At 71.6% G+C, this 46,695-nt stretch carries 40 protein-coding genes and 1 pseudogene; 20 read left to right on the forward strand and 21 right to left on the reverse strand.

The features are described 5' to 3' along the window. Window positions 1-316: 316 nt before the first annotated feature. Complete coding sequence (locus tag ACGFQC_RS34900) at window positions 317-805, forward strand: hypothetical protein (protein ID WP_363093052.1); 489 nt, start codon at window positions 317-319, stop codon at window positions 803-805. A gap of 51 nt (window positions 806-856) precedes the next feature. Further along, window positions 857-3,520, forward strand: coding sequence for a Helicase associated domain protein (locus ACGFQC_RS34905; RefSeq protein ID WP_363093053.1), 2,664 nt, complete (start codon window positions 857-859; stop codon window positions 3,518-3,520). Between the two features lie 37 nt (window positions 3,521-3,557). Here ACGFQC_RS34905 and ACGFQC_RS34910 read toward each other — a convergent pair whose 3' ends face one another. After that, window positions 3,558-4,481 (reverse strand): hypothetical protein, encoded by a 924-nt coding sequence (locus ACGFQC_RS34910; RefSeq protein ID WP_393289088.1) that lies wholly within the window; start codon window positions 4,479-4,481, stop codon window positions 3,558-3,560. A 52-nt stretch (window positions 4,482-4,533) separates the two neighbouring features. On the opposite strand from ACGFQC_RS34910, the gene ACGFQC_RS34915 reads away from it, so the two are divergent. Then, a complete protein-coding gene (locus tag ACGFQC_RS34915; protein WP_393289089.1) occupies window positions 4,534-4,824 on the forward strand; it encodes an ArsR/SmtB family transcription factor in 291 nt (96 codons plus the stop codon). Between the two features lie 156 nt (window positions 4,825-4,980). Here ACGFQC_RS34915 and ACGFQC_RS34920 read toward each other — a convergent pair. The 7 genes and pseudogenes from ACGFQC_RS34920 to ACGFQC_RS34950 all read right to left on the reverse strand — a co-directional run. After that, window positions 4,981-5,235, reverse strand: a pseudogene (locus ACGFQC_RS34920) (transposase); the annotation flags it as partial. Window positions 5,236-5,282: 47 nt separating this feature from the next. Continuing rightward, the gene (locus ACGFQC_RS34925) at window positions 5,283-6,104 is read right to left on the reverse strand and encodes a CAP domain-containing protein (protein ID WP_363093080.1); all 822 of its coding nucleotides are present in this window, start codon (window positions 6,102-6,104) and stop codon (window positions 5,283-5,285) included. Window positions 6,105-7,471: 1,367 nt separating this feature from the next. Beyond that, window positions 7,472-8,029, reverse strand: coding sequence for a telomere-protecting terminal protein Tpg (gene tpg, locus ACGFQC_RS34930; RefSeq protein WP_363093081.1), 558 nt, complete (start codon window positions 8,027-8,029; stop codon window positions 7,472-7,474). Window positions 8,030-8,041: 12 nt separating this feature from the next. Beyond that, window positions 8,042-10,276 carry a telomere-associated protein Tap gene (gene tap / locus ACGFQC_RS34935; protein WP_363093082.1) on the reverse strand — a complete coding sequence of 745 codons (2,235 nt, stop codon included), beginning with the start codon at window positions 10,274-10,276 and terminating at the stop codon, window positions 8,042-8,044. 115 nt (window positions 10,277-10,391) lie between these two features. Continuing rightward, the gene (locus tag ACGFQC_RS34940) at window positions 10,392-11,003 is read right to left on the reverse strand and encodes a hypothetical protein (RefSeq protein WP_363093083.1); all 612 of its coding nucleotides are present in this window, start codon (window positions 11,001-11,003) and stop codon (window positions 10,392-10,394) included. A 581-nt stretch (window positions 11,004-11,584) separates the two neighbouring features. Beyond that, entirely contained in the window at window positions 11,585-12,730 is a 1,146-nt protein-coding gene (locus tag ACGFQC_RS34945) for a DUF6596 domain-containing protein (RefSeq protein ID WP_363093086.1), read from the reverse strand. Between the two features lie 8 nt (window positions 12,731-12,738). Continuing rightward, window positions 12,739-13,146: a YciI family protein gene (locus ACGFQC_RS34950; protein ID WP_363093084.1), complete on the reverse strand. Its 408-nt coding sequence runs from the start codon at window positions 13,144-13,146 to the stop codon at window positions 12,739-12,741. Between the two features lie 560 nt (window positions 13,147-13,706). Between ACGFQC_RS34950 and ACGFQC_RS34955 the strand changes: the two genes are divergently transcribed. Both ACGFQC_RS34955 and ACGFQC_RS34960 read left to right on the forward strand, forming a co-directional pair. Continuing rightward, window positions 13,707-13,886: a hypothetical protein gene (locus ACGFQC_RS34955; RefSeq protein WP_363093085.1), complete on the forward strand. Its 180-nt coding sequence runs from the start codon at window positions 13,707-13,709 to the stop codon at window positions 13,884-13,886. A 112-nt stretch (window positions 13,887-13,998) separates the two neighbouring features. Further along, entirely contained in the window at window positions 13,999-14,643 is a 645-nt protein-coding gene (locus tag ACGFQC_RS34960; protein ID WP_393289090.1) for a dihydrofolate reductase family protein, read from the forward strand. A 357-nt stretch (window positions 14,644-15,000) separates the two neighbouring features. Here the strand turns inward: ACGFQC_RS34960 and ACGFQC_RS34965 are convergent, their stop codons facing one another. The 4 genes from ACGFQC_RS34965 to ACGFQC_RS34980 form a co-directional block, all read right to left on the reverse strand. Then, on the reverse strand, window positions 15,001-16,212 hold the full coding sequence (locus ACGFQC_RS34965; protein ID WP_363092973.1) for a globin domain-containing protein: 1,212 nt from the start codon (window positions 16,210-16,212) through the stop codon (window positions 15,001-15,003). Window positions 16,213-16,704: 492 nt separating this feature from the next. Further along, window positions 16,705-17,475, reverse strand: coding sequence for a phosphatase PAP2 family protein (locus ACGFQC_RS34970; RefSeq protein WP_363092972.1), 771 nt, complete (start codon window positions 17,473-17,475; stop codon window positions 16,705-16,707). A 2-nt stretch (window positions 17,476-17,477) separates the two neighbouring features. Further along, window positions 17,478-18,431: a YihY/virulence factor BrkB family protein gene (locus tag ACGFQC_RS34975; RefSeq protein WP_363092971.1), complete on the reverse strand. Its 954-nt coding sequence runs from the start codon at window positions 18,429-18,431 to the stop codon at window positions 17,478-17,480. A gap of 1 nt (window position 18,432) precedes the next feature. Then, window positions 18,433-20,208, reverse strand: a complete 1,776-nt coding sequence (locus tag ACGFQC_RS34980) for a diacylglycerol kinase family protein (protein WP_363092970.1) — start codon at window positions 20,206-20,208, stop codon at window positions 18,433-18,435. 664 nt (window positions 20,209-20,872) lie between these two features. Between ACGFQC_RS34980 and ACGFQC_RS34985 the strand changes: the two genes are divergently transcribed. After that, window positions 20,873-21,766: an SGNH/GDSL hydrolase family protein gene (locus tag ACGFQC_RS34985; RefSeq protein ID WP_363092969.1), complete on the forward strand. Its 894-nt coding sequence runs from the start codon at window positions 20,873-20,875 to the stop codon at window positions 21,764-21,766. A gap of 194 nt (window positions 21,767-21,960) precedes the next feature. Further along, window positions 21,961-22,329 carry a YbjQ family protein gene (locus ACGFQC_RS34990; RefSeq protein ID WP_363092968.1) on the forward strand — a complete coding sequence of 123 codons (369 nt, stop codon included), beginning with the start codon at window positions 21,961-21,963 and terminating at the stop codon, window positions 22,327-22,329. Window positions 22,330-22,565: 236 nt separating this feature from the next. On the opposite strand, the gene ACGFQC_RS34995 is transcribed toward ACGFQC_RS34990, so the two are convergent. Beyond that, entirely contained in the window at window positions 22,566-23,714 is a 1,149-nt protein-coding gene (locus tag ACGFQC_RS34995; RefSeq protein WP_363092967.1) for a serine hydrolase domain-containing protein, read from the reverse strand. A gap of 81 nt (window positions 23,715-23,795) precedes the next feature. Next, entirely contained in the window at window positions 23,796-24,116 is a 321-nt protein-coding gene (locus ACGFQC_RS35000; RefSeq protein ID WP_363092966.1) for an SCO4225 family membrane protein, read from the reverse strand. A 571-nt stretch (window positions 24,117-24,687) separates the two neighbouring features. On the opposite strand from ACGFQC_RS35000, the gene ACGFQC_RS35005 reads away from it, so the two are divergent. Both ACGFQC_RS35005 and ACGFQC_RS35010 read left to right on the forward strand, forming a co-directional pair. Continuing rightward, window positions 24,688-25,137 carry a DUF5707 domain-containing protein gene (locus ACGFQC_RS35005; protein WP_363092965.1) on the forward strand — a complete coding sequence of 150 codons (450 nt, stop codon included), beginning with the start codon at window positions 24,688-24,690 and terminating at the stop codon, window positions 25,135-25,137. A gap of 279 nt (window positions 25,138-25,416) precedes the next feature. After that, window positions 25,417-28,689, forward strand: a complete 3,273-nt coding sequence (locus ACGFQC_RS35010) for a BTAD domain-containing putative transcriptional regulator (protein WP_363092964.1) — start codon at window positions 25,417-25,419, stop codon at window positions 28,687-28,689. 208 nt (window positions 28,690-28,897) lie between these two features. On the opposite strand, the gene ACGFQC_RS35015 is transcribed toward ACGFQC_RS35010, so the two are convergent. Together ACGFQC_RS35015 and ACGFQC_RS35020 are read right to left on the reverse strand one after the other, a co-directional pair. Beyond that, on the reverse strand, window positions 28,898-29,731 hold the full coding sequence (locus ACGFQC_RS35015) for an alpha/beta hydrolase (protein ID WP_363092963.1): 834 nt from the start codon (window positions 29,729-29,731) through the stop codon (window positions 28,898-28,900). Window positions 29,732-29,797: 66 nt separating this feature from the next. Continuing rightward, window positions 29,798-30,637, reverse strand: coding sequence for an alpha/beta hydrolase (locus tag ACGFQC_RS35020; protein WP_363092962.1), 840 nt, complete (start codon window positions 30,635-30,637; stop codon window positions 29,798-29,800). Between the two features lie 623 nt (window positions 30,638-31,260). Between ACGFQC_RS35020 and ACGFQC_RS35025 the strand changes: the two genes are divergently transcribed. From ACGFQC_RS35025 to ACGFQC_RS35040, 4 genes are all read left to right on the forward strand, one after another. Then, window positions 31,261-31,842, forward strand: coding sequence for a sigma-70 family RNA polymerase sigma factor (locus ACGFQC_RS35025; RefSeq protein ID WP_363092961.1), 582 nt, complete (start codon window positions 31,261-31,263; stop codon window positions 31,840-31,842). A gap of 194 nt (window positions 31,843-32,036) precedes the next feature. Beyond that, a complete protein-coding gene (locus tag ACGFQC_RS35030) occupies window positions 32,037-33,302 on the forward strand; it encodes a ParA family protein (protein ID WP_363092960.1) in 1,266 nt (421 codons plus the stop codon). Then, entirely contained in the window at window positions 33,299-34,495 is a 1,197-nt protein-coding gene (locus ACGFQC_RS35035) for a ParB/RepB/Spo0J family partition protein (protein ID WP_363092959.1), read from the forward strand. Before ACGFQC_RS35030 ends, ACGFQC_RS35035 begins: the two co-directional genes overlap by 4 nt. 205 nt (window positions 34,496-34,700) lie before the next feature. After that, complete coding sequence (locus tag ACGFQC_RS35040) at window positions 34,701-35,153, forward strand: DUF1801 domain-containing protein (RefSeq protein WP_363092958.1); 453 nt, start codon at window positions 34,701-34,703, stop codon at window positions 35,151-35,153. On the opposite strand, the gene ACGFQC_RS35045 is transcribed toward ACGFQC_RS35040, so the two are convergent. From ACGFQC_RS35045 to ACGFQC_RS35055, 3 genes are all read right to left on the reverse strand, one after another. Then, window positions 35,134-35,292, reverse strand: coding sequence for a hypothetical protein (locus ACGFQC_RS35045; RefSeq protein WP_363092957.1), 159 nt, complete (start codon window positions 35,290-35,292; stop codon window positions 35,134-35,136). The genes ACGFQC_RS35040 and ACGFQC_RS35045 overlap by 20 nt on opposite strands. Window positions 35,293-35,558: 266 nt before the next feature. Beyond that, complete coding sequence (locus ACGFQC_RS35050) at window positions 35,559-35,984, reverse strand: hypothetical protein (RefSeq protein WP_363092956.1); 426 nt, start codon at window positions 35,982-35,984, stop codon at window positions 35,559-35,561. A 48-nt stretch (window positions 35,985-36,032) separates the two neighbouring features. Beyond that, complete coding sequence (locus tag ACGFQC_RS35055) at window positions 36,033-36,722, reverse strand: hypothetical protein (protein WP_363092955.1); 690 nt, start codon at window positions 36,720-36,722, stop codon at window positions 36,033-36,035. Between the two features lie 385 nt (window positions 36,723-37,107). On the opposite strand from ACGFQC_RS35055, the gene ACGFQC_RS35060 reads away from it, so the two are divergent. The 5 genes from ACGFQC_RS35060 (at window position 37,108) to ACGFQC_RS35080 (ending at window position 43,027) form a co-directional block, all read left to right on the forward strand. Then, window positions 37,108-37,254: a hypothetical protein gene (locus ACGFQC_RS35060; protein WP_363092954.1), complete on the forward strand. Its 147-nt coding sequence runs from the start codon at window positions 37,108-37,110 to the stop codon at window positions 37,252-37,254. Between the two features lie 858 nt (window positions 37,255-38,112). After that, window positions 38,113-39,141: a bifunctional DNA primase/polymerase gene (locus ACGFQC_RS35065; protein ID WP_363092974.1), complete on the forward strand. Its 1,029-nt coding sequence runs from the start codon at window positions 38,113-38,115 to the stop codon at window positions 39,139-39,141. Next, window positions 39,138-40,673, forward strand: coding sequence for a phage/plasmid primase, P4 family (locus ACGFQC_RS35070; protein WP_363092953.1), 1,536 nt, complete (start codon window positions 39,138-39,140; stop codon window positions 40,671-40,673). The genes ACGFQC_RS35065 and ACGFQC_RS35070 overlap by 4 nt, the downstream gene beginning before the upstream one ends. Further along, window positions 40,670-41,071: a DUF6009 family protein gene (locus ACGFQC_RS35075; protein ID WP_363092952.1), complete on the forward strand. Its 402-nt coding sequence runs from the start codon at window positions 40,670-40,672 to the stop codon at window positions 41,069-41,071. The genes ACGFQC_RS35070 and ACGFQC_RS35075 overlap by 4 nt, the downstream gene beginning before the upstream one ends. A gap of 414 nt (window positions 41,072-41,485) precedes the next feature. Further along, complete coding sequence (locus ACGFQC_RS35080) at window positions 41,486-43,027, forward strand: FAD-dependent monooxygenase (RefSeq protein ID WP_363092951.1); 1,542 nt, start codon at window positions 41,486-41,488, stop codon at window positions 43,025-43,027. Here ACGFQC_RS35080 and ACGFQC_RS35085 read toward each other — a convergent pair. After that, a complete protein-coding gene (locus ACGFQC_RS35085; RefSeq protein WP_363092950.1) occupies window positions 43,020-43,688 on the reverse strand; it encodes a ScbR family autoregulator-binding transcription factor in 669 nt (222 codons plus the stop codon). The genes ACGFQC_RS35080 and ACGFQC_RS35085 overlap by 8 nt on opposite strands. 169 nt (window positions 43,689-43,857) lie before the next feature. Between ACGFQC_RS35085 and ACGFQC_RS35090 the strand changes: the two genes are divergently transcribed. Further along, entirely contained in the window at window positions 43,858-44,760 is a 903-nt protein-coding gene (locus ACGFQC_RS35090) for an NAD(P)H-binding protein (RefSeq protein WP_363092949.1), read from the forward strand. A 183-nt stretch (window positions 44,761-44,943) separates the two neighbouring features. Here ACGFQC_RS35090 and ACGFQC_RS35095 read toward each other — a convergent pair whose 3' ends face one another. Continuing rightward, window positions 44,944-45,810: a ScbA/BarX family gamma-butyrolactone biosynthesis protein gene (locus ACGFQC_RS35095; RefSeq protein WP_393289091.1), complete on the reverse strand. Its 867-nt coding sequence runs from the start codon at window positions 45,808-45,810 to the stop codon at window positions 44,944-44,946. Between the two features lie 405 nt (window positions 45,811-46,215). Here ACGFQC_RS35095 and ACGFQC_RS35100 point away from each other — a divergent pair, with 405 nt between their 5' ends. Further along, the gene (locus tag ACGFQC_RS35100; protein ID WP_363092947.1) at window positions 46,216-46,428 is read left to right on the forward strand and encodes an acyl-CoA carboxylase subunit epsilon; all 213 of its coding nucleotides are present in this window, start codon (window positions 46,216-46,218) and stop codon (window positions 46,426-46,428) included. Window positions 46,429-46,695: the final 267 nt, after the last annotated feature.

The raw sequence follows: 46,695 nt of genomic DNA on the forward strand, positions 1-46,695 counted from the left end.
CCCGCGGAGCGGGTTTCCCATCGCTGCGCGATGGGCAAGCGAACACCCGGGCTGCGCCCGGGTGTTGCGCTCCCGCGGAGCGGGAGCGCTGCTGCTCGTTGCGCGAGCAGTCCACCGACCCGGCTGCGCCGGGTCGGTGACGTTCCGTCCGCTGCGCTCCCGGAACTGCGAGTCTGCGGCCCTGCGAAGGTGGCCTCCGCTGCGCGGGTCGGCCAACGGGCCTGCGGCCCGGGCGACGAGGGTGAGGGGTGGCTGGGGTGAACCTGGCTGTGGGAGGTGCCCGTTCGTGTGGGTTCCGGTGTATCGCACACGTCGAATGATGCAGCATGTAGTGTTGGAAAAAACCACAGGGGATCCTACGTTGCGGAGTGATGAAGTGCAAAGTGTGCTGACACTGCTTGGAGCAATTCTCGGTGGAACTCTAGTTCTCTTAGGTGATTTTATTCGACGCAGAGTCGAAAGGCGCAAAGAGGAAGTGAATCGACTCGTAGAAGTAAGTGTGCGACTCTCCTCCATGTACAACCGGCTGTGTGGGCTGCTCCTTGACGCTTCTACAGCTGGTGTGGCGGTGTCAGATCTGGCCGTTGCAGATCCTCTCCGCTACGAGGTAACGACCCAGTTTTTCATGACTCCTGGTAGTGAACAGCTTCGCTCTCAGGCTTCCCGTCTGATGGATGCGTACTATCGGCTTCGGGATTCATACGGGCAGGATTCGGCCTGGGCCGCGGCTCGCGATGAACACGGCTTGGCGGTGCGTGAGTTCGAAACTGCTGTTCGTGCCATCCTCCACCGCAATCACATCTGACGTTCTACTGAGTCTTTATCATTGCCGAGGTTGGAGAGGTGAGGAGGGTCTGTGATTCAGCTCAGGGAGCACCAGGTAGAGCAGAAGTCGAGTTTCCGAAAGTGGGTCGGATTTCCTGCAAGGTCATCTGTGCCGCCTCAGGGTGCCCGTGGGACGATCGTGTCAGCGACCGGGTCTGGTAAAACGATCATGGCTGCCGCGTGCGCGCTGGAGTGCTTCCCCGAGAGTCGGATCCTCGTGACCGTGCCGACCCTGGACCTGCTCGTGCAGACCGCTCAGGCGTGGCGGTCGGTGGGTCACCGCTCCCCCATGGTCGCGGTGTGCTCGCTGGAGAACGACACGGTTCTCAACGAGCTGGGGGTGCGCACCACTACGAACCCGATCCAGCTCGCCCTGTGGGCCGGGCGCGGGCAGGTGATCGTGTTCGCCACGTACGCCTCTCTCGTGGACCGCGAGGACATCGACGCCCCCGAGGGGCAGCGGAAGGTTCGCGGGCCGTTGGAGGCCGCTCTGGCGGGCGGAGAGCGGCTGTACGGGCAGCAGATGGCAGGCTTCGACCTCGCCATCGTGGACGAGGCCCACGGAACCGCCGGTGATCTGGGGCGGCCGTGGGCGGCCATCCACGACAACCAGCGGATCCCTGCCAACTTCCGGCTCTACCTGACCGCGACTCCACGTATCCTCGCCGCGCCCCGGCCGCAGAAGGGCGCGGACGGCCAGGAGGCGGAGATCGCGACCATGGCCGACGACCCGGGGGGCACCTACGGCGCGTGGCTCGCCGAGCTCGGACTCTCGGAGGCGATCGAGCGGGGCATCCTCGCTGGGTTCGAGATCGACGTCCTTGAGATCCGCGACCCCTTCCCCGTCCTCGGGGAATCGGAGGAGGCCCGGCGGGGCCGGCGCCTGGCGCTGCTGCAGACCGCACTCCTGGAGCACGCGGCGGCGTACAACCTCCGTACGGTGATGACGTTTCACCAGAAGGTCGAGGAAGCCGCCGCGTTCGCGGAGAAACTGCCGAAAACCGCGGCCGAGTTGTACGCCAACAATGCCTCGGACAAGGACCTGGCGGCCGCGGGGAAGCTGCCAGCGTCGTCGATCGACGCGGCCTTCTACGAGCTGGAGCCGGGCCGCCACGTCTCCCCGGAGCGGGTGTGGTCGGCATGGCTGTGCGGTGACCACCTCGTCGCCGAGCGCCGCGAGGTGCTCCAGCAGTTCGCCGACGGCATCGACGCGGCCGGGCGTCGGGTACACCGGGCGTTCCTCGCCAGCTGCCGCGTCCTGGGGGAAGGCGTCGACATCACCGGCGAACGGGGAGTCGACTCGATCTGCTTCGCCGACACCCGCGGCTCCCAGGTCGAGATCGTGCAGAACATCGGCCGCGCGCTCCGGCTCAACAAGGACGGCTCCACGAAGGTCGCGCGGATCATCGTGCCCGTCTTCCTCGAGCCCGGCGAGGACCCGACCGACATGGTCGCCTCCGCCTCGTATGCCGGGCTGGTCGCTGTGCTCCAAGGCCTACGCAGCCACGATGAGCGCCTGGTCGAGCAGCTCGCCTCACGCGCGCTCACCAGCGGCAAGCGCACAGTCCACGTGCAGCGTGACGAGGACGGGCGGATCATCGGAGCCGGCAGGGAGAGTGACGGCGAGGACCAGGCGCAGAACGGCACCGATGCCGCTGCCGAGTCAGCCCTGCTCCACTTCTCCAGCCCACGCGACGCGGCGACTATCGCGGCCTTCCTGCGCACCCGGGTCTACCGGCCGGAGTCGCTGGTGTGGCTGGAGGGCTACCAGGCCCTGCTGCGGTGGCGGGCGGAGAACGGGATCACCAGTGTCTACGCCGTGCCCTACGACGTGGAGGTCGAAGTGGGGGCGACGAAGGCGTTTCCGCTTGGCCGGTGGGTCCACCAGCAGCGCAAGGCCCTGCGGGCCGGGGAACTCGAGCCACGGCGCAAGACGCTGCTCGATGCCCCCGAGGCCGGGATGGTCTGGGAACCCGGTGAGGAAGCGTGGGAGAACAAGCTCGCCGCGCTGCGGTCCTACCGGCGGGCCATGGGGCACCTCGCACCCCGCCAGAACGCCGTGTGGGGCGAGAGCGAAGCCGAGGGCCTGGTTCCGGTCGGCCAGCACATGGCCAACCTCCGCAGGAAAGGCGGCCTCGGCAAGGACCCGCAACGGGTGCGAGTACGCGCGGAGCAGCTGGCCGCAGTCGACCCCGACTGGAATTGCCCGTGGCCGCTGGACTGGCAGCGACACTACCGCCACCTCGCCGACCTGGTCGCCACCGACGGCAGCCTGCCCGAAATCCAGCCCGGCGTGCTGTTCGAGGGCGACGACCTGGGCAGGTGGCTGAAGCGGCAGACCCAGCCGGCCACCTGGGCGCAGCTGTCCACCGAGCAGCAGCAACGGCTGACCGTGTTGGGCATCATGCCACTTCAGGCGCCGCCTCCCGCCCCCACAGCCCAGGGCACGGCGAAGAGCCCGGGCAAAGCACAGCAGGCCTTCCAACGCGGACTGGCGGCCCTCACGCAATGGGTCGAGCGAGAAGGCGGACGTCCGGTGCCAAGGGGCCACAGCGAACAGATCACCGTCGACGGGCAGACGGAGCCCGTGGCAGTGCGGCTGGGCGTATGGATCTCCAACACCCGCGCCAGGCGGGACAAGCTCAGCGCCGAACAGCTCGCCGCCCTCGCCAAGCTGGGCATCAACTGGGCATGACGAACAGTTCGGGCGCAGCGGAATTGAGTCTGGCCCGTCACACAGGTCTGGTGAGCTTTGGGTAGGGCCGGTAGTGAGCGACTCCTGCGGAAGACATCCCCAGGCAGACGGTGAGGATCTTGACGTCGAGTTCGTCGGCGAGAGCAAGCGGACGCGTGGAGCGCAGAACCCGGGGCAGCAGGCCGGCAGGCGCGAGGCTGTCGCGGACATGGGCGGCGCCGGCAGGTCCGTGGTGTGTTCGGGTGAACCTGGTGACGAGCAGGTGGCGATTGCCCGTACCGAGTCGGCGCCGGTGCTCCCGGCAGCGCTGCAGCGCCCTCCACGTCGCGCTGTCCCGTGGGAGATGCACTGATCTGCCGGGAAAGCGGACGCTGGGGCGGTCGGGGTCGATGTCGGCGTCGGTGAACCGGCGCAGCTCGGTGATGGCTGCTGCGTGGAGGAGAGCGGCAAGGCCGAAGAAGGCCTCGTGCGGGTGGATGTCGTAGCGGGTGGCCCACCGTTCGTACAGGGTGCACTGCCTGGCCGGAGTAAGGGCGAGTCCGTGAAATCCCCTCTGCTGGACAGCGGTGATCGGGTCCATGGGGTCGTGGAGGACGGCCCTGGAGTGGTGGGCGTGAACGAAGAACTGACGCACGCCCACGAGGTGGAAGGCGCGGCGGGCCAGGGCCAGGGCAAGCAAGGACTCCAGGTCTGCGGTGGTGACGCTCGCCCAGGCCCTGTGCCCCTCAAGATGGAGGGCCAGGTCGCAGATGGTGTCCAGACGGATCTCATGCCGCCCCTGGAAGACGGTCCGGGACGGTCCGCGCGCGTTGTGCCCGGCGAGCGGGAGGGCGAGGCCCAGGGGCCTTGCGATCGTTCCTCGACCCGTGGTCGAGCGGGCCGAGAGCAACCTGCGCGTGGAGAGCCGGTTACGGATCGCGCTGCCGGTGTCCATGGTGGTCGTCGTGCCGTCACTGGTCATGCCTCGGCCGGGCGTGGCCGTGGACCCCACCCGCGATGAAGACCGGCCCCCGATGCTCATCTATCCCGTACGTGACAAGGCCGTCACCGGCGCTGTCGCTCCCGCGGTCCCCTCCGCCGAGATGGCCCGGCTGCTCGGCTCCACCCGCGCCGGCCTGCTCGCCGCACTGGCACAACCGGCCTCCACCGCGCAGCTGGCGGCACGTCACTTCCTCAGCCCCGCCACCGTCTCCTACCACCTCGGCGTCCTGCACCGAGCCGGCCTGGTCACCCGCACCCGAGCCGGCCGATCAGTGTTCTACCGCCGCACCCCCGAAGGAACCCGACTGGCACAAAGCCGGTAGCCGGGGCAGGGCAGGTTCCTCGGACCACTGTTCCTTCGTCTCCTTCGTCTGCGGCCTGCATCGTTCGGCTGTTCCCGACGACCGAAGGGAGATCTGTCCGGCAGCCCGCCACCGAAGCCCGCGGCCTCTGCGACCAGGAGCACGGCCAGGGCCAGGCCGAGGAGACCGCACAGCCCGGTCCAGGAACTGGGTGCCGGCGATGGAGTCCCGCACACTCGCCGCTGTGACCAGCACGGCAAGGAGAAGCCCGATCGTATCGGTGGCGATGCTCCGCTTCCTCCCGACGATCTCCTTCCCGGCATCGATGCCCTGGCCGGAGACGAGCACGCCGGTGGAAGTTTTCACGCTCTGCGCGTCGATCACACAGGCCGACGGTTCGGCCTCCCGTCCCTCCTTCTGCCGTAAGAATCGAACGCCCGTGATCCATACAGGCCGTGATGGGCGGGGCCCCGTGAGCGTCAGCGGGCCGTGCCGAAGTCCTGCGTCCAGTAGTTGCCGGGCTGCGCCAGCCCCACGCCGATCTCCTTGAAGCCGCAGTCCAGGATGTTGCGTTTGTGGCCGGCACTGGCCATCCAGCCCGCCATGACCTGCTCGGGCGTGGAGTACCCGTACGCGACGTTCTCGCCGTAGGTGCTCCAGAGATAGCCCGCGCGCGTGATCCGCTGTCCCGGGTCGGACCCGTCGGAACCGGTGTGCGACATGGTGTTGTGGCTCGCCATGTCCGCACTGTGTGCCTGGGCGGCCTGCGAGAGCTTCGCGTTCAGGGTGACCGGGGAGCAACCGACCTTGACGCGCTCGCTGTTGACCAGAGCGACCACGCGGGCGACTGCGGCGGACGCGGGGGACGCCGTACCGGTGGCGGGGGGCACTGTGCCGGTGGCGGGGGTGGTGGAGAGCGGCTTCGGCGCGGCGGCCGTCGTCGAAGAGGGCGCGGCGGGCGGCTTCGGCGCGGCGGCCGTCGTCGGGGCGGGCGGGGTGGTCGTCTTGGAGACGGGCGCCTTGGGCTTCGCCGGGGCGGGTGCCGCAGTTCCGGGAGAGGCCGTCGGCGAGGCTGTCGCCGCGGGCTTCGCGGTCCGGACGTCCCGCCCCCGGTGTCCGTCCCAGGACGTCTTCCTCCCCTCCGCCCAGAGACCGCTGGACGTGGCGGTGACGGACTCGGCTCCTGCGTCTCCCCTGCACGCCATGGCGGCCGACGGCACCGCCACCGCGCCCATCGCCAGGACGGCGACGGCCATGGGCCGGCGGCGCGTCTTCCTGCGGTGCTTCCGGTGGTTCCTCATGCGGACCTCGTTCGGTCGACTCTCCGTGCGCCTCCGGCAGGCTCGGTTTCGCACAGACACTGCGCTTGACCTGCGGGGACGCCTTGTGGGGCCGTCATTGTTAAAAGCCGCGTGAGCGCACGGCAACGAGGGCTTGCACTACCTCGCCTAGTAGGCGAGAAAGCCCTTGAATCCGACCCGGGATTGTGCCGGGCCGCCGCGCCGGACGCCGACGGCGCCTCACGCTCCGTCAGAAGGACGGCAGGGGCGGTCCGGCGGCCCGAGGCCGGTCCCCCGGCCGGTGACCTCGGACGAGGTGCCGCGTATGCCTGCTTCCGTATACAAGATCCGCCTATGTCGCCCGCACGCCACGTACTATCGCGGCACGTTGATGGGGTTCGGGTACGTGAGGGATGTCACTGGCCTTCCCCGCAACCCTTCGGTGCCCGGCATGCGGGGCGATGCGGTCAGGCGTCGGTGACCGTGTGCGCAGGGACACCTCGAAGCCTGCCGGGGCGAAGATGCCGGGCCGTTCGTTCCGGGACGTCTCCGGCTCGCCGGGCATCTCGTGGGCGGTGGGCGGGCAAGGGACCCGCCCCCCCTTCACCGCCCTCACACCGGCGCCGGCCTTAGGGCGGGGCGGGAACTCGGCACCGCCCCACCGGCTCCTTCATCGCCCCGCGCACGTACGACCGGCCGCCCCGGTCCTCTGCCCGGCTCACCTGAGCCGTCCGCCGGACCGTCACTGTCCGCGCGCACCCCCGCACCCGCAACGCACCGGCCCGCGCCTTCCCCACAGTGGGAGCCGACCTCTTTCCCCTTCGCCGAGCCGCGCCGTCCACGGTCCCGTCCCCCGCAAGGACCGGTTCTCATCCGGCGCACGCCATGTACCGGGAAAAGAGACGCCCAGCGCACGCCGCGTGTACGCGACATGCACGCCCGGCGCCATCAGCGTGATGGCGCCGAAGAACAACGCACACGGACGGCCGGCCCGCCTGGAACCGTGCCCGTCGGGCGACACCCGCCCCATGCACCGGCCCACGGCCGGTCTTCACCGATGGCGGGCACGACGAGACCCACGCCGGGCAAGCCGCGATCTGGGGCACGGGAGCTTGCCCGGCAGAGCGCCACCGCGTGACCTGCCTGCCTGCTCCACTCACAGGAGGACACCGCGACGGTATCGGCAGAACCGCACAGGATGGGTGGACAGCAATCAGGCACCGTCCCACCGGCCTCCGCCGCGCCCGCGTGACCCCCAAGACCGACGCGTTCATCCTCGAGAAAAACACCCACGCAAGCATGGACAGGATCGGCACCGCCCGGCAGAGAGCCCGACCAACCCTCACCGATACAGGATCAAGCATCAACGGATCTTCAGGCAAAAGCCCCTACAAGCCGAACTCCACATGCTCTACGTCGGTCAAGCGCACTTCCTCCAACTGGCCGGCACGGCGGCCGCCGTCCTGGAAGTAGACCTCCTTGAGCGCTTCGGCGGTGATCTGCCGGAGCTCCTGGTCGCCGGCGCCGGCTTCCTTGGCGTCGAAGAGGCGGGCGGCGTGGCGGGGCGGGAGGGCGACGGTCAGGTGCCGGACGCGGTCCTGGTCCGTCGACCCGATCGGCGCGGTGTAGCCGAGCCTGGCGCGGGTGTCGATGACGATGCCGTCGGTAGTCGCCGCCTTCTGGCGGGCCTTGGCGCGGATCTGCGGCTGCCACCGGGCCTTCACCTCGCGCTCCAGGCGCGCGGCGAGGTGGGGGCGGGGCTTTTTGATCTGGTCCTTCACGTACCGCTCGACGGTGCGCTGGGAGATCCGCAGCAGCTGGGCGACCGCCTTGGTGCCCTTGAGCTGTTTGACCAGGTACCGCATCTGCGCGCCCGCGCTCTTGGGCGCCGGGCGGGTGAAGGCCTTGTGCACGGCGGCTTCCAGGCCGTCCCCGAACAGGGTCATCGTCGCCTCCTCCTACTCTCCGTTGTCGGCGCCGGTGACGGTACCGTCCTTGATGTACCGGGCGAGGTTGAGCTCGGGGGCGTCGAACCGCTCGCGGACCTCCTCGCCCCACAGGACGCTCTGGGTGCCCTCGTGCTTGACCAGGCCGGGGTTGATGCCGAGCTTGAAGCCGCCGGGCAGCGGCTTGCCGTCCCGGTAGGGCAGGAAGTCCAGCGGACTCTCGCCGCCTGCCGCGTAGACGACGCAGTCGGACAGGACCGCGACCGGGTACCGGCCGGTGAACGCCGCGTGCTTGACGATCTTGCGGTGCAGGTTGATCCGGGTGCGGGAGATGACCGCCGCGCGGATGTCGGGCCGCCAGGTGGGCCGGGACAGGGCGCGCCACGGCTCGCCGGGCCGCCAGCCCTCCCCGCGCGGGCGCTCGCGCAGCTTGCCCAGGCCGCCCTTCACGGTCGCCTTGACCGCGTCCACGACCATCGCCAGTTCCGGGTCACGCCCGCGCCAGCCGTCCATCGCCGCGAGGAAGGCGGCCGGCGTCATGTCCGCGTGCACACCGAGGTCGGCCATCGTGGCCAGGTAGGCGTCCCGCAGCCGCTGGTACCAGCCGTCCAGGTAACGGCCGTTCTCGTACCGGACGTACGCCTCGATCGGCGCGACGTCGTAGCCGAGCTCCACCGCGTAGGCGACGGTCGGTGTCGCGTACCAGGCCGGCCCTTCGGGGTGCTCCCCCTTGGGGGTGAACGGGCTGGGCAGCAGCGAGCCGTCCAGCTCCAACCGCTCTTTGCCGACCTTCACCCGGGACAGGTCGACGTGGGAGAGGTCGACCAGCCAGGAGCCGGGCAGTTTCGGGTCGAACACCGGCGCCTTGAGGTGCGTCGGTGCGCCGAGGCCGACGACCAGGCCGTTGGCTCCGGCGGCGAAGGCCATGTTCACGTCGATGCCGACCAGGTGCCGCAGGGTGCACTCGGCGTCGGTCATGGGCCGGGCCCAGTCGTACGCCTCCTCGAACAGCTTCTCCGCCGGGCCGCGTACGTGAAAGCGCGGCAGGTCCTTGAGGAGCGGGTGCCCGTCGGGGGCCTCGCACGGCGCGCAGTCGACCGGGTCCTTGCCCAGCGAGCCGGGATTGTGCTCGGAGTGCCGCTTGCCCGCCGCGTCGGGCCCGGATGCGCGGGTCGGCGGATGCAGCGCGGTCATCAGCTCCAGGCCGGTCACCGCGGTCGAGCCACGCGGTGTCATCACCCGGGACGCGTACACGCCCAGCACGCGGGCGAGTTCCGCCGGCGGAAGCTGACCGGCCTCGCCCCAGTGCCGGGTGTCCAGCGCGTGCCAGGCCGGGATGCACAGCTGCACGCAGGTCCGCTCCGACCCCTGCGCGGGGCGGTAGATCCGCGCCCACGGCCCGAATCCGCGCTTGGTCAGCTTCCAGTCGGCGCGTGTCAGCTGCTTGACGACCTTGTGGCCCTCCGGGATCCGCCCGGCGAGCCGCTCCTCCTCGGTGAGGGCGACGGGCAGGCCGTAGCGCTCCAGCGCGGCCTCGGTGAGCACGAGCAGCGGGTCGGCGTCCTTGCCCGGACCGGACAGCTTCGGCGCCCCGAGCTTCGCCTCGCGCAGCGTCCAGTCCACCAGGGCCGGGAGCGACTTGGCGGGCACGTCCAGGACCAGGCCGCCGGTGCAGTACGCGTACGCCTGGCCGTCCTCGACGTCGACCACCGCCAGCGGCCCGTTGACGAACCGCGGGTCAGTGTCGCCGGCCGGGATGTCGGCCGGGGCCGCCTTCTGCGCGCCGGAGCGACGCGACGTCGATGCCGGCCTGGCGGTGCGCGCCGGAGGCGGCGCGGTCGCCGGAGCAGCGGCAGGACTGGTCGGGGAGTTCTCGGCCGCGGTCGGTGCCGCAGCCTCGGGTGCCTGTCCCGGGGACGGAGTGGGCGCTTCAGCCGGGCCGGGCGCGGCGGTGAGGGCGGTCGGTACCGCCGGGGCGGCCGGGTCTTCCGTGACCGAGCGAGAGGGGTAGAGCTCTGCGAGCTTGTCCAGCAGCCGGGCGTACGCCTCGCGTTCCGGGCCGCGCGGCTCGGTCGGTTTCCTGGACGACTCCCAGCCGGACACCGTGGCTCGGCGCACCCTCAGCGCAGCGGCGACTTCGTCCAGCGTCAGGCCGTGCGCGACCCGCAGCCGCTTGCGCTCCTGCGCCGGCGGCAGGGGAGAGCGGGACGCCACCAGCGCGTCGACCGCGTCGAACAACTCGGACATGGGGCACCTCCTGGCCACACCCTACCCCAACAAGCGTACACAAAGCGTAATTCGATCGTACTGATTGCGTACGGATCGCGTCCTCCGATGGGAGGGCGGCCTCTTGCCGTCCTCGTCACGCCGGGTCGGCGGCACGACGGCATGTGCGGGCACGACCCTGCCGGAGCGGATCGGCGTCCCGCGCGCCGGCCTCGGCCGGTCGCCCTGCCGGCCCGGCCGTGTGATCGCGGACAAGGCTCACGGCTCCCGAGGATTCCCTGGCTTCCAGCACGACCACGACCATCACGGGGAGATCGGTGTCCTGCTGCACCACACCGGCGGTCAGGACCCGTCCGTCGACGGCCCACTTGCGGGCCGCGACGAACTCCTCCTTGTCCGCGGCCGTCAGCTCGGCCTCGGCGAGGTGGCCGGCGAGCGGGGAGCCTTCGATCTCGGGAAGGAACGCGGCCAGCGCCTGCTCGCCCTGCTCGTAGACGGCGTCCAAGTCGTCGAAGCAACCGGACTCGTCGACATCACGGACCCAGACGGCGAACGAGACACGGACGGCTCCGCTGCGGAACGTTTGGGTCCACCCCCGGATGCCGTCCTTGCGCCAGGACGTCTCCACACCGTCGCGGGGCTTGCCCCCGGGCGTCCACTCCTGAGCCACGAACTTCCCCGCCGCGCCCCGGGCGGTCAGCGGGACCGCGTCCCGGAGCTCCTCCAGCATGGCGGTCACCGCAGCCATGAACTCGTTCCCCTCATGCCGTTGCCGGGCACGTGATGCCCCTTCAGCCGTCCGTCGGCACGGGCCTCGGAAAGACCTTGGACAGCGTCTCGCTCCCGTGCGCCGCGCCCACAGCAGCACCGGTACGTCCCGGGACGGGGCCGTTCGACACCGCCGGGGGACGAGATGCCGGCTCTGCCCCCGGCCTGGACAAAGGTGTCCTTCGGGTTCAGGGAAGAGGCTTTCGGGGTCGCGCGGGGCCGGGGGCGCGGCAGGTGCCTCACGTGGGCAGGCAGGTCCGGCGGGCGGCGATGTGGCGCGTCCGCCCGGCGGGGCGGGGATCGGGCGGGTGCGGCCGCCGGGACTCGCGGGTTGCGCGCGATGCGGATGCGCCGGCGGTCCGAGCCGCGTGGGCGGGTACCGCCGCGGATGGCCGAGGCGCTGTGGTGTGTGGTGATGGGCAAAACATTTCGCGCTTCTGCCCCGCTTTCGGTGGGGTGCGGTGGCGGCCCGCGGTCGGTCACGGCCCGCCGCTCCCTGTGAGGCGACCGCTCGGGCCGCAGGGGCGCGCCCGGTGCCGCGGAACGTCCGGGCGTGGGCTGTCAGCGGGGTGGGCGGGCGTTGAGGCGGGCGGCCTGGCGTGTCAGGTGGTCGCGTTCGGCGAGGTGGGGTGCCTTGTGGGCGGCCTCGGCGTACAGCCGTGCCGCCGTCGCCAGGTCGCCGTCGCGCTCGTGGAGGTAGGCGGCCACCGCGGTGTGGCGGGGCAGTGAGACGTCCAGTTCGGCGAGTGCCGCCAGGCCTGCGCGCGGGCCGTCGGCCTCGCCGACGGCGACCGCGCGGTTGAGCCGGACGACGGGACTGCCGGTCAGGCGCGCGAGCTCGTCGTACCACTCGACGATCTGCACCCAGTCGGTCTCCCCGGCGGTGGGCGCGTCGGCGTGGAGGGCCGCGATGGCGGCCTGGGCCTGGAACTCGCCGAGCCGGTCGCGGGCGAGGGCCGCCTGGAGGATGTCGACGCCTTCGGCGATCGACGCGGTGTCCCACCGGTCGCGGTCCTGCTCGGCGAGCGGTACCAGGCTGCCGTCGGGCGCGGTCCGGGCGGCACGCCGGGCGTGGTGGAGCAGCATGAGGGCGAGCAGCCCGGCCGCCTCGGGGTGGTCGACGCGGGCCGCGAGCTGCCGGGTGAGGCGGATGGCCTCGGCGGCGAGGTCGAGGTCGCCGGAGTAGCCCTCGTTGAAGACCAGGTAGAGCACGCGCAGGACGGTGGCGACGTCGCCGGGCCGGTCGAAGCGCACGCCGGCCACGGTGCGCTTGGCCCGGCTGATGCGCTGGGCCATGGTCGCCTCGGGCACCAGGTAGGCCCGGGCGATCTGGCGGGTGGTGAGCCCGCCGACGGCGCGCAGGGTGAGCGCGACCGCCGAGGCCGGGGTCAGCGAGGGGTGGGCGCACAGGAAGTAGAGCTGGAGCGTGTCGTCCGCCGCGGGCGCCGGGCCGGGTGCCGGTTCCTCCTCGACACGGTCCTCGCGCCGACGGCGGGCGGTTTCGGCGCGGGCCTGGTCGAGGAACTTGCGCCAGGCCACGGTGACCAGCCAGCCCTTGGCGTCCCGGGGAGGGTCGGCCGGCCAGACCCGCAGTGCCTCGACGAGGGCGTCCTGCACGGCGTCCTCGGCCGCCGCGAAGTCGGCTCCGCGGCGGACGAGGACGGTGATCACGCCCGGCGTGAGGCTGCGCAGCAGGGCCTCGTCCATGGACGGGGTCACTCCATGATGGTGGGCGGCGCGGTCAGGAACGGGCGCAGCTCGAGCCACTCGTGGATCGGCCTGCCGCCCGCTCCGGGGGCGGCCGACAGCTCCCCGGCCAGCTCGACGGCGCGTTCGTGGCTGTCGACGTCGATGACCATCCAGCCGGCGATGAGGTCCTTGGTCTCCGCGAAGGGCCCGTCGGTGACCGGCGGGCGCCCCTCACCGTCGTAGCGGACCCACGTTCCCTCGGGGGCGAGCGCCTGGCCGTCGACGAACTCGCCGGTCTTCTCCAGCCGGGCCGCGAAGTCGTTCATGTACTGCATGTGCGCCGAGATCTCCTGCGGCGTCCACCGGTCCATCGGCACGTCGTTGACCGCGGCCGGGGCGCCGCGGCAGTGCTTCAGCAGCAGGTACTTGGCCATCGTGGTTCTCCTCGGTGCTCGTGCGACCCATTGTGGTCGCGTTCACCCCGGGGACGGAGCCGGACACGGGTTCTCGACATCGCCGGACGGCCGGTCAGGGGACCTCGGGGGGCGGGGCCGGTCACCGATGTGCAACGGACTGCGCGCAGAGGGGCGGCGGAACCGAGGTGTGGCTGAATGTGGCCCCTCAGGCCGACGCGGTTGCACAGGCGGCCGCCGCCACGACGGGGAACCCCTCATGATGCCGACTGCGCGCCGTCACGGACCGATCGCGTTGCGGACCCTCGCCCTGGGCGCGTGTGCCGCCGGTGTCCTGGCGCTCACCGGCTGCTCCCCCGCCTCCCCGGACGCGGACGGCACGGCGGCACCGGCCGCCTCCCCCGAGGCGGTCCCCCGGCGGGAAGACCTCGCCGACGGCGGGCAGCGAGGTGTCCTCTCCCCCGGGCTCACCGGCCTCGCCGGCCTCACCGGCGGCGTCGGCCTCACCCGCGGCATCGGGCTCACCGGCGGCATCGGCTTCCGCGGCAGCCGGCGGCAAGGACGACGGCTGCGACCACAGGATGCCGATCTCGCCGGACGAGATCGCCGTCCACCGTTACAGCCCCGAGGACGGGTCCCTGAGTCTGATCGTCCGGTACGGCAACTGGGGCTGCGGCACCCGGGTCCACGACGGCCGGCCCGGCCGCCTCGATGCCGCCCGCGTCCGCCACGGTCACATCGCCGGCGGAGCCGTTTCCTGACGCGCCTCGAAAAAGGTCGCGGGCCGTTGTCGATCCGGCCATGTCCCGTTCGACGTCTTGGTGTGCGGCACCCCGCCGCACGACGACGCGACAGGACCTGGTGAGGAAACCCGTGGATCAACTGCTGCGAGTGATGAACTTCTGCGTCTCGAGTGACGGGATCGGGGCCGGTGAGCACCAGAGTCCCGAGCGGCCGTTCGGCCACGATCACCCCGAGAGGCTGTTCGCCTGGGCCGGAGCCACGGCGAGCTGGCCCATGCGCACGGACCCCGGGGGGAGCCGGGGCCTGGACGACTACTTCACGCGGGACTTCGCGCGCGACATCGGTGCCGAGATCATGGGACGCAACAAGTTCGGGCCCCAGCGAGGACCCTGGCAGGACCACGACTGGCGCGGCTGGTGGGGCGAGGAGCCCCCGTTCCGCACACCGGTGTTCGTCATGACCCACCACGAGCGTCCGTCGTTCACGCTCTCCGACACCACGTTCCACTTCGTCGACGGCAGCCCGGCCACGGTCCTCGAACGGGCGCGGGAAGCGGCGCGCGGCAAGGACGTCCGGCTCGGCGGCGGGATCACCACCGTCCGGCAGTTCCTCGACGCCGACCTCGTCGACACCCTGCACGTGGCGGTCTCGCCGGTGAAACTCGGGTCCGGACTGCGCCTGTGGGACTCCCCCGACGAGCTGCTCGACCGGTTCCACCGGGAGGTCGTACCCAGCCCGAGCGGCGTGACGCACCACCTGTTCTGGCGAAGGTGACGCGAGGGCCGCTGCGCTGACCAGGCTGCACGAGGACGTGCGGTTCTTGCACGGGCAGCCCTCCTCCCGGCCGGACACCGGCCCCTGCCGCTGTTCGGCCGGGACGGCTACGGCCTCGGAGGGAGGGTGCGAGGGCGGCCGGGTCAGCGAGGGCGGCGCCGTAGTCTTCCCCACCACCGCCCGGGTTCTGGCGCGGCGCAACGACATGCTGCGCGGTCTCGGCGCCCTGCCCCCCGCGAAGGGACGGCCGGCCCATTCGGCCCTCATCCTGCTCGCGTTCGGGCCCCTGGCGTGAGCCCGGACGGGCGCGCCGGCGGCGGGCGTCACCGGCGGCCAGGGCTTCGCCGCCCCGAACCGCTAGTCCAGGTCCGCCTGCCACAGGTCGGGGCCGAACACCTCGTACTGGATGTCCTGCGGCGCGACGCCCCGTTCGAGCAGCTTGCCGCGCACTCCTTGCATGAAGGGCAGCGGGCCGCACAGGTAGTACAGGGCGTTGTCGGGCAGGTCGACCGCCGCGGGGTCCATCAGCCCCTCGAAGACTCCGTCGAGCGGCTCCATGCTCTCCACGCTCTTCTCGTACCAGGCGTACACCGTCGCCCGCCGCAGCTCCAGGACGTCGCTGACGACCTGGCGGCGCAGGGGGAAGGAGGGTTCGTCGAGATCGGCGTGCAGGACCGTGATGTCCAGACCGGATCCCGCCTTGGCCAGGTGGGAGAGCATCCCGGCCACCGGGGCGATCCCGATGCCCGCCGTGGCGAACACCACCGGCCGTCCAGAGTCGTCGAGCACGACGTCGCCGTACGGCACGGACAGGGTCAGGACGTCGCCCACGCCCACCGAGTCGTGCAGGAGCGCCGACATCTCCCCGTCGGGCTCGTCGCCCTCGCCACGGACCCGCTTGACCGAGAACTGGCGGTGTTCGCCGTCGTCGGCCCGGGTCAGGCTGTACTGGCGCGGCTGGAGCACCCCGTCCGGCATCGTCATCCGCACCGTCACGTACTGGCCGGGCAGCGAGGTCTTCACCAGGCGGTCGTCGGTCCGCTTGACCACGAAGGTCACCACGTCGTGGGTCTCGCGGATCTTCTTCTCGACCTTCCACTGCCGCCACACCGTCTCCGGCCTGACCCCGCGCGCGCTGTAGAGGCCGCGTTCCTGGTTGATCAGGGCGTTGGCCATCAGCCAGTAGACCTCGTCCCAGGCGGCGGCGACCTGCGGGGTGACCGCGTCGCCCAGGACGTCGGCGATCGCCCACATCAGGTTGTCGTGGACGATCCGGTACTGGTCGGCACGGATGCCGAGGGAGGCGTGCTTGTGCGCGATCCGCGAGAGCAGGTGCTCGGGAATGTGCTCCGGCGACTCCACCAGTCCGCTCGCGAACGCCGCCACCGATCCGGCCAGTGCCTTCTGCTGGTCTCCGTGCGCCTGGTTGCCGCGGTTGAAGACGCCGTTGAGGAGTTCCGGGTGCGCGGCGAACATGTGCCCGTAGAAGCGCTGCGCGATTTCTCCGATGTGGTCGGCGACGACCGGCAGTGTGGCCGCGACGACGGGCCGAGCGGTGTCCGAGAGCATGGCGGGTACCTCCGGCGAGGACGGGTGGATCCGGTCGGGGTACCCCGTAGCGCGGTGCTCACGCGAAGGCGTCGGAGCGGCCGGCCCGAGCCGGCGGCGGGGCGGAGGCCGGGGGCGGAGGCCGCTTCGAGCGGGGCGACGGGGCTGGCCGGCGACGGCGACCGCTGGTCGGGAGACGGTCTGCTGCCGGGGCCGGGATCCGGGGTTGTCACCTCAGGCTATGACGCGCTCCGAGGCCGGGCCAGTCGGCCCCGGTCCGGCCCGGGCCGGGCCGGGACGGGACGGGACCGTTCGCCGGGTGGATGAACGCCGTGCCCGAGCCGGTCGCCCTGCGCCGCGGCGGCTGCGGATTCGTGCTCGGCGTCGGCACCGCGTCGCAGCGGGCTGCCCGCCGTCTGCCGTCTGCCGTACCCGGTCGTACCGGTCCCGCCGCACCGCCGGTCCCGCGCGGTGCGGCCGGGCAGAGCGCACGGTTCCCGGTCCTGTCGCCGGTCAGGGCTCGGGGTGGGCGTCGACGAGTTCGGGCTCCAGTCCGTCGCGCACCTCGGTACGGGCCCGGCCGGCCTCCACGCGCCAGGCCTCGAAGGCCCAGGCGGTGAGGGTGACGACGGCCAGGCCGAGCAGCCAGCCGCCCACCACGTCGCTGAACCAGTGCACACCGAGCGCGACCCTGGTGAAGCCGACCCCGATCACCGAGACCACCGCCACGCACCAGCACAGGGGCCGCCAGGCGCGCGGCACCAGGGGCAGCAGGACCAGCAGCAGGACGGCGAAGGACGTGGTGGCCGTCATCGCGTGACCCGACGGGAAGGAGAAGCCCGGCGCGTGCGCCACCGGATCCTGAAGGGAGGGCCTGGCGCGCTCGACGACCGTCTTGACCAGCAGCCCGATCAGTCCGCCGGCCACGGCCGTCACGGCGGACCAGGCGGCCAGCCGCCAGGCCCTGCGGTACAGCAGCCAGAGGGTCAGCAGCGCGACGGCCGTGCGCAGGACGGCCGGGTCCCAGACCCAGTCGGAGAAGAAGCGCAGGACGCTCGTCCACGCCGGATGGGCCAGGGCCGTGTGGTGCAGTCGCTGGGCGGCGCCGGCGTCCAGGCGGCGCAGCGGCTGCCACCGGCCCTCGACGAGGACCAGCAGCAGGGCGAAGGGCACCGCGGCGACGGCGGCGACGACGGCCGCTCCCAGCAGGCGGGCGCCGAATCTGCGGTCGGCCGCCCGGCGACGACGGTCTCGAAGGTGCAGGACCGCGGCTCGCACCACCATGTTCAGACTCCAGGGTCGGGTTCGATCGGTTCGGACCGCAGGGCCCGCGCGGCTTCCAGCTGCGCGGCGAAGGCCAGTCCGAGGAAGAGGGCGACGGAGGTCAGGTAGGCCCACAGCAGCAGGGACATGAAGGCGCTGAGCGGGCCGTAGACCGTGTCGAAGGAGCCGCTGATCCGCAGGTACAGGCTCAGCAGCCAGGTCAGTGCCGTCCACAGCACCAGGTACACGGCGGCGCCGAAGGCCAGCCAGGTGTATCCGGGCTGTCTGCGGCGGGGCGACCTGCGGAAGATCACGCTGGCCGAGATGAGCGCGAGGAGCAGCCCGAAGGGCCAGCGCAGTATCTCCCAGGCGGTCCGGGCGTCTTCGTCGAGCCGGTAGACGGTCACCGCCGCGGAGGCCAGGTCGCCGCCGGCCACCATGACGATGAACCCGAGTCCGAGGGGCAGTCCGGCGCCGACGGACATCACCAGGCCGCGCAGGTACTTGTGCCCGAAGGGGCGGTCGCGCTCGTTGCCGTAGATCCGGTTGGCGCCGCGCTCCACCTGGCACATCGCGGTGGTGGTGTTGACCAGGGAGAAGATCAGGCCGAACCAGAGCGCGACCTTCGCGCCGTCGCCGGCCGTGCGGCGGCTGCGGTCCAGCGCGTCGTCGACGACGTCGGCGCTGGGGCCCTCGGCGAGCCGGTGGATCGTCAGTTCGACGACGCGGCCGATGTTCTCGGTGTGCAGCGTGGTGGAGAGTCCGACGAAGGCGATGGCCAGCGGAACCACCGACAGCACCGTCTGCAGGGCGAGGGCGCGGGAGTGGGTGAAGCCGTCGGCGTAGCGGAAGCGCACGAAGGCGTCGCGCAACAGGGCCCAGCGGCCGTAGCGGCGCAGCGACACCAGTGCCTCGTCGGCGGAGAGTTCGTCGCCGGTCATGTCGCGGGTCTCGGGGACCTTGGTCGCGGTGCCCATGTCACCGTCCTCCGGCGGGCAGCAGCACGGTCAGCGCACCGGGCCTGACCTCGGCGGTGAGGCGGCGGCCCGGTGTCACCGGGTCGCCGTCGAGTTCTCGGGACTGCGGGGAGTCGAAGGCCAGTTCGGCCCGCCGGAACGTGAGGAACTCCACCGGTACGCCGCTCTTGTCGCCGTCGTGCGCGCCAGCGGTGTGCGCGCCGGACGGCTTCGGTGCCTTCGTGCCGCCGCGCACCAGTGTCGTCAGCGCGCGTGTCCAGCCGCCGATGCCGCGCGGATCGAGGATCAGCAGATCGAGCAGGGCGTCGTCGGGGCGGGCAGCGGGCAGGAGCGTCGTCCCGCCCTGCACGGTGCCGACGTTGCCCATGAGGACCATGCGGGCCGTGCGGCGCACGGCGGGTGCGTCGTCGAGCCGGAGGGTCAGGCGCATCCGCGGTGTGCGCAGGGCGGTGATGCCGGCCAGCACGTAGGCGGGCCAGCCCAGGACTGACTTGGCGCGGTCGTCGGTGTTCTCCATGATCGCGGCGTCGAGGCCGGCTCCGGACATGGCGGCGAAGTGGGTGGCGGGCAGGCCGTCACCCTCGACGCGGCCGAGGTCGAGGCGGTGCGTGGTGCCGCGCAGTGCGGCGTCGAGCGCGTCGGTGGGGGCCAGGGGCAGTCCGAGGTTGCGGGCCAGCAGGTTGCCCGTGCCGCAGGGCACGACGGCCAGCGGCACGCCGCTGCCGGCCAGGGCGTCCGCGGCCGCCCGCAGGGTGCCGTCGCCGCCGCAGACCACGACGAGCTCCGCGCCGTCCCGGAGCGCGCCGGCCGTCTGGCCGGTGCCCGGGTCCTCGGCCGTGGTCTCGATGAACACCGGTGCGTGGTGGGCGTGGCGTTCCAGGACCTGCCGCAGCGCCTCGCGGTCGGCCTCAGCGGTCACCGTGGGGTTGAAGACGACCGCGGTCCGGCCCGGTCCGGGTGTGCCCGGGCGCTTCTCCGTGGTCGCCGGGGACGGTGCCGGGCCCGCCGCGGCCGGTGCCGCACCCGCCGCGGCCGGAGCGGTCACGGTGGCGCCGGTGAGCAGGGCGCGGCCGACGATCAGCAGGGACAGGCTGCCGTTGGCCAGCCCGCCCATGACGTCGGTGGGGTGGTGCATGCCCCGGTAGAGGCGGGCGAGGGCGACCAGCAGCGGCACGACGAGCAGCACGGCGCCCACGATCCGCCGCCACGGCCCGCGGAGCCGGGACAGGGCGAGCACCGCGAGTCCGCCGTAGAGCGCGGTGGCAGCCCCGGTGTGGCCCGAGGTGTAGCTGGAGGTGGGCGGGGAGGCGTCGAGGCGGTGCACCTCGGGCCGGTGGCGGTCCACCGCCTCGGTGATGACCAGGAAGACCAGTGACTGCAGTGACACGGCGACGGCGAGGAAGGACGCCTGACGCCACATCGGCAGACGGGGGATCAGGAGCAGTCCCGCGCACGTCAGGACGGTGACGGCGATCACCGTGAGGGTGTTGCCGGCCTCCGACGCGAACAGGGACACGGTGGTGAGGGTGGTGGTCCGGGCGTGTTCCAGTCCCTCGTTGACGTCGTCCTCGGCCGTCATCGGCCACAGTCCGCGGGCGGGTCCGGTGATCAGCAGCCCGAGTCCCACCATGAACGCGCCCTGGCAGACGGTGAGCGCAGCGATGCGGGCGGCGGTGCGGCCGGTGCCCCGGGGCAGCGTGGACGAGCGGCCGGCCGGGTCGGCTCCCGGTCTCCCGCCGGGAAGTCCGGCCGGTCTTTCCGGTGCGGCGGTCGGCATCAGGTCTCCCACAGGTAGGCGCGGTACGGCGTGTCGGCCCGCGGTGTCGGGCCGATGCACCGCCGCATGCCCCCGATACGGGCGTGCAGACCTGCTCTTGGTGGCCTCTGACGGTGTCGTGGACGTCCGGCGTCCCGCCACAGCGGTCGGTGTGACGTGCGCCGTGTCACCACCCGGCCCGGCTCCCGGCCGGTTTCCCCGTCTCCGCTGAAGGCCGTGGTCGGGGCGGCACCGGCGCCGTTGACACGGCGTCATCCGCCGGCGGATGCGTCACGGTGGGGACCGGTGGGATTCGTCCAGCGGGCAGCGGGGGCCGCCGGGAAGGAGGGCGGCCGCCGCCCGGGCCGGGACGGCTGTTCGCCGTCGGTGTGGCCGCGGCCCGCCGGGTGCGGGCTGGCGGGTGCGGCCCGCCGGGGGCGGGCGGGAGGGCGGGTGCGGGCGGGCGGGAGGGTGCGGGCGGGAGGGTGCGGGCCGGCGGGCACACGGTCCGTCGCTGTCCCCGCGCGAGAGCGGGAAGCTGTGCGCGCGGGACGGGACGTGGTGCGCGTGGTGAACCGGGTGGGTGCCGGTGCCGTTGAGACGACGACAGGTGGGCCCTCGTGTCGCGCGCCGACCGGCGGGCCGACGGCCTGTCCTCTTCTTCCTTCCATCCCTGGGGAAACCGATGCCTCATTCCCGTCAGTTCTCTCTGCTGCGCACCAGGACGGTGACGACGGCCGCCCTCACCGCGGCCACGGCCTCGTTGCTGGTGGGCGGAACCGGTCCGGCCGGGGCGGCCGGTGCCTCCGGGCAGGCGGCCGTCGGCCGTTACGTCGCCCTCGGTGACTCCTACGCCGCCGGCACGGGTCTGCCCGGACAGACGGACGCGCAGTGCGGGCGTTCCGCGGGCAGCTACCCGTCGTGGATCGCCGAGACGTACAAGCCGGCCGTTTTCAAGGACGTCACCTGCAGCGGCGCCACCACGCGCTCGCTGTGGAACAAGCAGGGGCCGGCCGCGCCGCAGGTCGATGCCCTCACCGAGGACACCGACCTGGTGACCGTCACGCTCGGCGGCAACGACCTCGGTTTCTCCGACGTGCTCACCACGTGCGTGCTGGCCGGGCTGACCACCAAGGAGGGCACTCCCTGCCGCGACCGGCTGGCCGCCGGCGGCAAGGACCTGGACGCGGACTTCGCGAAACTGAGCACACGCATCCCCGACATGCTCACCGACATCAAGCGGCGCAGCCCCCGGGCGCGTGTCGTCGTGGTCGGGTATCCGAACCTGTTCCCCGCCGACGGGAGCGCCTGCGATTCCTCCGTCCCGCTGGCCAAGGGTGACATGACCTGGCTCAACCAGGCCACGAACCGGCTGAACCTCCTGCTGGAGACGGCGGCTTACCTCAAGCAGGCCGAGTTCGTCGGCACGTCCTCCGTGTTCCGCGGCAGGGACATGTGCCAGTCCTCGTCCAGGCGGTGGATCGATCCGCTGCTGCCGCAGACGCCCGGCTCCGCCCATCCCAACGCCGCCGGACACCTGATGACGGCCTTCGAGGTGTACGGCCGGCTCGGCAAGTAGTCACCGCTCTCCCGCTCCGCCGGGCCGCACGGTCACGGCGGCCCGGCGGAGCGGGGCCGCCCCCCGCGCGGGAGAACCGGTGCTGCTCCACCGGCCGAAGAATCTGCGGCACCGGATGAACCCGCGCCACGCCGACGCCGTTGTGGCAGGTGCCTGATCCTTTTTCATTCCTTCCTACATGTGAGGCGGCTCCCATGCCCATCGATGACTACACCGGCGGCGCGGTGCAGGGTTCGGATGTCCTGGTCGTGACGACCAACGACGTGCCGGGGTACGAGGTGAAGCAGGTGATCGGAGAGGTGTTCGGCCTCACGGTGCGTTCGCGCAATCTCGGCTCCCAGCTGGGCGCCGGGCTGAAGTCGGTGATCGGCGGTGAGCTCAAGGGGCTGACCAAGACACTGGTGCAGACCCGGAACGAGGCGATGGAGCGTCTCGTCGAGGCGGCAGGTGTCCGCGGCGCGAACGCCGTGCTCGCCATGCGCTTCGACGTCACCACGGCCCAGGACGTCGGCACCGAGGTCTGCGCCTACGGAACGGCCGTGATCATCGCTCCCGTCTCCTAGGGTCTTTCGTTCGGATCATGCCGGACCCCGCGAGCCCGGCATGATCCGAACGGGAGGTCCTATCCCGTCGGCCGGCCCCGGCAGCCGACCGTGCGCCGCACTCGGGCATCGGGTGCGGCGCGTCGTCTGGACAAGTGCGTGCCGCACAAGGGTGGTTCATCCCCTGCGGCGGCGGCGCCCGCACGGGTTCCGCCTGCCCGCCACCCGGCATGAACAAGGCGGCGGGCAGGCGGGTCTCAGGTGGCGGCGCCGAGGGCTTCGTAGACGTGCCTGAGGTAGTCGTGCGTGCGCTGCGAGCCGAGGATCCCCTCGCCGAGGCGGTTCATCGTGTACGCGAACGTGATGCGCCGGTCGAGGTCCATCATGACGATCGAGCCGCCCCAGCCGACCCAGAAGCAGACCGTTCCGGTGGGCATGTGCGGCATCGTCCTGGGGTCGGCGAGCGCGTAGCCGATGCCCCAGCGCACGGGGACGCCCAGGAACAGGTCGACCCCGTCGGCCTGTACGTCGAAGATCTTGTCGACCGTGCCGGGGGACAGCAGGCGCAGGCCGTTCGCCTCGCCGCGTCGGGAGATCACGGAGAGGGCGCGGGCCATGCCCCGTGCGTTGCCGTGTCCGTTGACGGCTGCGAGTTCGGCGCGGCGCCACCGCGGGGTGTCGACGTGTTCGTCGCGGGCGGGGCTTCCGAGCAGCGTCTTGGTGAAGACCGCCTCGGGGTCGAGGCCGGCCGGCGGTGCGGAGGGCGACGACGGTGACACCAGCGGGGCGATACGCGGCCAGTCGGCTTCCCGCGCACCGATCTGGACGTCGGCCTCCAGCGGCCCCGCGATCTCGGTGTCGACGAACTCGGTCAGGGTGCGGCCGCTGACCCGCCGGACGAGTTCGCCCACGAGCTGTCCCTGGGTCTGCATGTGGTAGCCCGAGGCGCTCCCCGGCTCCCACCAGGGCGCCTGGTCGGCCAGCCGGGCGCTCGCCGTCGGCCAGTCGTACAGGTCGTCCATGGTGAAGGGCTGCTGCCAGCCGGAGAGCCCCGAGGTGTGCGCCAGGACGTGCCGTACCTCGATGTCCTGCTTGCCCCGGGCGGCGAATTCGGGCCAGTAGTGGGCGACCGGGCGGTCAAGGTCCAGCGCTCCGCGCTCGACGAGGACGAGGGCCGCCAGGCTGCTGAGAGTCTTGGTGGTCGACCACAGGCCGACCACGGTGTCCCGGTGCCACGCGACGGTGCGTGCCTCGTCGGCGTGCCCGCCCCACAGGTCGACCTCCATGACGCCGTCGACGTCGATGGCGATCGACGCTCCCAGTTCCTCGCCGGACGCGAGGTGCGCTGCCAGTGCCGCTCGGACCGGTTCGAACCGGGCGGTACTGGTTCCTTCGACGGTGACCATGACTTCCTCTCCTGTGGACCACGTTCGCTCGATCACTCAACGGGGTGAGGGGCGCCTTGGTTCATGCCGGTCCGCAGAGGCTCAGGACACCGGGTCCACACGGCCGCCGCGCCGCAGTACGCGGGCGCACCAGCCGATGACCGCGGCGTTGACCAGCGCCCCGAGGACGACGACGACGGTGACCATCGCCAGGCCTCCCGGCAGGAGGAACAGCGCGAAACTGGTCGGAGCGGTGGCGAGCAGCGGGAAGATGATCGCCATGGACTCCCCCGAGTCGTCTGTGACGCTCACCAGAATCGCCCACACGAACAGGGCGGCGCAGAGCGCGAGATAGGCCAGGGCGAAGGCGTTGCCGAAGGTGCGGCGCAGCCGGCGGGTCAGGGATCGGCGGGAATCGGTCACGGCGGGGAGGTCTCCTGGGTCGTAGTAGGCGCAATGGTCGTGGTGAGCGCAGTGGTCGTAGTAGGCGCAGTGGTCGGGGCGGGGAGGGCGTGGCGCGGGGCGGGGAGGGCGGGTGCCGGGTGGTTTCGGGCGGCCGGGCCCCCAGGTCGTCTGCGCGAGGGCCGTCGCTGTTCCCTCCTCACGCGGTGGCGCGCTTGCGCAGATCGGCACGACGGGGCCGGGACCGGGACGGTCCGGCCGCCTGTTCGCCCCGCTGCCGGGACAAGGCTATGGCCGCAGGTGTGCGGCCCGGCTCCGGCTGGAGGCGGATTCCGGTCTCTTACCTGGGGTGCACCGGCGGCGGGGCCCGGCCGGTGGACGCCCGCGGGCGTTCTCCACCTCTGGTTAGACCCGGCAATCATCCGGCCGTCCGAGGACCGCGCCGTGCCCCGGCCGTAGTCTCGAACACATCGGGAAAGCGGCCGGCCACCGGCTCCACCGGCGGTTCTGGCGCTCGGTGCCGTGCTTCGCCTCCCGCTCCGTCCCGCAGGCCGGCCACGCCTGCTCCCACAGCAGTCCAGGGGGATCTGTCATGTCCAAGCGCGTTGTCGTCTCGTCGCTCATCGGTGTCGCCGTCCTCGGCGCGGTGGCCGCCGGTGGTCTCGCCATGGCCTCGACCGCCACGGAGCCGGCCCTGGAAGGCGGCTCGGCCCGCTACGTCGCGCCGTCCGGCGGCAGCGCCGGCTCGCTCACCTTCACCGCCGACGTGCGGGACGACTCGGGCGTGCGGGGCCTCAAGGTCCTGGCGTGGCCCGCGAGTTCGAAGCTCGACCCGACCGAGGCGGAGCTGCGGCACGTGGACGACGCCACGTGCCGCAGCACCTCGGACGACACCTCGCGCTGCACCTACACGCTGAAGGTGACGCAGCAGGAGGCGGCCGAGCTGGAGCGGGGCGCCTGGTACGTCTCGGCGCTGGCGGTGGCCGAGGACGGGGGCACGGTGTTCCTCCCCCGCGCCGCCACGTTCGACGTCGGGCGCTGACCCGGCGCCGACGTGCGGCGCGGCGGCCGCCTCGCCGACGGGTGCCCGGCCGGGGCCATGCCGCGGACAGGGAGCGGGCCGGCCCGGGCGGACTCGTCCCGGGCCGGCCGAGGGGGCGCGCGGATGTCCGGGCGGGACGGTGTCCGGTGTTCGTCGCCCCCGCCCGCGGGACGACCGCCCGGGCAGACCGGCGGTCCGCGGCCGGAGCGGGTCGTGCACGTGCCGGCGAGCCGTGCGGGTGCGGGTGGTGGGACAGTTGTGCGGGATGTGGGGAAAGCGGTGACGTTTGTGAGACATGAGTTCGACTTCGAGTTGCTGGGTCCGCTGGTGGTGCGGCGGGCGGGCGCGGTGCTGGATCCGGGGCGGCGCAAGCAGCGGCTGCTGGTGATCCGGCTGCTGCTCGCCGACGGCCGTACGGTCGCTCCCGAGACGCTGTGCGAGGAGCTGTGGCCGCAGCAGCCGGGGCGGACACCGGGTGGGGCGACGGCCTCCCTGCACGCCCACGTCAGCAAGGTCCGCGCGGTCCTGGAGCCCCAGCACCTGCGCGGGCGGGGGACGTTCGAGGTGCTGGTCACCAGGCCCGGCGGCTACGCCCTGCGCGTCCCGTCCGAGTGCCGGGACACCGTGCGTTTCGAGCGGGCCGTTGCCCTGGCGCACCGGCTGCTGGACCAGGGGCGGCCCGCGGAGGGGGTGCGGGAGGCCGGCCGGGCCCTGGAGATGTGGCGCGGTGCCGCGCTCGCCGACGCCGCGCACCACCTGTTCGCCGCTCCCGAGGCCGCACGCCTTGAGGAACTGCGGCAGACCACCCGGGAGATCCGTGCCACCGCCCTGCTGCTGAGCGGACGGATACCGCAAGCCCTGGCGGCGGCACAGGAGCTGACGGCGCAGCACCCGCTGCGGGAGACCGGCTGGTCCCTGCTGCTGCGCGCCCTGTACCTGGCCGGCCGGCACCCCGAGGCGCTGCGGCGCTACGCGGATCTGCGCCGGCATCTCGCCGACGAACTCGGCCTCGATCCCAGCCCGCCGCTGCGCGCCCTGCACGACGGCATCCTGCGCCACGACCTGCCGCCGCTGTCCTTGCCGGGCACGGCGAAGGCGGCGGGCCCGACGGCCGGTACGGCAGACACGACCGGCACGGCCGGTTCGGCAGGCGCAGCGGACACGACCGGCGCGGCAGACACGGCAGGCAGCCGTGTTCCGGGCCGTTCGGCAGGATCCGGGGCACGGGAAGGACGGGACGAAACCGCCCCGCCGGGCGCGCGGTCTGTCGCCGCGGCCCACGGTGGCGTGTCTTGCGCGCCGGTCGCCGACGCGGCGCCGCCCGGTGCGGGTGCCGGGGCGTCCGCCGCTTCGGCGGACGCGTCCGGTGCGGGCGGTGACCCGGCCGGGGGCGGGGGTGCAAGCAGGCTGCCACGGGTGGTGCGCCCGATGCAACTGCCGGGTGATCTGCCGGTGTTCGCCGGGCGGACGACCGAGAGCGCATGGCTGTCCGCCGTGAGCGGTGCGCCCGGACGGCCGGGACCGGCCGGTGCGCCCGTCGTCGTCATCGGCGGCGCCCCCGGTGTCGGCAAGACCACCTTCGCCGTCCACCACGCCCACCAGATCGCGTCCTTCTTTCCCGACGGACAGCTCTTCGTCAATCTGTGCGGGTTCCATCCGCACGCGCCCGCCGTGGAACCCGGCGACGCCCTGCACGGCTTCCTCACCGCTCTCGGCGTTCCCGCCCAGCGCATCCCCGAGGACACCGCCGACCGCGGCACCCTGTTCCGCAGCCTCCTGGCCGACCGGCGCGTCCTGCTCGTCCTGGACAATGCCCGCGACGAACAACAGGTGCGCCCCCTGCTGCCCGCGGGAACCGGCTGCCTCACCCTGATCACCAGCCGCAACCGGCTCGCCGGCCTGATCGCGACCGACGGGGCCAAGCCCCTCGCCCTCCCCCTGCCCTCCCGGACCGAGGCCCACCAGACACTCGAACGACGACTGGGGGCGCAGCGCCTGGCCGCCGAGCCCGCCGCCGCGGCCGACATCGTCCGCCTGTGCGGGCGACTGCCCCTGGCACTCGCCGTGGTCGCCGCCCGTGCCGAACTCGACCCCGCCTTCTCCCTGCACGCCATCGCCGACGACCTGCGTGATGCCCACGGCGGCCTGGACGCGTTCACCGGCTTCGACAGCGCCACCGACGTGCGGGCGGTGTTCTCCTGGTCCTACCGGTCCCTGGACGAGCCCACCGCCCGCCTCTTCCGCCTCCTCGCCCTCCACCCCGGACCCCACATCACCGCTCCGGCCGCCGCCGGCCTCGCCGGGCTCCCCCTGTCCCGGACACGCCGGCTGCTCGACCAGCTGACCCGCGCCTGCCTCGTCGAACAGCCCCGGCCCGGCCGGTTCACCCTCCACGACCTGCTGCGCGTCTACGCCGGCGAACTCACTCACACCCACGACGACGCCGGCGAGCGCCACGCGGCCACCTGCCGGGTGCTGGACCACTACCTGTTCACGGCCCACGAAGCCAACCTGCTGCTCAAGCAGGCCTCATCGCCCGAACTCGACCTCGGCTCCCCCGGCGCGGGCGTCGTCCCGGAGACCTTCGCCGGCGTGGAAGAGGCGAACCGGTGGTTCACCGCCGAACACCGGGTCCTGGCCGGCCTGCTGCACACCGCCGTCAGCCAGGAGCTGGACCGTCACATCAGCGGACTGGCCTGGTCGCTGCAGGAATACCTGAACCGCCAGGAGTACTGGCCGGAGGCCATCACCGCGTTGACCCCCGCCCTGGACGTGGCCCGACGCCGGGGCGACCGCCTCGAGGAAGGTCGCTGCCTGCGCCACATCGGCAGCATCAACGGCTACCTCGGCCACCAGGAAGAGGCCCTGCGCCAGCTGCGACACGCCACCACGATCCTCGAAGAACTCGACGCGGTCACCGAACAGGCCCGCGCCCACTACGGCACGGCGTGTGCGCTGTACCTGTTCGGCCGGATCCCGGAGGCCGTGGCGTCCTCCGAGCGGGGACTCGCGCTGTCCCGGGCAGCAGGGGACGAGCTGTGGACGGCCGAGTGCCTCAACGAGCTCGCCTGGTTCCACTCCAACCTGGGGCAGCTGGAGAAGAGCCTCGTGTACAGCGAGGAGGCCCTCGCCATGTTCGAGGGCCTGGACGCCCCGTGGCAGCAGGCTCAGAGCTGGGATGTCCTGGGCTACGCCCTCCGTCAGCTCGGCCGGTACGAGGAGTCGGTGGCCACCTACCGGCGGGCGCTGGAGGCGTTCGAAAAGCTGGGGGACCACAGGAACGCCGTCGGCGTGCTGATGCGACTGGGCGACACCCGCCTGGCCATGGGTGACCGGGAGGCCGCCCGGGCCTACTGGGTCCGCGCGCTCGCCGACGCCGAACAGCGGGCACTGTCCCCCAGCGCCCAGCAGGTCCGGGACCGGCTCGCCGCCCTGGACACCGAAGCGGACCCCGCGCCCGCCGGGCCGGAGAGGGCCGTCGGCAGCCATCGGCTCCCGACGCCGGCCAGTGGTGATCCTGCGGGCGAGCTCCGTCCCTCGATGCGGGGTTAGCGCGTCCTCGGGCTGCGCCGGGTCGCCGGCCGGGCGTGTCCGCCGGTGACCGTCTTCCGTCTTGTTCCTCAGCCCCGGTGCGCGTGCCGGGCAGCACCGGCGGGCCCGTTCGGCGGCCGGCCACGCACCCGTCGCACAGGTGCGGGCGACGGCCACCGCCGGGCCCGCGGCGTCCGTCACCGGCGGGAAGCGGCCGGCCGGCCGCCGGTCACTTGGCCAGGAAGGCGAGCAGGGCGTCGGTGACCTCCTGGGCGTGGGTCCACAGCAGACCGTGCGGGGCGCCCTCGACGACGACGTACTCGGCCTGCGGAAGCGCCCGGCGGAACGGCTCGGCGGTGGCCTCGATCGGCAGGATGCGGTCGGCGGTGCCGTGCAGGATCAGCGTGGGTACGTCGATCTTGGGAAGGTCGGCGCGGAAGTCGGTGGTCCAGGTCGCCACGCAGGCCAGGGAGGCGTACCAGGAGGCGCCGGCGGCGACGTTGAAGCTGTTGCGGACGGCCTCCTCGCTGATGCGGGTGCCGAGGTTCTCGTCCAGGTTGTAGAAGTCCTCGTAGAACGCGGTGAAGTAGGCGTAGCGGTCGGCGGTGACGGCCTGCTCGATGCCCTCGAAGACGGTGCCGTCGACGCCCTCGGGGTTGTCGTCGGTCTTGAGGAGGAAGGGTTCCAGGGAGGCCAGGAAGGCGGCCTTGGCGATGCGGGCGGAGCCGTGGGTGCCCAGGTAGCGGCCGACTTCGCCGGTGCCCATGGAGAAGCCGACCAGGACCGCGTCGTGCAGGTCGAGGGTCTCCAGGACGGTGTGCAGGTCGGCGGCGAAGGTGTCGTAGTCGTAGCCGGTGGTGGGCCGGCTGGAGCGGCCGAAACCGCGCCGGTCGTAGGTGATGACGCGGTAGCCGGCCCGCAGCAGGGCGGCGGCCTGCTTCTCCCAGGAGTGGCCGTCCAGCGGGTAGCCGTGGATGAGCACGACCGGCTGCCCGCTGCCGTGGTCCTCGTAGTACAGCTCGACGGGGGTGGAGTTCTCCTGGCCGACGGTGATGAACGCCATGGCGGTTGCTGCCTTTCCTGACGGGAGGTGGTGCGGGAGGTGGGTGCGGATCGGGGGTGATGCCGGTCAGCGGACCGTGCGGGCCGCCTGCTCGACGATGCGGGTGACGGCCTCGGGGCGGGAGACGGACACCGCGTGGGAGGCGTCGACCGTGGTGGTGCGGGCGTGCGCCCGCTGCGACATGAAGCGCTGGGCGGCCACGGGGATGTTGAGGTCCTCGGTGGTGACCAGCGACCAGGAGGGAATCGTCTTCCAGGCTGCCTGGGTGGACTTCTCCTCCAGCGCGGCGGCGGCGATGGGACGCTGCCCGGCGGCCATCAGCCGGGCCTGGTCCGCCGGGACGTCCGCGGCGAACTGCCGGCGGAACGTGTCCTGCTTGATGTAGACGTCGGCTCCCCGACTGCCGTCGGGCAGCGTGTAGTTCACCGACTCGACCGCCTGCCCCAGGGTGCTGCCGGGGAACTTGTTCGTCAGCCCCAGCGAACTCTCCCCCGCGTCGAGGAGGAACGCCGCGATGTAGACCAGCGCCTTGACCTTGTCCTCCAGGCCGGCGGCGGCCTGGCTGATGACGGTGCCGCCGTAGGAGTGGCCCACCAGGACCACCGGCCCGTCGATGTCGTCCACGACGCTGCGCAGGTAGGCGGCGTCGGTGGCCGGGCCGCGCAGCGGGTTGGCCGCGGCCACCACCGGGTAGCCGGCGCGCTGCAGGCGCCTCACGACCCCGTCCCAGCTCGAGGCGTCGGCGAACGCCCCGTGCTCCAGCACGATCGTCGGCCGCTCCTGGTGGCGGGGGGCGGCACCGGCCGCGCCGGGAAGGGTGACGGCCGTGGCGGACAGGACCGCGGCCGCGGTGACACCGAACAGGGCGAGCCGGCGGCTCGGACGGGGCAGGGAGGTGAAGTGCATGGTGAACGTCCTTCGGATGGTGGTGCTGTCGCGGTGGGGCTGACGCAACGGGCGAGGCGCCACCGGGCGGAGCGGCGTGTGATGTCGTCGCGGACGGTCCGGGGGCCTCGAGTGGCCTGGCGTCCGGAGGCGGGCCGCGTGGTGGGGCTGGCGTCGGGGGGCGGCGGCACGGGTTTCGCGTCCGGTCGTCAGGGTGGTTCGGACCGGCCGCGCCGATGTGCCCCGTGTACGAAGCGGAGCACTCACCGCGAGGAACGGCGCCGGACGGCGATCGGTTCACGGCTCGCGGAAGTTTTCCAAAGTGATCCTCGGTGAACCGTGCGGGCCCTCGGCGCGTTCGCAGTCCGTGCCGGTCTCCGTGCCGGTCTCCGGGGCGGCCGAGGGTTCACCCCGGTCGTATCACGGGCCGGCACCGCCGGATGCCCTCGCTCCCCTCCTCCGCGTTCGGCGGACGCCTGCGTTCGGCGGCGAGGTGCCGGGCGCGACGGCGGTGTGACGTGTGCGGCCGGCGCGACAAGAAGACGACAAGGTTTGGCCAAGGCGATCCGCACAGGGTTGGTCCGTGCTCCCGCCCCTGCGGGAGCACGGACCACAGAACACCTGAACAGGATTGAGCGCCACCCATGAACGGGACCTTGGAGGCGGAGGTCGCCCCCCTCGCTCCAGCCGGGACACATGACCGGCACGTCGCGTCGGACGCCGACTGCGACGCCTTCCTCCGAGACATCTACGAGCAGTACGGACCCTTGCTGATCCGGTACGCCGCGCGGCTGCTGGAGGGTGACTGGCACAAGGCGGAGGACGTCTTCCAGGAGACGGCGGCCCGTGCCTGGAAGCACGCCGGGTTCCTCGGCACCCGCGGCGAACACCTGCGGCCGTGGTTGTTCACCGTGACCAGGAACCTGGTCATCGACCACCACCGGGCCCGGCAGATCCGGCCGTTGGAGCTGGTGCCCGTGGAGGACCTGGACGCCTCCTGCGACGGCACCGACTCCGCCCTGACCTCCCATGTGGTGCGGGAGGCGCTGCGGGAGCTGAACGAGCAGCAGCGGACCGTCATCCAGCTCATGTACTACCTGGAGTGCAGCGTGGCCCAGGCGGCCGGGCACCTCGGCATCCCGCCCGGCACCGTCAAGAGCCGCGCCTTCTACGCCGTGCGGGCCCTGCGCAAGGCGCTGGAGCAGCGGGGCGTGGCCGGCGGGTGACCGGAGCGCGGACGCGTCAGGGGCGACCGACTTCGACAAGGACAACCGGGCTGTCGGAGCCGGGATGGGAGAGCGGCTGCCCGGAGCGCTGATTACGGCGTAATCAGCCATGGGGGTTCACGCTTCGACATCAACATGGTTTAACTAACGTGTTGATGCTGTGATTGATCATGGACGTTAGTATGGTGTCCCCCATGAGTTCGCCAGCCACCTCCAGCGACCGCGAGAAGGTCGTCTCCAAACTGCCGGGATGGCTCCGGCAGAACCTGAAAATCAGAGCCGCTCAACACGGCATCGAGATCCAGGCCGCCGTCGAACAGGGCATCAGCGCCTGGTGCACCCTGGCCTCCACCCCCGCGACCGTCGACACCGCCGGTGCCGACTCCTTCTCCACCTTCCTGCCCCCGGGCCAGTGGGAAGACTTCCGACAGATCGCCGCCGACCGGCGCGTCTCCCTCATCCAGGGCCTCGCACAGTCCGTGCAGCTATGGCTCGACACCAACCCGGCACCGGACATCGAGAGGCCCTCGATCACCCGCCGCATCGTCGTCTGCAACCAAAAGGGCGGCGTCGGCAAAACCGCCATCACCGCCGGCCTGGGCGAAGCACTGGCAGAAGACTCCAACAAGCTGCACCCCGCCCGTGTGGCGAAGGCCCTCACCAAAGCCCTGCGCGCGAGCGAGTCGCACTCGGACACCGCGGAGGTGGACGACGATCCACTCGACATCGAGAACCTCCCCGGCCCCGGACTGCGCGTCCTGCTCGTCGACTTCGACCCGCAGTGCCACCTCACCAATCAGCTCGGCGCCGCTCCGCTGCCGATGAATGGTGACAGCCTCACCAACCACATGGCCGGCGATCCCAAGGGTGATCTGCGCGACCTCATTGTCTCCGTCGACGAAGACACCTTCGCCGGCCGCCTGCACCTCCTGCCGGCCTGCAACGACGCCTTCCTGCTCGATGTACGACTCTCAGCCGTACGCGCCCGCGAAGCCGCGCTCGAGCGGGCCCTTGTCCCCCTCGAGGCTGATTACGACGTAATCATCGTCGACTGCCCGCCCAGCCTCGGCCTCAGCATGGACGCCGCCGCCTATTACGGCCGCCGCCGCGATGGCGAAAAGCCCGGCCAGTCCGGCGCACTCATCGTCGTCCAGGCAGAAGACAGCTCCGCCGACGCCTACGAACTGCTCACCACACAGGTCGACGACCTGCGCGGCGACCTCCAGGTCGACATCGACTACCTCGGCATCGTCGTCAACCTGTACGACTCCCGCCGCGGTTATATCGCCACCTCCTCCCTTCAGGGTTGGGTGGACATAAAGGATCCGCGAGTCGTGGGACTCATCGGAGACCTCAAGGAACAGAAGGAAGCCGTCCGCGTGAAGAAACCGCTGCTGTCCTACGCCCCCAAGTCACAGCAGGCAGTCGGCATGCGCGCCCTGGCCAGGGAGGTCCTGTGAGCAAGGCCGATCAGCTGGGAGCAGGCCGATTCGGCGGGGGAGTGCGAACAGTCAGCGCCCGCCGGCAGGCCGTCGCCGCAGCGACCGGAGTCCCCACCGAAGGCGTAGCCCCTCCTGTCGAGCTTCCTGTCGACCGCGTCAGCCTCAACCCCGACAACCCGCGCTCCTCACTCGGTGACCTGACCGACCTCGCCGGCAGCCTGAAATCGCACGGGCAGAAGGTGGCGATCACGGTGATGAACCGGGACGCCTACCTCCAGGCCAACCCCAGCCAGGAAGCCGACCTCGAGCCGGACACCACCCACGTCGTCGTCGACGGCAGCAGCCGTCTCGCCGCCGCGCGCGAAGCCGGAATCGCCAGCATCAAGGTCATGGTCAGCGACGACCAGGGATCCACCGCAGAGGAACTGCTCGAGTCCGCCCTCGTAGCCAACATCCACCGCCAGGATCTCGAAGAACTCGACGAAGCCCGGGCCCTCCAACGGCTCCTGGCCATCCACGGGAGCCAGAGGGAACTGGCCAGACGCCTCCACCGCTCACAGGGATGGGTGTCCCAGCGCCTCGCCCTCCTCGGTCTCACCCCCGAACTCCAGGCCCGAATCAAGGAAGAACCCATCGACCTGCTTCGGGCGGTGGGGAACAAGCCTGCTGGCGAGCAGGCGGCCGCCCTCGAGGAGCTCAAGGCGAAGCGGGCGGCCAAGGAAGAACAGAAGACCCGTGCCGGCGCCGCCCCGAGTCGACGGACGGCGGGCAACCCCGTCGAGACGACGAGGCCTCAGCTCGCCGGTGATTACGGCGTAATCACCGGCGACGGGCAGGGCACTCCGGCCGAGGAGACGACAGGGACGGCAGGCCTCGGTGATTACGGCGTAATCACCGGCGCCTCCCACGCCCCGTCGGCGACCGCGACCGAGGGAGTGTCTGCGACGGAATCAATTCCCGAACCACGTGCCGACTCCCCTGAACCGGACGGCGCTCGGACGAAAGCTGCCGGTGAGGAGCAGCGGCTCAGGAAGGTGCCGTACGACAGGCCTGGCGAACTGGCAATGCTCCTGGACAGCAAGATCACCAGTAACGACACCTACTTCGCTCTGCTTCGGTTCCTGAGCGCCAACGGCATCAAGCGCGATCCCGCCCGGATGGGGGAACTGGTACGAACTCTTGTGGAGCAGACCACAACGCGAGTCGACTGAAATCCCGCTGCTGCCAACGGTCCCGACCCTGCTCCTACGACAGGGAAACGGGACCGTTCGGCGTACGGCCAGGTGTGAGGCTCCAGTGGTTCTCCAGCGTGACTCAAGGGCTTGGGGCTCGGTGGATGTTGTACTGGCCGCAGGGACCGGGCTCGGCCGAGCGCACCGGGTCGGTCTTCGTGACCCAAGGGCTACGGGAGAGAGCATGAGCAACACCAAGAGCGACAAGTACGAGGGGTTCTCGGCCGAGGAACGGGCCGCGATGAAGGAGCACGCCCAGGAGCAGAAAGCGGCGGCGCGGCGCGGCTCGCGGGCGGACAAGGCTGCGCTGGCGGAGCAGGACGTACTCGCCAAGATCGCCGAGATGCAGGACACGGACCGGGTCATGGCCGAGCGGGTCCACGCCGTCGTCACCGCCGGCGCGCCCCAGCTCACGCCGAAGCTCTGGTACGGCATGCCCGCCTACGCACTGGACGGCAAGGTCGTCTGCTTCTTCCAGAGCGCGGCGAAGTTCAAGGCGCGGTACGCGACGCTCGGGTTCAACGACCAGGCGAAACTGGACGAGGGCTCCATGTGGGCGACCGGTTTCGCCCTGACCGAAGTGACGGCCGAGGTGGAGGAGCAGATCGCGGCGCTGGTCAAGCGGGCAGTCGGCTAGGGCGCGTGTCGCATGTGGTGGCAGGTGGGCCGGCGACGGCGGTGAGCTGGAGCTTGGTGTCGTCCTCGCTGCCGGGCACGGCGGTCATGATGACGGTCTTGAGTTGGTAGCCGCCGTCGGTCAGGACGTCGCGGTCCACGGTGACAGGGCCCAGCGTCGGGTGGCCGGTGAAGCCTGGCGCCGGACGTTTTCTCTCCCGGCAGGGCGAGATCGCCCGGTCCTGGAAACGGCAGCGCCGGAACCAGCGCGCGGAAGGGGGCCGTTCGCCAGACCGACGGCGGGCCGGCCCGGATGGTGGAACCTTTGCGCGGTGAGCCGGGGACAGCTGGGTATAGTGGCGGTACACCTCCACTCAGGCATCGGGGCCCCGCCGGTTTTCCGGCGGGGCCCCGGTTTTGTCCGTGGTCAGGCGACCTGGAGGTTTGGGCGTCCCTCTGCCACCGGGGGCACGGCCGCGTAGGCGGGCAGTTTCAGGTTCGGGAGGTCCCCGGCCTTGATCCTGGCGATCGCCGAGCGGAAGGCCGCTTCCATGTCCTGCGGGCTGGCGTACTTGGCCGCCAGGGGGTGGAGGCGGTACGAGTTGCCCTTGCCGCGGCTGCCGTCCTCGTTCTTCGGGCGCAGCACGATGTTCAGCTCGCACAGGGGCGCGATGAGGTTGCTGACGGCCTGCGGGGTGACGCGGTATTCGGTGGCCATGTCCTTCTGCCGTACCGGAAGGTGGCCCCCGAAGTCGCTGCGGTAGAGCAGGTACTGCAAGAACTTCACCGTCGCTCCGGACACGGGCAGGGCCCAGATGCGTTCGGACACGACCGGTGACATGACCTCAGCCATCGGTATCCCTTCTGCGTGCCAGTGGGCGGAGCGGTTGGTGGTTGTGTATCACCCTGTCCGCCTTCCCGCTTCGTAGTCCGGGTGTCGCTGCGCGCCGAGGTCGAGGTCCAGCTCCTCCTGATGGGCGTCGGGGCCGATGCGGCGGGGGAAGGCCTCGGGGTCGCGGTCGTGCTGGGCGGCGAGCTTCTCGAGAACCGCGTGCTGGGCGCTGCTGTTGCCGTGGAACCACAGGCGGACGTTGAGCTGGATGGCTCCGTTGCCCAACTGCTCGATCCACTTGTAGCCGACCAGGGCCTTGATGGCACGGTTGACCGTGGAACGGGTGATCCGCTTGCCGCCCTTCTGGTCGGCCATCCGGTTGAGCCCGTCGGTGATCTCCTGCTGGGTGTACTGGGCGACGCCGGTGCCGCGTTGCTGTCCGCCGGCGACGTAGAGGAACACGCACAGCTGGGACTTGGTGATGGAGTTGGCGACGGCGAGCTGGGCCAGGAGTTGGGTGAACCAGTTCGAGGCCAGGCTGTAGCCGGCGTCTCCGGCCATGTCGTGGACGGCCGTGTGGTCGGGCTCGTACTCGAAGGTGACGTTCTTGAGTTTGCGGCGGCTGCGGGGATCGGTGTTCTGGGTGGCTTCCCCGAGTTGCTCTCCGAGGACCTGAAGGAGGTCGTCGAAGCCCTCGTCGCCCGATGCGGCGTCAGGGACGGCTCGGGGCCGTCGTCGTGCTGGTGGATCGGCTGTCACAGGACCTCCCTTGATACTCAGGCGGTCCAGACACTAGCTGAAAATCAAGTAGGAGTTGTCTTTTGGGCGGACGGCACGCCGGGCCGTGGCTTCGTACGACATGCCCGGCGCGGGGTGGCCCGGAAGTTAAGCACAGCTTGAGTTCGAGGGCCTCCCCATGCCGAAAATCAAGCCCAGGTTGATAAAACGTGCCCCAATAGCGACACGACTAAGCGGTCGCTCAGGGGCTCGATCGCCCGATTGGGGTGTTCGCGTCAAGGCTCTGACCTGCGGTGTTGTAAGCGGTCGCAGCCATCGGAAAAAATCAACCTCAGCTTGAGTTTTCCCACCAAATGTTGCCGCCAGATTCACATTTCAGAGCGCGAAATGTGTCCCCCAGGACAACATGACCTCCACAAACCCGCAGGTCAGAGGCGTGCGAGCGGTGCGGCCTCTTATTAAAGAGGCCGCACCGGTGACCGGCCGCACCTACGACAGCACCTACGACAGCACCAGCGACAGCAGCACCGACCCCTGGACACGAGCCTTCTGACAGCCCATCACTGACCCGCACCACCGAAAGGCAACCACCGCGGCGGGGCAGTTGCTCGTCGGCGAACGGAGGTACCTGCACCACCCACTCAGCCCAGCCACGCCTATTCGGGAAACGTCGGCGCCGCAGCCGGAGGCGGACCTGTTCCCCATCGATGGTCCTGGGTGCCGGACAGGGAACGCGTCGGTGCACTGAGTGGCTCTGGCAGTACGTCAGGCCGAGGTCCTCGACGGCGATTCCGTACAAGAGCGGGTGATCGGCATCCCCTGCTGCGGCAGTCCGCTCTCGTTGCCGGCATCCGTCGCACGTGGTGGACATCCGCTGCAGGGTCGCTTGAGTCGCTGTCGACGGTCTTGCGGAAAACCCGCCGCCGCTCCGCTCACCGGGACCGGATCGAGCAGACGGGGCAGCGACTGAAGCCCAGCGGCCGGACGGGACATGGGTCGCTCTCGGTCGCTGACAAGAAGTACCAGGTCAGAGGCCTGAATTGGCGAGATCAGCGACTGAAGCGACTCAAGGGGCGGGTATATGAGGACATCGGCGCGCGTGCGTGCGTGTGCGCGTGCGCGTCATATATAGAGATCTTGAGTCGCTTCAGTCGCTGTCCGGGGATTTCCGACGCTGTGATCTGCGGGTTCTTCCTCGACGGAAAAAGCGACCGAGGAAGCGCGGGTCGCTGGGCTGTGAAAGTTGGGTCGCTGGACCACCGGACTATGGCCGTTGGCCGCTCGTTCGCTTCGCTACTCTGTCCTCGTTGCTCAGTCGCTTGGGTCGCTGACGGGGGGTGCGATGGCCTCTGAGCTGGGGGACTGTCCGAGTCATGTGCCACGGCAGGCGTCCGCGGGACGGTCGCTGGCCATCGCCCGATGGTGCGCCGCCCGGGGCTGGCCCGTTCATCCGCTCGCGCCGGGACGCAAGACCCCTGCGGGCAACTGCGACGGCTGCCGGACACCGGGACACACTCACCGGGGGTGCGGCTGCGCCGTGGCCGGTCGCTGGTGTCACGGTTTCCACGCCGCGACCCTGGACCCGGCCCGCATCGAGCAGTGGTGGGGCTCCCACCCGGGCCTGGGCGTCGGGATCGCCTGCGGGCCCGCCGGGCTGGTCGTCCTCGACGTCGACGCCCACGGACACCGGCTGCCGCAGCGGGACCGGCTGCTGCCCGGCATCGAGATCTCCCCGGGCGTCGACCTGACGGGACTGGCCGACGGCTTCCACACCATCGGCGTCCTGGCCGCGCTGCGGGGCGCCGTCAGTCCGGCGGACGACGACACCACTCTGCGGGTCCGCACCCCTTCAGGAGGTCTGCACGTGTGGTACCGGGCCCATCGGGGGCACCGCTGGCAGTGTTCCACCGGGTCGGGCGCCCGCGCGCTGGCCTGGCAGGTCGACGTAAGGGCGCACGGCGGGTACATCGTCGCCCCCGGCACGGTGACCGGGGCCGGGACGTACCGGCCTGTGGGGGCCGTACGGGAGCCGGCCCTGTTACCGGACTGGCTGTCCCGCGAACTCGCGCGTACCGGGCATCTGCCGCCCGTGTCCGTCCCGCCGCCCAGGCCGGTGCCACCACGGGCCCGACAGGCCGTCCAGGCCGCCGGGGGCGGCAGGGACGGCGCCACCCGCCTGCTGGCCGCGTTGCTCGCCGAGGTGGCCGCCTGTGCCGCCACCCCCGAGGGGGCCGGCTTCTCCGAGAAGCTGAACCGGGCCTCGTACACCGCCGGGGGCCTGGTGGCCGCCGGGCGGCTGGACGACGCGGAGGCGGAACGTCTGCTGAGTGAGACGGCCGAGCTGGCCCGTCCGGGGCAGCGGCGGCGCTACGGAGCCATCATCCGCGGCGGCCTGAACGCCGGCACGCTGCGGCCGCTGCACTCGGAGGGGCGCTCATGACGTCAGGCAACGGCAACACCCTCTTCGATCCGCAGGCGGTGGCGGCCCAGATCCTGTGCGCCCAGCCCGAGCAGAGGTCCCTGCCGACCGGTGCGAACGGCCAGGAGGACGGTACGCGGGGCCGGAAAACGCCGGGGCACGGCGAAGTGACCGCCGACGGGCTGCTGCCGGACACCCTCAGCGACCGGGGCAACGCCAAGCTGTTCGTCAAGCTGTACGCCGGCGACTACCGGCACGTCCCCGGGCTCGGCTGGTTCCGGTGGGACGGCACCCGCTGGCTGATGGACGAGGACGACACCGTGATGTGGGCCGCCGGCGACCTGGCCGAGTCCCTGGCGACGACGGACTCCCGCGGCCACTTCACCTCGGCGGCCCTGCAGCAGCACCGCAGACGGGCCCTGAGCACCAGCGGCATGAACGCGATGCTGACCCAGGCCAGGTCCGCGCCCGGCATGGTCCTCGCCGCCGGGCTGCTGGACGCCGACCCGTACGTGCTGTGCACTCCCGGGGGCGTCGTCGACCTGCGGACCGGGGCGATCCGCACGCCCGATCCGGGCCGGGACTTCCACTCCCGGTCCACCACCGTGGCCCCGCAACCGATACCCACGCCCCGCTGGCACCGGTTCCTCACCGACACCTTCGGCGACGGGTCCGAGGGCGCGGAGATGATCGACTTCCTGCACCTGCTGCTCGGCTACTCCATCACCGGGGACGTGGGCGGCCAGGTGATGCCGTTCCTGTTCGGCTCCGGCAAGAACGGCAAGTCGGTGCTGCTGGACGTGCTGATGAAGCTGCTGGGCGACTACGCCGACGCGGCGCCGCCGGGCTTCCTGATGGCCCGCCCCTACGAGGGGCATCCCACGGACCTCGCGGAACTGCACGGCCGGCGCGTCATCGTGTGCAGCGAGGTCAAGCCCGGTGACCGGTTCGACGAGGCCCGCGTGAAGCTGCTCACCGGCGGGGACCGCATCAAGGCCCGCCGGATGCGTCAGGACTTCTTCAGCTTCGCACCGACCCACAAGCTGTGGCTGCTGGGCAACCACCGGCCCGAGGTCGGCACGGGAGGCTTCGCGTTCTGGCGCCGGATGCGGCTCATCCCGTTCGAGCGCGTGGTGTCCGACGACCGCAAGATCGACAACCTCGCGGACGTCCTCGTCACCGAGGAGGGGCCCGGCATCCTCAACTGGCTCATCACGGGCGCCCGCCGGTACCTGGCGGGGGAGCGCGACCTCGCCGGCCCCGAGCGCGTCAGGATCGCCACGACGGCCTATGCCGAGACGGAGGACCACACCGGCCGGTTCCTGAGCGAGTCGTGCCGACTCGAGCCCTCCTTGCGGTCGGAACAGGCTCACCTGTACGCCGCTTACAAGGCCTGGTGTCAGAATGACGGGGCCCCGGCCGTCTCGTCCCGCGCCTTCGCGGCGAGGGTCCGGGAGGTCGTGGGACTGGCCTCGCCCAAGGAGATGATCCTGTCCAACCAGCGGAAGTACTACCCGGGTATCGGACTGGTGGCCGACGAGGAGACAGCATGAGCGCTCTCATCGGAGAGGACGAGATCCTCCACGAGGCCGAGCTGGTCTGGCTGGAGGACACAGCCGCTCTCGACTACGTCCGTCAGAGCCTGGACCGGCTGCCCACCCGGCGCGGCAGGCCCGCCTACCACCGCGACGGACGCATGGTCGGATACGCGCTGCTCGGCCCGCAGGCCAAACCGTCCCGTTCGTCGGGCACCTTCCGCCGCCGGGTCTTCTGGCTGCTGCCGCACGACCGGGACGCGGATCCCCAGGGCCTGTACGCCACCGGCGCGCCCGCGGAGGCCGTCGACCCGCGCACCCTGTCTCCGGGGCGCAAGGGGCGCAAGACGGAGCGGTCGGAGGGCGGTCCGCTGTCGTCGGCGGTGGGGGAGCCCGGGAAGAGGCTGTCGCTCTGACTGAGCGCGTGCCCCGCTCCGGCGGTCGGTGACCGAGGCGCCCCGGCAGGGGCGGTCACCCGCGCGAAACCGGCCGGGGGAGTGGTCACGGAACCTTCACTTCGGCCGTGACACCGGCAGCGCACCGGGGTGCGCGTTGCTGCCGGGAACCGCTGTGAGCAGGAGGGACGGGCGCCTCCGGGACGTGCGGCGACAGGTCTCTCCACCCGGACGTTGTGCGGGCCTTGAAAAGAACCGTCCACTCGGTATATTTCTTTGGCGTCAGCCGCCCCGCTCACCGCAGGCGACGGGTCGGCTTCCGTACGTCACGGGGGGAGGGGCGTGCAGCGTGTGCTTTCGTCACGGATCCGACGGGTCCTGGCCGTGTCCCGGGACCCCTGCCGCTGCACATCGAGGTCAAGGGGAGGTCCTACGGTGAACAGCCGTCTGCGTGCGCAGGTCGTGATCGTGGGAGGAGGCCCCGTCGGCATGCTGCTGGCGGCCGAACTGGGGGATTACGGGGTCAGCACCGTCCTGCTGGAAGCGGAGGCGTCCGTCTCGGAGCGCCCCAAGGCCTCGGTGCTGCACGCCAGGGCGCTGCAGGGACTCGCCAGGCGGGGGTACTTCGGCGAACTCGTCCCGAGGGCCGCCACGGCGGCGGGTGAGACCGAGGCCCCGTTCCGCTTCGCCGGCATACCCGGCCTGTCCATCACCGCCCCGGCTTCGGAGCCCGGCCCCGTCCTGAAGCGCCCCCAGGCCGAACTCGAGCATCTGTTCGAGCAGCGGGCGCGCACCACGGGCGTACGGGTCATGCGTGAGCACCGCGTGACCGGGGTGAGCCAGGACCAGGACGGTGTCCGGGTCCTGGCGGAAGGGCCCTCGGGGCGCGTCGAGTGCGCCGCCCGGTACCTGGTGGGGGCGGACGGCGGTCGCAGCACGGTCCGGGAGCTGGCGGGGGTCCCCTCGCAGACCTATCCGGCCACGACCTCCGGGCTGGCCGGGCTGGTGACGCTGCAGGACGCGGACGATCTGCCGCCGGGCTGGCACCGCACCCCGCGCGGCTGGATCGTCGCACGCGCCATGCCGGGCGGCGACACGCACGTCAAGACCCTCGACTGCTCCGGACCCCACCCCGAGCGCCATCTGCCGCCCACCGCGCGGGAACTGCGCGACGAACTCGCCCGGATCGCGGGGAAGGAGATCGCCTTCCGGCGGCCGCGGTGGCTCAGCCGGTTCAGCGACTTCGCCCGGCTCGCCCGTTCCTACCGGTGGGGGAGGGTGTTCCTGGCGGGGGACGCGGCGCACATGCAGTTCCCGGTCGGTGCCCAGGGGCTGAGCACGGGCGTGCAGGACGCCCTCAACCTGGGGTGGAAGCTGGCGTTCGTCGTGCGGGGACTCGCGCGCGAGGACCTGCTCGACACCTACGACACGGAGCGTCGGCCGGCCGCCCGGGGCGTCATCGACAACACGCGGGCCCAGCTCGCCCTGATGCGCTCGGGACCCGAGACCGACGCCCTGCACACCCTGTTCGCCGGGCTGGTCGCGGCGGACCGGGGGAGCCGGCACCTCAGCGACCTGATCAGCGGTCAGGACGTGGTCCTCCCACGGCGTACCGGGCGGCCCTCCTCCTGGGAAGGAAGGTTTCTGCAGAACATGTCCCTGGAGACGCGGGAGGGCCGGACGGACGTGGTCGGGCTGCTGCGGGCCGGCAGACCCCTGTTGCTCGTCTTCGGCGAGCAGGGCGGCCGCCACCTGGAGCGGGCCCGTGACTGGGCCCAGGTCGTGAGCACGGTGCGTACCGAACCCGTCCCCCAGGTCGTGTGCGACGCCCTGCTGGTGCGGCCCGACGGCTACGTCGCCTGGGCCGCGGCCCCGGGCGCAGGCCCTCTGGAGGACGCGCTCGAGATGTACTTCGGCAGCCGGCCGGCCCCGCCCGTGCGGCAGCCGGCCATGACGGGCGCGGGAGCGTTCAGCTGACGGCGGCCGCCGGCTCCCGGTCCAGCTGCCGCTCGATCTCCTCGTAGATCGCCTCGCCTCGCGCCTCGGACAGGTCCAGCACGGCGAGCACGGAGGGCACGGCGATGCTGGGGAACAGATGATGCAGCAGTGCGGAGGTTCTGGGCCGCAGGTCCTGGTACTCGCTGAGGGCCTGGGACATGGACTGCATGCCCGCGAAGGTGCTCACCACGATGTCGGCGGTCACGGAGGGCACGACGTGGGGCAGCAGCTCGCCCTGGTCCTGTGCGTTCTCCAGCAGCCCGCGGCACACGGAGCTCCAGCGCACGAAGGGGCCGCTGCGGTCCAGTCCCTTCGCGTACTGGTCCATGCTCAGGCGTACGCCCGCGCGCACCATCGGGTCGTACTGCAGGCGGTAGGCGTGCAGCAGCACCATGTCCGCCAGTTCCTGCAGCTTGTAGTCGCGCTCGGGGATCACGAACCGCTGGTCCTGCTCGTTGAGCACCCCCTGGGCCAGCTGTTCCTTCGACTCGAAGTGGAAGTACAGAGCCCCTTTGGTCACACCGGCGGTGCTGAGGATCTCGGAGATGGTCGCGGCCTGGTAGCCGCACTCCTCGAAGACCTTCGCCGCTGCCTGGAGGATGGTCCTGCGCGTGCGGATCGCACGGTCCTGCTTCACCACTTGGCGGTCCTCCCGTTCCTCGGAGATCACATCGGCCGGCGGAGCCTCGGGCCGACTCCATCAAAAAAACCGCCCAGTTTGTATCTTACAACCGGTGGTGTGCGCCGCCTCAAGAGTCAGGTGGCCGGCGCTTCGCACTCCGGTGCCTTACCAGCGGAGGAGGACATCGGTGATTCTCGTGACAGGCGCCACCGGAACCGTGGGACGGGAAGTGCTGCGGGAGCTTCCCGCGGGTCTTCCGGTGCGGGTCATGGCCAGGGACCCCGCGCGCGTGGGGAAGGAAGCCCACGGGGCTGAGATCGTGGCCGGAGACTACGGCGATCCGCGGTCGCTGGACCGTGCTCTTCGGGGGGTGAGCCGCGCGTTCCTCCTCACCAGCCGGGTCGGCGGCGACGACGACGCGCGTTTCCTCCGCGCCGCGCGGTCCGCGGGGGTGCGGCACCTGGTCAAGGTGTCCGCAGCCGCCGTCGCGGACGGCGACGCGCACGACCTCGTCACCCGCTGGCAGCGCGCCAACGAGGAGCTGCTGCTGGGCTGCGGGATGCGGTGGACGGTGCTGCGCCCGCGCGCCTTCATGTCCAACACGCTGTCCTGGGCGGCTTCCATCGCCTCCGACCGGGTGGTGCGCGCCCTGTACGGCACGTCGGCCAACGCGTGCGTCGACCCGCGGGACGTCGCGGCCGCGGCCGTGTGCGCGCTGACCGAGGACGGGCACGAAGGGCGGGTCCACACCCTGACCGGACCCGAACCGATCAGCGCGGTCGAGCAGACGGCGCAGCTCGGCCGGCTGCTCGGCAGCCCCCTGCGCTTCGAGGAGCTGTCCCCGGACCGGGCACGCGTCCTGCTGGCGAAGCGTCATCCCGCGGCCGTCGTCGAGGCGTTGCTGGCCGCGGCGGAACGGCAGCGGGCGGGGGCCAAGGCGCGCGTGGAGGACACCGTCCTCCGCCTGACCGGCCGTCCGGCCCGGTCCTTCGCGACCTGGGCCGAGGACCACCTCGCGGCGTTCGGCGCCGTGCCGCGGCAGGCGGGTGCGGCACGGCACGGCACCCCACGCGGCCCCGGCGCCGGGTGAGGACCGGGGCCGCGTACGGGGCGCGGCGCCCGCCCGGTCCCCGGGTGGGCGCCGCCGCGCCTTCCGGCAGCCCGCCCCGTTCTCATCAGGTGCGGGGGCAGCCGCGTGGGCCGGAGGGCGCGTGCGTGCCCTCCGGCCGTGGCGGGGAGGAGCAGGCCTCCGGCCCGCCCCTCCCCGGCGCGGTCAGTCGAACGGGGCGGCCCGCAGGGTCGAGGTGAACACGGGCCGGCCCTCCTGGTGGCCCGTGACGAGAACCGTCTCCGGGTCGTCGGGTGCGGCCTTGGGCAGGCGCAGGGCGTCGATCAGGCAGGGCAGGTCCAGCTCCGCGTACTTCATGAATTCGCAGTCGAGGCCGAGCGGCAGGACCGAGGGTCTGCCCAGTACCGCGGTCGCCGCCTGACGGGCGGCCTCGAGGAGCACCATGCCCGGAACGTGGTCGACCTGGTGGTCGAAGAGGATGGGGTGGCGGGTGTCCACGCGCAGTTGCCAGCGGTCCGGCTCGGCGGTGGGGGAGAGGACCACGTCGGTGGGGGAGAAGCGCCCCACGGCGGCCGGGGCCACCGGAGCCGTCAGCGGGAGGGGACGGTGCCCGGCGTCGAAGACGCGCTGCGGACGCAGCCGCCGGTACACGGCCGGAGCGATGGTGCTGAAGGAGATCCGTCCCGACGCGGCGAGCCGCCCCTCGCGCAGCACCCTGGCCTCGTAACACATGCCGGTCAGCCGGTGGCCTCGCTTCCTGATCTCCGAACAGGTGACGTCGAGGTCCAGCGCGGCGGGCGTCCCGCCGACCCGCATCTCCTCGGGACGCACCGTGAGGGCCAGCTCGTCCAGCAGGAACTGGTGGCCGAAGGGAACACCGAACTCGGCATGGGCGAGCAGGGCACCGGCCTGGCGGATCGTTTCGGCGGCGATCAGAGGGTCGTGGTGGGTTCCGTTCACGGGAGTGAAGAAGCTGTGGCCCCGGGGCCACTGGGCGGTCATCGCGAAGTGGGTGTCCCCCAGGCGCTGCCAGCCGGTGAGCATGACCTCGGCGACGGCTGCCCGGTGCACCAGTTCCCTGGGGACCGTGGTGGTCAGGTGCCCGTAAAGCAGTGTGGCTGTCCGAAAAGACGACTGAGCGGCTCGTGCTGTCGTCTGCTCGATCGACGGACCTTCGAACCGGAACGTGCTCGCGGTCATCGCTCCCCCTGGACGAGATCGGAGATGGCTGTGGTGGGAAAAAATAGAGGGCAACCGGTTTGGTTTCTAGAGGAATCGGAGCCTCCGCACGGGATCGTTCGCCGTCGTGGCCCGCAGCCGGTGCCACGGTCGCGCGCAGCGGGCCCCTTCTCCTGCGTTTTTCCAGCTCACAGCCCGGGTGGCGGTTCGGACCGCCCGCTCCGGCACTTCTCGAGCGGCATTGAAGTGCCTCTGTAGCGCGGTGCCGGACGGTGGCCGGAACCGAGAGGAGCGGACATGGGCGAAGCGGACGTCACACCCCTTGCACTGCGGGTCGAGCGCGGGCGGGCCGACGATGACGAACTCGCCGCGGTGGCCGTCGTGCTGTGCTCCGTACTGGCCGGGCGGACGGCGGGGACCCACGGGCAGGAGCCGCTTCCCGTCGTCCCGTCGTGGCGCCGTCCCGGACGCGCCGGCACGGAATGGCGCTCCCCGTACTGCTGGCGATAGGGCCACGAGCGCCCGGCCGCGGACCGGCAGGCGCTTTTTCCAGGGCTGATTCACGCGCGTGCCACCACACCCCCCTGTAAACCGCATGTGCGGTTTGTTAATCTGGGCACAGTCCGGCCGCGCTCATGAGGGAGGGAGGCACAGTGACAGTCCTCAACGACATTCTCCAGGTGACCGCCGAGCCTTCGGACGCGCGCGGGCGTGTCGCCGAGTTGCACGGGATCCGTGCGCAGGCGCTGGCCGGGCCGGGCGAGCGGGCGACCCGGG

Source organism: Streptomyces sp. NPDC048734 (genome assembly GCF_043198675.1).
In the GTDB taxonomy this organism is placed as follows: domain Bacteria; phylum Actinomycetota; class Actinomycetes; order Streptomycetales; family Streptomycetaceae; genus Streptomyces.

Coding starts and splice junctions, on each gene's coding strand:
- ACGFQC_RS34900 (WP_363093052.1), top strand. CDS start 317: ATGATGCAGCATGTAGTGTTGGAAAAAACCACAGGGGATCCTACGTTG.
- ACGFQC_RS34910 (WP_393289088.1), bottom strand. CDS start 4,481: ATGACCAGTGACGGCACGACGACCACCATGGACACCGGCAGCGCGATC.
- ACGFQC_RS34915 (WP_393289089.1), top strand. CDS start 4,534: ATGCTCATCTATCCCGTACGTGACAAGGCCGTCACCGGCGCTGTCGCT.
- ACGFQC_RS34925 (WP_363093080.1), bottom strand. CDS start 6,104: ATGAGGAACCACCGGAAGCACCGCAGGAAGACGCGCCGCCGGCCCATG.
- tpg (WP_363093081.1), bottom strand. CDS start 8,029: ATGACCCTGTTCGGGGACGGCCTGGAAGCCGCCGTGCACAAGGCCTTC.
- tap (WP_363093082.1), bottom strand. CDS start 10,276: ATGTCCGAGTTGTTCGACGCGGTCGACGCGCTGGTGGCGTCCCGCTCT.
- ACGFQC_RS34940 (WP_363093083.1), bottom strand. CDS start 11,003: ATGGCTGCGGTGACCGCCATGCTGGAGGAGCTCCGGGACGCGGTCCCG.
- ACGFQC_RS34945 (WP_363093086.1), bottom strand. CDS start 12,730: ATGGACGAGGCCCTGCTGCGCAGCCTCACGCCGGGCGTGATCACCGTC.
- ACGFQC_RS34950 (WP_363093084.1), bottom strand. CDS start 13,146: ATGGCCAAGTACCTGCTGCTGAAGCACTGCCGCGGCGCCCCGGCCGCG.
- ACGFQC_RS34955 (WP_363093085.1), top strand. CDS start 13,707: ATGCCGATCTCGCCGGACGAGATCGCCGTCCACCGTTACAGCCCCGAG.
- ACGFQC_RS34965 (WP_363092973.1), bottom strand. CDS start 16,212: ATGCTCTCGGACACCGCTCGGCCCGTCGTCGCGGCCACACTGCCGGTC.
- ACGFQC_RS34970 (WP_363092972.1), bottom strand. CDS start 17,475: ATGGTGGTGCGAGCCGCGGTCCTGCACCTTCGAGACCGTCGTCGCCGG.
- ACGFQC_RS34975 (WP_363092971.1), bottom strand. CDS start 18,431: ATGGGCACCGCGACCAAGGTCCCCGAGACCCGCGACATGACCGGCGAC.
- ACGFQC_RS34980 (WP_363092970.1), bottom strand. CDS start 20,208: ATGCCGACCGCCGCACCGGAAAGACCGGCCGGACTTCCCGGCGGGAGA.
- ACGFQC_RS34985 (WP_363092969.1), top strand. CDS start 20,873: ATGCCTCATTCCCGTCAGTTCTCTCTGCTGCGCACCAGGACGGTGACG.
- ACGFQC_RS34990 (WP_363092968.1), top strand. CDS start 21,961: ATGCCCATCGATGACTACACCGGCGGCGCGGTGCAGGGTTCGGATGTC.
- ACGFQC_RS34995 (WP_363092967.1), bottom strand. CDS start 23,714: ATGGTCACCGTCGAAGGAACCAGTACCGCCCGGTTCGAACCGGTCCGA.
- ACGFQC_RS35005 (WP_363092965.1), top strand. CDS start 24,688: ATGTCCAAGCGCGTTGTCGTCTCGTCGCTCATCGGTGTCGCCGTCCTC.
- ACGFQC_RS35015 (WP_363092963.1), bottom strand. CDS start 29,731: ATGGCGTTCATCACCGTCGGCCAGGAGAACTCCACCCCCGTCGAGCTG.
- ACGFQC_RS35020 (WP_363092962.1), bottom strand. CDS start 30,637: ATGCACTTCACCTCCCTGCCCCGTCCGAGCCGCCGGCTCGCCCTGTTC.
- ACGFQC_RS35025 (WP_363092961.1), top strand. CDS start 31,261: ATGAACGGGACCTTGGAGGCGGAGGTCGCCCCCCTCGCTCCAGCCGGG.
- ACGFQC_RS35030 (WP_363092960.1), top strand. CDS start 32,037: ATGAGTTCGCCAGCCACCTCCAGCGACCGCGAGAAGGTCGTCTCCAAA.
- ACGFQC_RS35040 (WP_363092958.1), top strand. CDS start 34,701: ATGAGCAACACCAAGAGCGACAAGTACGAGGGGTTCTCGGCCGAGGAA.
- ACGFQC_RS35050 (WP_363092956.1), bottom strand. CDS start 35,984: ATGGCTGAGGTCATGTCACCGGTCGTGTCCGAACGCATCTGGGCCCTG.
- ACGFQC_RS35060 (WP_363092954.1), top strand. CDS start 37,108: ATGACCTCCACAAACCCGCAGGTCAGAGGCGTGCGAGCGGTGCGGCCT.
- ACGFQC_RS35070 (WP_363092953.1), top strand. CDS start 39,138: ATGACGTCAGGCAACGGCAACACCCTCTTCGATCCGCAGGCGGTGGCG.
- ACGFQC_RS35075 (WP_363092952.1), top strand. CDS start 40,670: ATGAGCGCTCTCATCGGAGAGGACGAGATCCTCCACGAGGCCGAGCTG.
- ACGFQC_RS35100 (WP_363092947.1), top strand. CDS start 46,216: ATGGGCGAAGCGGACGTCACACCCCTTGCACTGCGGGTCGAGCGCGGG.